At 59.4% G+C, this 57,147-nt stretch carries 50 protein-coding genes and 5 pseudogenes; 26 read left to right on the top strand and 29 right to left on the bottom strand.

The annotated features are described in order from the left end of the window. Positions 1-214, bottom strand: a 214-nt coding sequence (locus BLS11_RS19645; protein ID WP_217629048.1) for a hypothetical protein, incomplete at its 3' end; no start/stop codon positions are given. A gap of 1,654 nt (positions 215-1,868) precedes the next feature. Here BLS11_RS19645 and BLS11_RS19590 point away from each other — a divergent pair. The 4 genes and pseudogenes from BLS11_RS19590 to BLS11_RS19600 all read left to right on the top strand — a co-directional run bounded on the left by BLS11_RS19590 (position 1,869) and on the right by BLS11_RS19600 (position 3,953). Next, positions 1,869-2,015, top strand: a complete 147-nt coding sequence (locus BLS11_RS19590; protein ID WP_175454505.1) for a hypothetical protein — start codon at positions 1,869-1,871, stop codon at positions 2,013-2,015. Positions 2,016-2,213: 198 nt separating this feature from the next. Further along, positions 2,214-3,329, top strand: a pseudogene (locus BLS11_RS19785) (MEDS domain-containing protein). 201 nt (positions 3,330-3,530) lie between these two features. Next, positions 3,531-3,674 carry a DUF7968 family protein gene (locus tag BLS11_RS19595; RefSeq protein WP_175454506.1) on the top strand — a complete coding sequence of 48 codons (144 nt, stop codon included), beginning with the start codon at positions 3,531-3,533 and terminating at the stop codon, positions 3,672-3,674. Between the two features lie 120 nt (positions 3,675-3,794). Then, the gene (locus BLS11_RS19600; RefSeq protein WP_175454507.1) at positions 3,795-3,953 is read left to right on the top strand and encodes a DUF7559 family protein; all 159 of its coding nucleotides are present in this window, start codon (positions 3,795-3,797) and stop codon (positions 3,951-3,953) included. A 46-nt stretch (positions 3,954-3,999) separates the two neighbouring features. Here the strand turns inward: BLS11_RS19600 and BLS11_RS18400 are convergent, their stop codons facing one another. From BLS11_RS18400 to BLS11_RS19790, 3 genes and pseudogenes are all read right to left on the bottom strand, one after another. Further along, positions 4,000-4,515: a redoxin domain-containing protein gene (locus BLS11_RS18400; RefSeq protein ID WP_092539272.1), complete on the bottom strand. Its 516-nt coding sequence runs from the start codon at positions 4,513-4,515 to the stop codon at positions 4,000-4,002. 3 nt (positions 4,516-4,518) lie between these two features. After that, positions 4,519-4,794, bottom strand: a complete 276-nt coding sequence (locus tag BLS11_RS18405; RefSeq protein ID WP_092539273.1) for a glutathione S-transferase N-terminal domain-containing protein — start codon at positions 4,792-4,794, stop codon at positions 4,519-4,521. A gap of 98 nt (positions 4,795-4,892) precedes the next feature. Continuing rightward, positions 4,893-5,042 (bottom strand): annotated as a pseudogene (locus tag BLS11_RS19790) (DsbA family oxidoreductase); the annotation flags it as partial. 40 nt (positions 5,043-5,082) lie between these two features. Between BLS11_RS19790 and BLS11_RS18415 the strand changes: the two are divergent. Further along, positions 5,083-6,102 (top strand): annotated as a pseudogene (locus BLS11_RS18415) (NAD(P)/FAD-dependent oxidoreductase). Positions 6,103-6,132: 30 nt separating this feature from the next. Here the strand turns inward: BLS11_RS18415 and BLS11_RS18420 are convergent. Continuing rightward, entirely contained in the window at positions 6,133-6,744 is a 612-nt protein-coding gene (locus BLS11_RS18420; protein WP_092539274.1) for a YqaA family protein, read from the bottom strand. 218 nt (positions 6,745-6,962) lie between these two features. Then, entirely contained in the window at positions 6,963-7,535 is a 573-nt protein-coding gene (locus BLS11_RS18425) for a helix-turn-helix domain-containing protein (protein ID WP_175454508.1), read from the bottom strand. A gap of 254 nt (positions 7,536-7,789) precedes the next feature. On the opposite strand from BLS11_RS18425, the gene BLS11_RS18430 reads away from it, so the two are divergent. Both BLS11_RS18430 and BLS11_RS19605 read left to right on the top strand, forming a co-directional pair. Continuing rightward, on the top strand, positions 7,790-9,100 hold the full coding sequence (locus tag BLS11_RS18430) for a spondin domain-containing protein (RefSeq protein WP_175454509.1): 1,311 nt from the start codon (positions 7,790-7,792) through the stop codon (positions 9,098-9,100). A 384-nt stretch (positions 9,101-9,484) separates the two neighbouring features. Then, on the top strand, positions 9,485-9,658 hold the full coding sequence (locus BLS11_RS19605; RefSeq protein ID WP_175454510.1) for a hypothetical protein: 174 nt from the start codon (positions 9,485-9,487) through the stop codon (positions 9,656-9,658). 331 nt (positions 9,659-9,989) lie between these two features. Here BLS11_RS19605 and BLS11_RS18435 read toward each other — a convergent pair whose 3' ends face one another. From BLS11_RS18435 to BLS11_RS18445, 3 genes are all read right to left on the bottom strand, one after another. Then, on the bottom strand, positions 9,990-11,771 hold the full coding sequence (locus tag BLS11_RS18435) for a plasmid stabilization protein (RefSeq protein WP_139172830.1): 1,782 nt from the start codon (positions 11,769-11,771) through the stop codon (positions 9,990-9,992). Next, the gene (locus BLS11_RS18440; RefSeq protein WP_217629051.1) at positions 11,768-13,702 is read right to left on the bottom strand and encodes a PQQ-dependent sugar dehydrogenase; all 1,935 of its coding nucleotides are present in this window, start codon (positions 13,700-13,702) and stop codon (positions 11,768-11,770) included. The genes BLS11_RS18435 and BLS11_RS18440 overlap by 4 nt, the downstream gene beginning before the upstream one ends. A 440-nt stretch (positions 13,703-14,142) precedes the next feature. Then, a complete protein-coding gene (locus BLS11_RS18445) occupies positions 14,143-15,912 on the bottom strand; it encodes a PQQ-dependent sugar dehydrogenase (RefSeq protein ID WP_092539278.1) in 1,770 nt (589 codons plus the stop codon). A gap of 618 nt (positions 15,913-16,530) precedes the next feature. Here BLS11_RS18445 and BLS11_RS18450 point away from each other — a divergent pair. The 4 genes from BLS11_RS18450 to BLS11_RS18465 all read left to right on the top strand — a co-directional run bounded on the left by BLS11_RS18450 (position 16,531) and on the right by BLS11_RS18465 (position 19,626). After that, entirely contained in the window at positions 16,531-17,961 is a 1,431-nt protein-coding gene (locus BLS11_RS18450; protein ID WP_092539279.1) for a PQQ-dependent sugar dehydrogenase, read from the top strand. Between the two features lie 51 nt (positions 17,962-18,012). Further along, entirely contained in the window at positions 18,013-18,438 is a 426-nt protein-coding gene (locus BLS11_RS18455) for a GAF domain-containing protein (RefSeq protein ID WP_092539280.1), read from the top strand. Between the two features lie 119 nt (positions 18,439-18,557). Next, complete coding sequence (msrB, locus tag BLS11_RS18460; RefSeq protein WP_092539281.1) at positions 18,558-18,959, top strand: peptide-methionine (R)-S-oxide reductase MsrB; 402 nt, start codon at positions 18,558-18,560, stop codon at positions 18,957-18,959. 37 nt (positions 18,960-18,996) lie between these two features. Continuing rightward, positions 18,997-19,626 (top strand): peptide-methionine (S)-S-oxide reductase MsrA, encoded by a 630-nt coding sequence (locus BLS11_RS18465; RefSeq protein WP_092539282.1) that lies wholly within the window; start codon positions 18,997-18,999, stop codon positions 19,624-19,626. Positions 19,627-19,713: 87 nt separating this feature from the next. Here BLS11_RS18465 and BLS11_RS18470 read toward each other — a convergent pair whose 3' ends face one another. Continuing rightward, a complete protein-coding gene (locus BLS11_RS18470; RefSeq protein ID WP_092539355.1) occupies positions 19,714-19,965 on the bottom strand; it encodes a DUF8075 family protein in 252 nt (83 codons plus the stop codon). 187 nt (positions 19,966-20,152) lie between these two features. Between BLS11_RS18470 and BLS11_RS18475 the strand changes: the two genes are divergently transcribed. Continuing rightward, positions 20,153-20,428, top strand: a complete 276-nt coding sequence (locus BLS11_RS18475; RefSeq protein WP_092539283.1) for a hypothetical protein — start codon at positions 20,153-20,155, stop codon at positions 20,426-20,428. A gap of 238 nt (positions 20,429-20,666) precedes the next feature. Here the strand turns inward: BLS11_RS18475 and BLS11_RS18480 are convergent, their stop codons facing one another. Further along, positions 20,667-22,040, bottom strand: coding sequence for an alkaline phosphatase family protein (locus tag BLS11_RS18480; RefSeq protein ID WP_245699020.1), 1,374 nt, complete (start codon positions 22,038-22,040; stop codon positions 20,667-20,669). Between the two features lie 5 nt (positions 22,041-22,045). Further along, positions 22,046-23,236, bottom strand: coding sequence for an inositol-3-phosphate synthase (locus tag BLS11_RS18485; protein ID WP_092539285.1), 1,191 nt, complete (start codon positions 23,234-23,236; stop codon positions 22,046-22,048). A gap of 197 nt (positions 23,237-23,433) precedes the next feature. Here BLS11_RS18485 and BLS11_RS18490 point away from each other — a divergent pair, with 197 nt between their 5' ends. From BLS11_RS18490 to BLS11_RS18510, 5 genes are all read left to right on the top strand, one after another. After that, positions 23,434-24,234: a TatD family hydrolase gene (locus tag BLS11_RS18490; RefSeq protein ID WP_092539286.1), complete on the top strand. Its 801-nt coding sequence runs from the start codon at positions 23,434-23,436 to the stop codon at positions 24,232-24,234. A gap of 14 nt (positions 24,235-24,248) precedes the next feature. Continuing rightward, on the top strand, positions 24,249-25,079 hold the full coding sequence (locus BLS11_RS18495; protein WP_092539287.1) for a sugar phosphate isomerase/epimerase family protein: 831 nt from the start codon (positions 24,249-24,251) through the stop codon (positions 25,077-25,079). Next, positions 25,070-26,023 carry a UbiA family prenyltransferase gene (locus tag BLS11_RS18500; RefSeq protein WP_092539288.1) on the top strand — a complete coding sequence of 318 codons (954 nt, stop codon included), beginning with the start codon at positions 25,070-25,072 and terminating at the stop codon, positions 26,021-26,023. The genes BLS11_RS18495 and BLS11_RS18500 overlap by 10 nt, the downstream gene beginning before the upstream one ends. A gap of 48 nt (positions 26,024-26,071) precedes the next feature. Further along, on the top strand, positions 26,072-26,920 hold the full coding sequence (locus BLS11_RS18505) for a sugar phosphate isomerase/epimerase family protein (RefSeq protein WP_092539289.1): 849 nt from the start codon (positions 26,072-26,074) through the stop codon (positions 26,918-26,920). Between the two features lie 485 nt (positions 26,921-27,405). After that, positions 27,406-28,842, top strand: coding sequence for an FAD-dependent oxidoreductase (locus BLS11_RS18510; RefSeq protein ID WP_092539290.1), 1,437 nt, complete (start codon positions 27,406-27,408; stop codon positions 28,840-28,842). Between the two features lie 28 nt (positions 28,843-28,870). On the opposite strand, the gene BLS11_RS18515 is transcribed toward BLS11_RS18510, so the two are convergent. Further along, on the bottom strand, positions 28,871-29,176 hold the full coding sequence (locus BLS11_RS18515) for a putative quinol monooxygenase (RefSeq protein ID WP_092539291.1): 306 nt from the start codon (positions 29,174-29,176) through the stop codon (positions 28,871-28,873). 652 nt (positions 29,177-29,828) lie between these two features. Here BLS11_RS18515 and BLS11_RS18520 point away from each other — a divergent pair. Then, positions 29,829-30,104 (top strand): winged helix-turn-helix domain-containing protein, encoded by a 276-nt coding sequence (locus BLS11_RS18520; RefSeq protein WP_092539292.1) that lies wholly within the window; start codon positions 29,829-29,831, stop codon positions 30,102-30,104. A 329-nt stretch (positions 30,105-30,433) separates the two neighbouring features. On the opposite strand, the gene BLS11_RS18525 is transcribed toward BLS11_RS18520, so the two are convergent. The 3 genes from BLS11_RS18525 to BLS11_RS18535 all read right to left on the bottom strand — a co-directional run bounded on the left by BLS11_RS18525 (position 30,434) and on the right by BLS11_RS18535 (position 34,654). Beyond that, complete coding sequence (locus BLS11_RS18525; protein ID WP_092539293.1) at positions 30,434-30,790, bottom strand: DsrE family protein; 357 nt, start codon at positions 30,788-30,790, stop codon at positions 30,434-30,436. 141 nt (positions 30,791-30,931) lie between these two features. Next, the gene (locus BLS11_RS18530; RefSeq protein WP_092539294.1) at positions 30,932-32,371 is read right to left on the bottom strand and encodes a dihydrolipoyl dehydrogenase; all 1,440 of its coding nucleotides are present in this window, start codon (positions 32,369-32,371) and stop codon (positions 30,932-30,934) included. 420 nt (positions 32,372-32,791) lie between these two features. Further along, a complete protein-coding gene (locus tag BLS11_RS18535; protein ID WP_092539295.1) occupies positions 32,792-34,654 on the bottom strand; it encodes a glycoside hydrolase family 15 protein in 1,863 nt (620 codons plus the stop codon). Between the two features lie 73 nt (positions 34,655-34,727). On the opposite strand from BLS11_RS18535, the gene BLS11_RS18540 reads away from it, so the two are divergent. Further along, on the top strand, positions 34,728-36,131 hold the full coding sequence (locus BLS11_RS18540) for a dihydrolipoyl dehydrogenase family protein (protein WP_092539296.1): 1,404 nt from the start codon (positions 34,728-34,730) through the stop codon (positions 36,129-36,131). 89 nt (positions 36,132-36,220) lie between these two features. Continuing rightward, positions 36,221-36,997 (top strand): NAD-dependent epimerase/dehydratase family protein, encoded by a 777-nt coding sequence (locus tag BLS11_RS18545; protein WP_092539297.1) that lies wholly within the window; start codon positions 36,221-36,223, stop codon positions 36,995-36,997. Positions 36,998-37,122: 125 nt separating this feature from the next. Here BLS11_RS18545 and BLS11_RS18550 read toward each other — a convergent pair whose 3' ends face one another. The 8 genes and pseudogenes from BLS11_RS18550 to BLS11_RS18580 form a co-directional block, all read right to left on the bottom strand. Further along, the gene (locus BLS11_RS18550; RefSeq protein WP_245699022.1) at positions 37,123-37,956 is read right to left on the bottom strand and encodes an alpha/beta fold hydrolase; all 834 of its coding nucleotides are present in this window, start codon (positions 37,954-37,956) and stop codon (positions 37,123-37,125) included. Positions 37,957-38,229: 273 nt separating this feature from the next. Next, positions 38,230-38,415: pseudogene (locus BLS11_RS19935) on the bottom strand (transposase); the annotation flags it as partial. Continuing rightward, complete coding sequence (locus BLS11_RS18555) at positions 38,416-38,832, bottom strand: plastocyanin/azurin family copper-binding protein (RefSeq protein ID WP_092539299.1); 417 nt, start codon at positions 38,830-38,832, stop codon at positions 38,416-38,418. It lies immediately after the preceding pseudogene. A gap of 27 nt (positions 38,833-38,859) precedes the next feature. Continuing rightward, positions 38,860-40,110 (bottom strand): ZIP family metal transporter, encoded by a 1,251-nt coding sequence (locus BLS11_RS18560; protein WP_092539300.1) that lies wholly within the window; start codon positions 40,108-40,110, stop codon positions 38,860-38,862. Beyond that, a complete protein-coding gene (locus BLS11_RS18565) occupies positions 40,111-41,364 on the bottom strand; it encodes a multicopper oxidase domain-containing protein (RefSeq protein ID WP_092539301.1) in 1,254 nt (417 codons plus the stop codon). A gap of 144 nt (positions 41,365-41,508) precedes the next feature. After that, positions 41,509-42,207: a metal-dependent transcriptional regulator gene (locus BLS11_RS18570; protein ID WP_092539302.1), complete on the bottom strand. Its 699-nt coding sequence runs from the start codon at positions 42,205-42,207 to the stop codon at positions 41,509-41,511. A 606-nt stretch (positions 42,208-42,813) separates the two neighbouring features. After that, on the bottom strand, positions 42,814-43,533 hold the full coding sequence (locus tag BLS11_RS18575; protein WP_175454512.1) for an NAD(P)H-hydrate epimerase: 720 nt from the start codon (positions 43,531-43,533) through the stop codon (positions 42,814-42,816). A gap of 256 nt (positions 43,534-43,789) precedes the next feature. Next, positions 43,790-44,296 carry a cupin domain-containing protein gene (locus BLS11_RS18580; protein WP_092539303.1) on the bottom strand — a complete coding sequence of 169 codons (507 nt, stop codon included), beginning with the start codon at positions 44,294-44,296 and terminating at the stop codon, positions 43,790-43,792. Between the two features lie 154 nt (positions 44,297-44,450). Here BLS11_RS18580 and BLS11_RS18585 point away from each other — a divergent pair, with 154 nt between their 5' ends. Beyond that, positions 44,451-44,657 (top strand): heavy-metal-associated domain-containing protein, encoded by a 207-nt coding sequence (locus BLS11_RS18585; protein WP_092539304.1) that lies wholly within the window; start codon positions 44,451-44,453, stop codon positions 44,655-44,657. Here the strand turns inward: BLS11_RS18585 and BLS11_RS18590 are convergent. Beyond that, complete coding sequence (locus tag BLS11_RS18590; RefSeq protein ID WP_092539357.1) at positions 44,654-46,927, bottom strand: heavy metal translocating P-type ATPase; 2,274 nt, start codon at positions 46,925-46,927, stop codon at positions 44,654-44,656. The two genes, BLS11_RS18585 and BLS11_RS18590, sit on opposite strands and share 4 nt — an antisense overlap. Positions 46,928-47,060: 133 nt before the next feature. On the opposite strand from BLS11_RS18590, the gene BLS11_RS18595 reads away from it, so the two are divergent. Then, positions 47,061-47,615, top strand: a complete 555-nt coding sequence (locus tag BLS11_RS18595) for an ArsR/SmtB family transcription factor (RefSeq protein ID WP_092539305.1) — start codon at positions 47,061-47,063, stop codon at positions 47,613-47,615. A 4-nt stretch (positions 47,616-47,619) separates the two neighbouring features. Here BLS11_RS18595 and merA read toward each other — a convergent pair whose 3' ends face one another. Next, positions 47,620-49,059, bottom strand: coding sequence for a mercury(II) reductase (gene merA / locus BLS11_RS18600; RefSeq protein WP_092539358.1), 1,440 nt, complete (start codon positions 49,057-49,059; stop codon positions 47,620-47,622). A 78-nt stretch (positions 49,060-49,137) separates the two neighbouring features. Here merA and BLS11_RS18605 point away from each other — a divergent pair, with 78 nt between their 5' ends. Together BLS11_RS18605 and BLS11_RS18610 are read left to right on the top strand one after the other, a co-directional pair. After that, the gene (locus tag BLS11_RS18605) at positions 49,138-49,497 is read left to right on the top strand and encodes a winged helix-turn-helix transcriptional regulator (RefSeq protein WP_092539306.1); all 360 of its coding nucleotides are present in this window, start codon (positions 49,138-49,140) and stop codon (positions 49,495-49,497) included. Between the two features lie 651 nt (positions 49,498-50,148). After that, a complete protein-coding gene (locus tag BLS11_RS18610; protein ID WP_114936202.1) occupies positions 50,149-51,243 on the top strand; it encodes a tyrosine-type recombinase/integrase in 1,095 nt (364 codons plus the stop codon). A 116-nt stretch (positions 51,244-51,359) separates the two neighbouring features. On the opposite strand, the pseudogene BLS11_RS18615 reads toward BLS11_RS18610, so the two are convergent. The 3 genes and pseudogenes from BLS11_RS18615 to BLS11_RS18625 all read right to left on the bottom strand — a co-directional run bounded on the left by BLS11_RS18615 (position 51,360) and on the right by BLS11_RS18625 (position 53,497). After that, positions 51,360-51,915: pseudogene (locus BLS11_RS18615) on the bottom strand (DUF7342 family protein). Positions 51,916-52,265: 350 nt separating this feature from the next. Then, positions 52,266-52,682, bottom strand: coding sequence for a DUF8160 family protein (locus tag BLS11_RS18620; protein WP_092539308.1), 417 nt, complete (start codon positions 52,680-52,682; stop codon positions 52,266-52,268). Continuing rightward, positions 52,679-53,497 carry a ParA family protein gene (locus tag BLS11_RS18625; RefSeq protein ID WP_092539309.1) on the bottom strand — a complete coding sequence of 273 codons (819 nt, stop codon included), beginning with the start codon at positions 53,495-53,497 and terminating at the stop codon, positions 52,679-52,681. Before BLS11_RS18625 ends, BLS11_RS18620 begins: the two co-directional genes overlap by 4 nt. A gap of 450 nt (positions 53,498-53,947) precedes the next feature. On the opposite strand from BLS11_RS18625, the gene BLS11_RS18630 reads away from it, so the two are divergent. Together BLS11_RS18630 and BLS11_RS18635 are read left to right on the top strand one after the other, a co-directional pair. Next, positions 53,948-54,835 (top strand): DUF8172 family protein, encoded by an 888-nt coding sequence (locus BLS11_RS18630; RefSeq protein WP_092539310.1) that lies wholly within the window; start codon positions 53,948-53,950, stop codon positions 54,833-54,835. A gap of 919 nt (positions 54,836-55,754) precedes the next feature. Then, entirely contained in the window at positions 55,755-57,011 is a 1,257-nt protein-coding gene (locus BLS11_RS18635) for a Cdc6/Cdc18 family protein (protein WP_092539311.1), read from the top strand. Positions 57,012-57,147: the final 136 nt, after the last annotated feature.

Consider the following 57,147-nt stretch of genomic DNA (forward strand, 5'->3'; position numbering starts at 1 on the left):
CCATGGAAGAGGCAGATGCAACGGTCGAAGCATCGACCATGGAAGAGGCAGATGCAACGGTCGAAGCATCGACCATGGAAGAGAAGTAGAACTCGACTGAATCGAAGAAGGGTTTAATTATCCCTTCTATTATTTTTCTCTGGCAATTCAAGCGACGGTCACAGAATTTTGCGATATCGGTAGATGACAGCTCGGCTACGAGCCCGCGAGTCACTCAAAGCATCCGCAGTTGACTACCCACTAGATTGCGACAAGGGAGATCTTCAGAGGCTACTCTCAAACGACTCCTGGAAGTTGTCTGGGCTTTCAGACACACCTCAGACCCAAGAGAATCTTTCAGCAAATGAGGCTGGTCTAAATTTTCCGCTTGAATCCACTCGTGAGCTAACACCGCTTAGTTACATCCACCTATTTAGCCTACCAGAAGTCCCTGAGGAAATTAGAAATATATCGCGAAGGCGTTAGACGACTCGTGATCAACTCGCAGAGTCGAACAAGTTCTATCGAGCAGGAGCCGTCGATATCGTCATTCCTAAAGACGACCTGTTTACCGGCAACCGAACAGGCACAGACTGTAGTCTCCACTTCCACCGACACACTCTCGTCTTAGTCAATAGCAGGATACCTTGGTAGAGATAGTTTTGAGATACTATAAGAGGAGGTTAGTTGATTATGCGTTCTCTGTGAGTGCGGATAGAGCAACGTCATCATCAACGAACAGTCTATTTGTATAATATAATAATTTAAATTAAATCTCAATTCACCCATATCCGTTACAATACTAATACTGTAAGATTAGGATTTTCTTCTCAAGGGGGAAAGATTCCAGAGTGAGTAGAAAATAGACCTGCGCTCATCTTTCTCCTTTAGACCATTCGTGGGTCCAGAGACATCATCCTCTACTATTCCATTCTCGTAGTCTCCCACAGTAACAGGTAGAACACCACTCAGTAATGTTAACGACCGCAACGACCGACTCACAGAACGGTTTCGTGCACCGAACTGCATCTATCCTGTTCCGCCTGCGGTATCGATATCGACCTGTAGTCTCTTGGAAACACGTTACTAGGAATTAGTTTGGCGTCTCAGACTTATTCCATGACACTCAGTAAGAGTGGATGGGGGCTTGTAGGCCTCCCCATTTTTTAATTGGCTGTAAATATGAGTCGCTAGAGGAGGCCTGATCCCGGTGGCTCATCTGCGTGAGTTATCTTCTCTCTGTGCCATCCCACAGTTCATAGACTGAATTGGGACTGCCTTAGGAAGATACACTCATCACTATAATGAGCGTTTGCGGCATTGATAGTATCGTAGGCTATAAAGTTTTGTTCGCGAGCGGCCTACAGCATCTCACGGATTTTCGACTCCGAGATGTTCTCATGCCATCGTGGCATTTGTGGCTTGTCTAGCTTTGTCTGCACGGCAGTTATACTTATTTCTTTGAGTGGCCGGATTTATCTTCACAGAGCGGGTCGAGTTCTTTGAGACTTAAGTTCCCTTATCGTCTTATAGGGGTATCTATTCGGCTACCTCGGATACATAACTGATCTCCCCTCGGACACTACCGTCTTTCAGACTCAAACCGACTGAGTTCTTCATTCTCCGTATCTGTGGATTTGCGACCACATGTGGATTCTGTATAGCGGTATGTGATATATTTGATTAGTATAGCACGGATATGCGCTGATTTCGGAGGATGGAGGTCTGTGTGTACTGTTTAAGTATTGTAGTGTTCCACTTTTCCTTAAAAGAATAAGGAAAAGTGGGTTGTGGTAGGGTAACGCTGTACCCTCATCGGACTCGATGCCATCCACGAAATCCCTGGGTTACAGCCCCCGAAACGCCCATCCTGTCACAAGAGGCCAACAGTGAACGTCGACGAGACGACCGAATTCACCGAGACTGTCGACCGCTACCTTCGCTCCAGCGGTGGCTTAAAGCAGTACCGCGAGACCGCCGAGACGGTCCTCAGACAGTTCGAGTCGTGGCTGCGGCGCCAAACCCTCAACGGCTGACAGTAGTTGTGTACGCGATACAGAGGATGAGTTCAGCACGACGATCTCGTTTATTTCATACCGGCCCTACTGAACCAGCGGTTACGTAGATATGCATATCTACCGAGCGCTAACTCCAAACGGTGGGAGTAGGAGGGCGAATCACCCACGTACAGATGAAGACTACATTTAACCGTGTTACCCAACTACCGTTTGCCAATGAGCCAACAGGGCGAACGCAGTGACCAACCGGGGACGCCGGATCTCGAAAGCGGCCTCGAGGCATTGCGTCAGAGTCCTGAGTTTCGCGGCCCGGCCGAATCCCTCGATGGCCACGACCACGCCAACGACCATTTTGCACTCATATATAAGAACCGAGACGAGCAGTTCGCGGCCGCCATCCCATTCATCCACCAAGGGCTTGAGCAGGGTAAGCGATGCCTGTACATCGGGGATGACAACTCGAAAGCAGAAGTACTGGAAGCGATGCGGGCCCGCGGCATTGACGTGGACGGTGCCCTTGACTCGGGTGCGCTCTCCGTCTACACGGAGGCGGACACGTACCGCAGGACCGGCACGTTCAATCAGGATGCGATACTGGAGTTCTGGGAGGACTCCCTAACGGAGGCAACAGACGAGGACGGCTACACGGGAATCAGGGCAGCCTCCGAGATGACGTGAGCGCTGGATGAGGATACGAGCCCCGATCAACTGGTTGAGTACGAAGTGGCCCTCAACTCTCTGTTCCAGAACGAGGACTACACCGTCATGTGTCAGTATAATCGCGAGCGGTTCCCACCAGAGGTGCTCGAAGACGTCATCGAGACCCACCCGCACCTCATCCACGACAACGTGGTCTCTCACAACGTCTACTACACCCCACCCGAGGAGTTCTTCGGTCCCGAGCAGCCAGCCGACAAGGTTGATCGGATGATGGGGAAGCTGCGCGAGCAGACCGAGCGCAAGGAACACGAGCAGGCCAAACAGAGATTGTACGAGATCGTGGCCGATTCCGACAGGCCATTCGACGACAAACTCCAAGCGGTACTTGAGCTTGGCTGCGAGCGGTTCGACCTCGAATACGGCGGGATCGCCCGCATCGATCCGACGGCCGATCTGTTCGAGGTGGAGACCATACTAGGGGACCACGACCACCTCGTCCCGGGCAAGCAGTATTCGCTCTCCGAAACCTACTGCCAATTGGTGGCGGACGACGGAGAAACCGCTGCCGTCACCGACCCTGTAAGCGAGGGGTTCGAGGGGAAGACCATCGTGGAACGACTCGGTCGGATCAGCCAGACGGCGAGAACAATTCTCCAGACGAGTCTCGTATAGAGCAACGGTTTGGTGGCAGTTCGGACGACACGAGACAATTTCTTGGCCTCAGAGACCAACTAGCTCCCGTGAGCCATCAATCCACGTCAGAGAGTGCGTCACAGGTGACTCTCTCGTTCTCACCCCCCGGACGACCGAACGGCAGAAGCACTCGATTCCCCGTCGTACCGTTCGTACCTCCGTCGAACGCGGTCGGGATCGGTGAGCGTCGGGGACGAGTGGGAGGAGTTCGTCAGCAGAGGTTGCGGGAGTACACGTGACGTTACTCTCCGCGTCCAGTCGACAGAGGGCGGTGAGGTGATCGGTGAAGAGACAGAGCTAGTCTTCGAACCGAGCCGCGATTGACTGAACTCGGGCGGACTGTCCTGTCGGGGCTTGTCCCGCTTCGCTGACGTGGATTCGTTCCTATCCGTGTCTACTGCCGCGACCCTCCGGTTTATTTTATTTCCACTACTATGGCTACGTATGCCTGCGACGCTCGAAATCGCGTGCGAGAACGACGACTGTGAACTCGACATGGCGGAACTCCACTACACGTACGATATGCCCGACGACGTCACGGTCGATAACTTCCAGTGTCCGTACTGCGGCCAGTCGGATTCGCTTCGGGAAATCGAGCTTTAACCCGAGAAAACCGTTCTTTGAACGTTCTTCCGGCCAGTCCATCTCTTCAGCGACCGTCGAGTTCGTCCTCGACCTCGTCGTAGTCGGGGAAGTCCGGCCACTGCGACGCGACCCATGCGTATCGAATCGTCTGTTCCTCGTCTACGAGGAAGACTGCAGGACGCGGCTCGCTGACGCCGGCCATCCCATCGAGGTCGTTGACGATACCGTACTCCTCGGCGACGCCGTTCTGCGGGTCGCTGAACAGCCGGTACCCCATCTCTCGTTCGTCGATGAACGTCTTGTGCTCGTACGGGGACGAGATCGAGAGTCCGACGATCGTGACGTCGTACTCGTCGTCCCAGGCGCGGTCGCGAAGTTCGTTCCAGATGTACGTCGCCGGGAAGTCTCCGTCCATCGTGTAGAACACGAGGAGGACCGGGCCGTCGGTAGTGAGGTCCGACAGGGCGACGTCCTCCCAGTACTCGTCGTTGACTAGTGGGCGGACGAAGTCCGGTGCTCGGGTCCCTTCCGTGGGGTGATCCGACTCGCCGAGTTCGACGACTTCGAAGTCGAGATCCATCGGTTACGCCCCCGTCCCGTAAGTTCTCTCGAGGTACTCGACAATGTTCGCCGATTCGGACATCGTCACACCCGTGTTTTCGTCGACGATCGCCGGGACCGTTCGCTTTCCGCTAATGCGTTTGACGACGTCGCGTTCGGAGTGCATCGCCTCGACGAAGCGCGAGCGGTAGTCGAGGCCGTACTCGTTGAGAACGCGAACGACGCGCTCACAGAACGGACAGGCCTGAAGTCGATACAGCGTGATCGACGGTTCGTCTGTGGATTCGGAATCACTCATGGTGACGTTGTCGTGTTATTGGATCGGTAGCGGGTAAATACTGGGCTGTCAGCAGTCTGCGTAGGGAGTCACGTTCCTTCGACGAGTCGTTCTAACTGCTATGGCGGGACCGAACCTCGCGCGGCGTACCCGTCGTAAGCGAACGTCGAGACACCGGTGACGCCGTGACGTTGCACTTCGGCAAACAGCTCTCGAAGGCGTCCACGGAGTTCGTCGTCTTCGATTGCAGCCCGAATTTCGTCGCCGTCGTGCCTAGATATTTACCGCGCAAATGCATGTATGTGAATCATGAGCGAGGAGGACACCTCGGAGCAGTACGATGTCGTCGTCGTCGGTGGCGGTCCTGCGGGGATGACAGCGGCGCTGTACAGTACGCGGCTAGGTCACCAAACCGCGGTCGTCAGTCGGGGCGGCGGTCGAGCGGCGATGATGCAGGAGGTCCACAACCTGCTGGGCGTTCGCGAAGAAACCAGCGGCGCAGAGTTTCTCGGTATCGGATAGGAACAACTTGAAGAGTACGGCTGCGACATCCACCGAGACATGGTCACATCGTGTTCCCGTGACGAGGACGGACCCATCCGACTGTCAGGTAACAGCGGCGACTACGAGGCGGAGAGAGTGATCCTCGCCACCGGATTCAACGACGTCCGCCCTGAGCCGCCGCTTCCGCGGACCGGTCGCGGTCTCCACTACTGTCTCCACTGCGACGCGTACATGTTCGTCGACGAGTCGGTCTACGTCATGGGTCACTCCGAGAGCGCCGCACACGTCGCGGGAATCATGCTCAACTTCACCGACGAAGTCGACTTACTGACCCGCGGTGACGACCCCGAATGGAGCGACGAGACGGCGGAGATGCTCGACAACCACCCCATCGACGTCATCCACGAGGACGTCACCGGCGTGCAGAACGGCGAGGACGGTTGGCTGAAAGCGCTTGAGTTCGGCGACGGAACCGTCCGAGAGTACAAAGGAGGATTTGCTATGTACGGCGCGGAGTACAACAACGGACTCGCCCGCGAACTCGGCTGTGAAACCAACGACGATGGGTCCATAAAAGTCGGTGACCACGGACAGACATCGGTCGAGAACGTCTACGCCGTCGGCGACTGCACGCCGGGCCACAACCAACTTCCCGTCGGGATGGGAGAGGGTGCCAAGGCCGACATCGACGTTCACTTCCAGTTGCGCGACTTCCCACGAGATATGAGCCTGCTCGAAGAACAGGGCCCGGTCCGCTCGAAGGAAGTTCCGGGAATACCGGACGAACTGCTCGAACAGGCGGTCGACTTCCACACGTACGACTAATTTCCGATTCGACGCCTCCCTCTGTGAGTCTCACTCAACACTCCGCTGCCATCGGTCGGGGACTAACCGGCGTCGGAGCAGATACGCGGTGACGACGACGAGGGAGACGACTCCAATAATCGAGTATAGTTCCACTTCGGTGAGCGTTCGTGCGGCCTCGCCGATGGCGAGGACGAGAGCGGCTTCGAGAAAGTACTTCCCCCCTCGACCGAGAAGTGATGTGAGAACGTACGACCGAAGGTCGAGCCCGAGTACTCCCGACGCGACCGACAACAGTTCGTATCCCTCGGGGATCGGTGCGAACGCTCTGACCGAGAGAGTCACCAGCCCGTACCGTTCGAAGTATCTCTCTGCGCGGATGGCCCGTTCGTCGTCGAACCGGGATTCGAGGAGCGGACGGCCGCCCTTACGACCGATTCCGTAGCCGACGAGACCAGCCGTGACGGAGCTGGCCGTGGCGATGGCCGCATAGACGAACGCGAGTTCCGGCTGAGCGACCGCCAACGGAATGAGAACGAGGTCAGGTGGGACGGGCAAGAGACAGAATTCGAGAAACGCAACGGCGAACAGTCCGGGAGTACCGAAAGAAACAAAGAACTCTCGCGAGAACGCGACTGGCGCGAGGATGTCACCCAGAGTCACGTCGAAAGGTGTGTACGGCGAATCACAAGTACCCTTGGGCGTCGGACCGCGGAACGAGACGGTGGCCTCCTCTTACGCCTAGAAACCGGGAATCCCACCTTGGGACTCCGGGCCGGACTTCGTCCGACCCTGCAGTTTCACGATTTGTGCGTTCCAGGCATCTCCTACGTGGTAGTATCGGTTTGGCTGTCCTCTGGAGCAGTCAAACGCCTTCATCCTCAGCCGTCAGAACGCTCAGAAACGGCTTTGAGCTTCTGTTTGTCAATTTCGTCGAGTAACCTAAACGCGTCGGTTACCCAAGTGAGGAGACACTCACGGTGGCGCCGTCGCATTTCGTTTGGGGAGACTGGAGAGTACAGGTAAACTTGCCCGCCTTCATTGAGCGATTTTTTCCGACATTCAATAACCCCGAGTTCCCTCATCTGGGTGAGTTGCCGACTTACGGTACTCCGATTATACTCTAGAGCAGTAGCGATCTCGTCGGTCGTTGCCTCTTCCTCCTCCACGAGATAGACACAGATATCCACTCCTGTTTGAGAAATACCGAATACTTGTGACAAGAGATCCATTAGTGTAGGTTCGTTAACTGCGCCCACCTCTACGGGTTCCATCTCCTCGCCGCAGCACTTCTGTGCTGCGTTGCCGAGGGCGACAAATTCGCACTGACGACAGGAATAGGCAGTAACTTGCGGATCGATATTCCCGGAGTTCACATTCAGTTCTCGAACGTAGAGATTATTATTATACTCTACCAGAAAGCATCTTATTGGTGTTAACGCTCCGTTATCCATTGGTGTATGAGTAGGCCGTTGCTGGGTAGCATACTGAAAACGGTTTAACCGTGACATGCTCTTGAGGAATTTACGACCGTCCTAACGGAGGCGGAAATGCGGCGTTAGCCCAACAACGATTCACTCGCACTAAATCGATCGGCGCTGACGGTTGGATTGTTGTACAAATGACTCAGCAAGATCAGACTCCCCCTGGAGAAGGCCCAGGCGAGTTCTTCAAACGTATCGGTACTAAGTTATCCCGGCGGTCGTTTATGGCTAATTCGGCAATTGTCGGAAGCGGAGTGCTCACCCTGTCAGCCTCTGGGACCGAGACTGCGGCTGCCACGGGCGGCGGAGACGATGGACATGGCAACGGCGGTCAGGTGACCCCGGGCGAGATCACCGACCTCGACGTCCTCCAGTTCGCTCTGACGCTCGAAAAGCTCGAATACACCTTTTACAGAGAGGGACTAGAGACGTTCGACCAGGAGGCCATCAATCAATCCGAGGCGGCGGAGCGAACTGGCGATTCCGCCGAATCGATTCGCGCCCGCCTCGAAAACATCCGCGACCACGAAGAGGCGCACGTCAACGTCCTCACCGCCGTCATCGAGGCGCTCGGCGGTACGCCGGTTTCGGGCCTCGAGTTCGAGTTCCCCTACGACACCTTCGACGAGTTCATCGCGCTGGCGGCCGTGTTCGAGCCGCTCGGCGTCGACGCCTACGCCGGCGCAGCACCGCTCATCGATACGAAACTGCTCGTCCCCACGGCGCTATCGATCCACAGCGTGGAGGCCAACCATGCGGCGTATCTCCGCGATCTCAACGGCGAGAACCCGGTTCCACAGGCGTTCAACAATCCGCAAACGATGGACTCGGTCGTCGCGCAGGCGAGTCAGTTCATCGTCGGTGTGGGAGACGATCAGCAGCTCTTTGCGGTGACCATCGAGAACGTCTCCGATTCTAACACGCTGAACACGTCGGAGGGAGCCCAACCGGTGCCGCTATCGCCGGGTGCGTACGCGGTGCACTCGGAGGGGAACCCCATCTTCACGCCTGGCGAACCAGCCTCGGAGGGTCTCGCACGCCTCGCCGAGGACGGGTTCCCGCTCCGCCTAGTCAACGAGATGGATATTTCGCTGTTGCAGGAGCTCGTCGGTGACGAAACCGTCTCCGAAAGGGGCTACTTCCTGTCGCTCGAGGGCGGACTACCGCCGCTGAACCCGGGCGAGTCGGCCACGTTCTATCTCACCGCGACCGAAGGCGAGGCCCTCTCGTTCGCGACGATGTTCGTCCCGTCCAACGACGCCTTCTTCTCCCCCGGCGAAGAGGGTATCAGTCTATTCAGCAACGGATCGCCGGTCAGCTGCGACGCCACCGACCAGCTCACACTCTGGGACGCAGGGACCGAGGAGAATCAGCCTCCTGGCATAGGGGAGGATACCAAACCGAATCAGCCACTGACGGCGATTAACGTCGGACCGGACGAGGATAGGCCAGTTCAACCTATCGAAGAGGTTGACGATGAGTTCGAGTATCCCGAGGTTTCCGATGTGATTAACGTCACTATCGAGCCACAGTAGGGTCGAGCAGATATCTCGACCCTCGTCGGCCGAGATTCGATCGAGTCTTCATAAACGGGGAGGCTATCCCCGAGAACACACCGTCCCACTCAAAGGAATCGCAACCCTCGCTCTGCTGGCTATCGTAGTCGTATTTAATACATCACCACTTGCCGTCGTCACCCCATCCCAGTTAGGACTCATCCTCGTTTGCGCTAACGGCGGTTCCATTCATCCCTTCAGCCGTACTTCTGCCCTACGTCGTGAGAGTCGCAACGATCTTACGAGGAACGACGCCAACGTCGTTGTTCACCGTTCCGATCACAAGAAGTCAGTCGTCCAAGCAGTAATAGAGCTATTTGACTCTCGCTTCAAGGTATCCTCTGCGGGATCAACTCACGAGAAGTGGGGAAGCACCTCCCGTTCGGCGAAGTCGATGAACTCGTTCTGATCCGGACCGAGGAGTTGGAGGTAGACGTGGTCGAATCCGGCATCCCGATACGACTCGATACGGTCAACGTACGGTTGCGGGTCGGGACCGGTAACGGTACTCTCCGCGACGTCCTCTTCGGAGTGTAGCCTGCTTGTCGATTTTAGAAATTCGAGGGGACGAACCGTGCAATCCTCGGCGATTCTCCCCGTTCACCGTCTCTATCGTCCGTTAGAGTACTGTGTCGGATTTTGAGAATATGTTATCACGGCCACGATTCTCGTTACAGATATATGTCTGTAACGGGAACGTTCGGAAGCGTATCGTTCGCTCGGTATGTGCGCAGATTACTACATCGGCGCGGTACCGTGTCGGTACATCTCTACCACCATCACCTCACGACGACGGATAGCGTCTGTACTACCGAACTGACGAAACTGCCGACGGCAACAGGAAGAAGAGAGGTCAGACCGAGGCCGACTACTGCGACGTCTCTGTGTGAGTTGGGGCAGTCGAGTTCGGATTCGATTCGTTCCCCGTTCCCGTCGAGGTGTTCGTCTCCGAGTCCCCCGCGGTCCTCACTGGTTGGTCAGTCTCCCCGGGGACGCCCCGCCCGTCGTAGAAACTTCCGCCCCACTGCCCGATCCAGACGTCTTGGTTGGCGAGGTACAGCGCCTGAGCGGTCGTGAACCGATCGTCAGTCACCTCCCACTCGTCGGCGTCGGCGAGGTACGTGACCTCTGTGTTGTAGACCGCGGCTTGACCGTACTTCCCACCCGCGTTCTGGGGGAGTGGAAGCACGTACCTCTCCTCCGGGTCAAGAGACGCCGGACGTTGGGCGCGCTGGAGTCTCCCGCGGTTAAACGTCTGGTTGAAATAGGTGGCGAAGAGGTCCTGAGCACCCTCTATATCGAGCACGGCGTCCGCCGCGTTCAGGCCGCCTGTAACGTCACCCGCGTCCCGTGCCGTGATGGTGTAGGTTTCGTCGTCGGTTCCCGTGGCGAACGTTCCGGCGTCCTCGTCCCAGAACTGTTCCATCATGCAGTTCAGGACGGCCCTCGCGGTGTTCTGGTGACTGACACCCTCGACCTGTGAAGCCCACAACAGACCCTGTCCGACGGCGCCCTGCGTGGCAGCCTGGTTCTCCGTACCGTTCTGGACCACGCCGTCGTCCGAGAGGTTGTCCTTGATTAGGCTGGCGAGCGCGTTCGCGTACTCGGCGGCCCGTTCGCGCAAGGTTTCGCTTCCGGCGTGGGTGCCGTACCATCCCATTCCACCGAGCATCACGCCGACATCCCGCGTGCTGCCCATCTCAACGACTTTCTCCGGCGGGAATGCGTTCATCGTGGTCTTCGCCATTCCGTCAAGGAGTTGTTGAAGCTTCTCCGAGGGGATGAGCGGCTTCGGATTGACGTACCCGTACCAACCGCCTTCGGCGAGACTTACCATGTCGGAGAGGAACCAGAGCATCGCCGCGTGCTGCATCGGTCGCGGTTCGGAGTCGACGACCTCCTTCTTCTTCGGGTTGTACCCCGACACGAGCAGTAGATTGTCGTCGTTCTTCGTGAGCGCGCCGTTACCGTCCGGCCCACCGTCGACCAGCGTGGCCTTGATGGAGATCTGCGCAATCGTAGTGAGCATCTGCGCGCGGAACTTCGCCGCCATGTTCTCCGGGAGGAGTCCGAAGTGGTTCTGGAAGTTCTTCGCCCACGTGACGCCCTTCAGGTGGGTCCAAGCGACCGACGACGGGCTGACGACGTGCGACATCTCCTCGCGGTTCCACGCCATGGTGTTCGCGTGAATGCGCTGTACGGTAGGCGCCTCGCCGTGACCGTCTCCGTGTTGGTGTTTCCTGGAGTCAACGGTGAACGGCGCCACCGGCTTCTGAGTGAAGTGCGGGTCACCCTCGGTGAACGGTGCCATGTTCAAATTCGGATTCTTGATCGGCGGTTTATCGACCTCCGAGTGCTTCAGTATGGCCCGAAGCCGTTTTTTGAACATCTTCTTCTGTTGTTCGTTGTGCGGGAACAACACGCCCACACCGCTCACCGCGATCGTCGTGTTCATGTTGTACAACGAGTACCAGTACGAATCCAGCGTTGCATCCTGCCACTCGTACGCGACATCCGGGGTCTCGGACTCCGCGCTCGTGAGACCGCTCATTCCCGCGACACCGCCCGCTGCTGCGGCGATCTTGAGGAAACTACGCCGCGATGCTCCGTCGACTGTACGTTCGGTCCTTGAGTTATCGTCTCGTTTCATATGCTGTAACCGTCCGTCTCGGTTGTGGTCGTGGACTCGTTCTCCGCTTCGGACATCGCGGTTTCCGTTTCGGTTTGCGTCTCTGTCTCCGTCCCGGTATCTTCCGTCTCTTCCTCTGTCACACCGACTATCTTGTACACTTTGCCCGTGTTCCCCGTCACGGCCGCCTTCTCCGTGGTAAGGACGTACAGATTACCCTCGTGATCGCGTCCGAACGACATGACGAATTCGCCGAGTTCGCCGTTTTCACGGCCCGCGATTTGGAGTTCCTCGATCGACCACATCTCATCGTCGTTCTCGGGCTCCGTCGCGGCGAACACGTCGCCAGCCGGCTCGGAGAACCCGCGGTTGCTCCAATTTCCGAAGACGTACTTTCCATCGAGCGGTGCCGTCGAGTCACCGACCTCCGTGGTCCCACCGGGGAGCGTTCCGTAGACGTAGCCGCCGATGACCGAGTTGCCGTCGATAACCGCCGTCGTCGTCTTGCGGTGACGGTACTCGATGATCGGGTTGAGCAGCGGTTCGCCTCCGCGGACGTCCTCGGGCGTCGAACTCGGACACTCGTCGGCCGGTTCGACCGGGTGCCCCGTACTAAAGCAGTGAGTTCCCTCTTTGACGTTCCAGCCGTAGTTCCCACCCTTCTCGACGATGTCAACCTCCTCGAAGAGATTCTGTCCGAGGTCGCCGACGAACAGGTCACCGTCGTTGAACGTCATCCGCCACGGGTTGCGCAGCCCCCACGCGTAGTATTCGTCACGACCCTCTTGGTCGATTAGGGGGTTGTCGTCGGGGATTGCGTACGCTCTGTCACCGTCCTCGTTGTCCACGTCGATGCGGTGAATGCCGCCGAGCAAGTTCTGGACGACGTCCTGACCGTTTCCGCCTTCGTTCTCGTCGTACCAATCGGAGACGTGTCCGAGGCCGGTGTCCCCCGCGCCGCCGCCGTCGCCCATCGGAACGTAGAGGTAACCGTCGTCCGGCCCGAAGCCGATTTGGCCGGCGTTGTGGTTGAGTTGCGGCGACGGGAACGTCATGATGATGCGCTCCGAGTCGGGATCCCCTCGAGAGAGGTCCTCCGTCGCGCGGAACTCCGAAAGCACCTCCGTGTGGTCGTACTCGTGAGGGGTCCCCTCGAGGACCGGCGCGCTGTACCGAACGAAGAACCGCCGGTTCTGTTCGAAATCGGGGTGGAACGCCAACCCGAGAAGCCCGCGTTCGTCGTAACCGCCTAACTCCGGCGCACCGAGGTCCTCGGCGAAGAGTTTGTCGTCCACCGTGAGGAACGGTTCGTCGCGCAGGCCGTCCTCGTCGAGCACGTAAATCTGACCCGTCTGATCGAGAACGAACAGTCGGTCGTCCTCTTCGGGAGCGTATTCGAGCCCCAACGGGTGAGTGAGTCCGCCGGCGACCTGTTCGAGTTCGATCGTCGCGCCGGTCGGAATTTTGCGCTCGTCCTCACCAGCATCTGCCTCCGTCTCGCCGTTCCCCCCGACGTTATCGAACTGGCCGCGCATCGACCGGGGGTGAATCTCGCAGTAGTACTCTCCCATGTTCTCCGTCGCCTCGAACTGGACGGTCTGAACGGCACCCTGCTCCGGTTCCAGTTTGGTGCGGAGAACCTGGTATCCTTCGTCGTCCACGATGACGAGGTTGTGCGTCTTACCGTCGACGTTCACCCACGTGATGGTGTACGTCTCTCCGGCTTTCACCTCCAGCGTCGGATTGGTCACCCCCTCTATCGACGGGGGGGCTGCACCGATCCACCCCTCGACTTGGCCGTGGAGTTCAAACTGGTGGTTCTCTGCGGCGGCAACGTCTCCGAGACTGGCGAGACCACCGGCCACTACGGTCGATTTGAGAAACGTGCGGCGCGACGGATTCTCTAGCGGTAGTCGGTGGTCGGAACTTTCATCTGTCGTATTATCTTTCATGTTTTGGATTTCTCTTAATCAGCCGTAATCTTTTCTACGGCACGTATTGACCGGATACCCTCCGACCTATCTATCATCCATAACTATCATGACAATTCAACACAGGGCTATTCAATAAATGCAACGAGGATGTGCGACTGAGTCGCACAGAGCAGACAGGAGTTCAACTATACACACCGATGGAGGAACTCCTCGGTCGGGACTAGCCGGTTCGTCGACGCCGCTAACCGTCGAGTAGAGCGCAGAGAGCTATCCCTGCCTCCTATCCAATCGCGGCTACTGCCCCAGAAGGATTAGTGAACATACTCGGTCGTCGGGGAGAAGCGGCGGCGTTTTAACGTCCTTCCGACATCGTCCGGTAACTCGAAATATCGTACGCCGATCGATCGTCGATTCGGCATACGATCCTTCGTATTTACTACCCTCCCGATCTCCGTCGGTTAGTTGTCAGCGGTTGTCTCGGTTCCCGACTCCGTCTCGCTGCTGTGACCCTCGTCGTCGGTCATCGTCGTTTCCTGACTCGTCTCCTCCTGGTCGGGCGGCACGATTTTGAGGACCTTCCCCGTTTCGCCCTTCGGAAGCAGTTTATCGTTGACTAGCACGTACAGTTCGCCGTCGTGGTCACGACCGAACTGACGAACGTAGTAGTCGGGCATTCCGTCCTCGTTCTCGACTACGTTCATCTGTGCCATATCCCACAGTTCGTCGCGTGGGACCTCGTTCTTCTTGTTCTCTTTGTCGATTAGTGCGTCGCTTGGCATCTCGTCCTTACTGATCTCATCCTCCGACGGATTGATGAACTCGGACGGGACGTCCGGGTCGTCCGGGAAGTCAGGTTCTAAGTCCTCCAGCGTAACCTCTCCCTGTTGGCCGTCGGGTGGGGAAGCCGTGAGCAACCGCCCCTTCGACTGCTTCGGGTTCTTGAAGAACGCTCCATAGACGTACTTGTCTTGGAGTTCGGGGATAGCGTCGCCTTCGTAGCGGTGTCCCCCGATGACGACTTCGCCGACTTTTTCGCCTTTGTACTCGTGCGGGAACTCCACGATGGGATCGATCAGGGGTTCGACGCCGTCGCCGGTTTTCGAGGGTGCGTAATCCGGACACTTCTTCGGCGGTTTGTCGTGATTCTCCGCGTCGAAGCAGTGGGTCCCCTCTTTGATGTTCCAGCCGTAATTGCCACCCTTCAGGACGATGTTCACCTCCTCGAACAACGCCTCGCCGGCGTCCGCTTGGAACAGGTTCCCGTGCGAGTCGAACGAGATACCGAATGGGTTGCGAAAGCCCCACGCGTAGATTTCGTCGAGTCCGTCGGTGCCCACGAGCGGGTTGTCGTCCGGGATACCGTAGGGCTTGTCACCCTCCGTATCGTCCACGTCGAGACGGAGGATACTCCCGTAGATATTCTCGCTTACGTCTTGGCCGTTTCCGCCGCCGTTGAGGCCGAACCAGTCGTCGACGTGGCCGTAGAAGGTGTCGTTTTTGCCGCCGCCGTCGCCGATCGGGAAGTAGAGATAGTCGTCGGGACCGAACGCCATCGGCCCGGCGTTGTGGTTCATCTGCGGATGCGGCGTGTGGAGCAGCAGCCGTTCGCTCTCCGGGTCGGCACTATCCGTGTCCTCGTTCGCCTCGTACTCGGCAAGGACGGTGTAGTGGTCCCACCTATCGGGGAGTTCCTCGTCCGGCATGCCGCTGTAGTGCAGATAGAACTTCCTGTTCTCCTGGAAGTCGGGATGGAATTCGATGCCGAGGAGTCCTCGCTCGTCGTACTGGAGTCCGGGTTTCTCCGGAGGGAATTGGCCGTACATGTTCCCCAGTTCGACTATCCGATCTTTCACGCTGATGAACTCGTGAAGTTCACCGTCCTCGCAGTAGTACGCCTGCCCCGTCTGATCGGTGACGAACCACCGGTCGCGGTCCTCCTCGGCGACGGCGAAGGACGTTGGAGCGGTCAATCCGCCGGCAACCTCCTCCAAGCTGACATCGACGCCCTTCTCGAAGAAACCGGCCGCTGCATCGTCGTCACCGCTCGAACTCTCTGTCGCGGCAACTACGGATATCGGAAGCGCCGCGGACGCGCCAATCGCACCCGTCGCCTGTAGAAGTCTCCGTCGTGAGGGGTTCCCTCCGAGTCCGTCAGTACCGTCTTCGGACTGTTCGTTCTTCTCTGTCTCTACGTCCTTCTCGGACTGTGTCGTGGGTTCGTCAGTCATGGTTCAGTTATTTTTGCTATCTCTCGTATCTGACGCTAGTCGGCATTCGTTCGGATGATCCGCATTCTGACGGCAAGCCCGGTTTCTATCGAGCGGTAGACCCTCTGGTGCCTGTTTTGTCACCTCCTCAACACGGGGAATCTTTGCCCGAAGGTATAAAACTAGGGCAGTTGTGCAGAAACCTTAACTACTCCAATTAAGGAGAATGCCCCCTAAGCAGTCGGATATCCGGACTGAAACGACCGTATATTGACTGAGATAACGACGATAAGAAGAACCTGAGAGACAAGACAGTCGAAGATGTGTCACTTTGGCGAACTTTAGCACTCCGGTAGTGTAGAAATGACTGTAACTTCCCTTACAGGCGTATGTCTGTAATACCTCCTCGTGTAGACCGAATAGTTACCGTCTGAGCCCTAAGCTTTAAGCAACTATGTGTGAACAAATCACAGACACCTTATGGGAATTAAAACGAAGGCGAGGGAGATATTCACAAACGTCGTCTACTCTGCGGTGGCCGGAGGTACGAGTGTGAGTACGACGATGCTGTCGGAGCAACGGGAGGCGGTACGCCACCGATGGGCGAGTTGGCGTTTCCAATCGTCTTCGCGATTTCCGATGATTCGGCTTCCAGACGGCTACGAGATCGAAAAAGTGGCGGACGGACTCACGTATCCCACGTCTATCGTCTGGGACGACGAGGGCAACGCGTACGTGGCCGAAGCGGGCGGGGCGTTTCTCGACGAGGAGGACGCCTCGGCGCGAATTCTGCGCTTAGAAGGCGGAGAGGCGACAGAAGTCGTCAATCTGGACGACGAGATATATCCCGCCATCTCGGGGATGACCTGGCACGACGGTGCCTTCTACATCACCCACCGAGAGGATGACCTGTCCGGAGCGGTGTCGAAGGTGACGCCGGACGGGGAGCGCACACAGATACTCGGGGGCATCGTCGACGCCAAGTCGGACCATCAGCTCAACGACATCCGGGTGGGAAGAGACGGGAGGATGTACGCCTGCTCCGGCATCGCAGGCAACTCCGGCTTCATGGATCAGGTCATGATTCCGTTCGTGCAGAAGGCCCCGGACGGACACCCGACCGTCGCCGAGGATATCGTTCTCCGGGGCGTCAACATCGAACTCCCCGACTTCCGCGAGGGGGAGTCGGGAACCGTGCGAACGGGAGCGTTCGTCCCGTTCGGAACCGAAACGGAACCCGGTCAGGTGATCGAAGGACGCGATAAGTGCGGCGGCTCCATCCTCGCTTTCGACCCCGAGAACGCGGAGGACACGGTCGAACCCCACGTGTGGGGGCTACGCAACGCTGTCGGCATCGCGTGGAACCGACGAGGCGAGATGTTCGTCGCCGAAAACGGCTACGACAACGCTCCCGGGCGGCCCATTGTCGACAACTACGACGCCACGTATCGAGTACGAGAGGGTTCGTGGTACGGTTGGCCCGATTTCACGGCCAACATGGACCCCGTCACGAGTCCGAAGTACAAACCCACCTCCTCGGCGGTCGCGCCACCCTACATCGACGGCGAACGGCAGTCTCCGAAGCTGTCTTTCCTGATCGACCACGAGGCGAGCGGTCTAAAGCAGCCGGACAAATCGCTCGTCGCCGGCCTCCACGAGGTGAACTCGTCGCCGTCGAAGCCGGACGTCGCACCCAGGTCCTGGGGTGAGTACGCCGACCACCTGTTCGTCCCCGAGTACGGCGACCTCTCGTGGACCACGAACCCGCTCCGAGACAAACCAGCAGGGTGCAGAATTGCCGTCATCGACACGAAAGGCGACGGTAAACGAGTGCGGCCGTTCATCCAGAACGCAAAGCCGGGCCCGGCGTCGGTGCAGGGGCGCGCCGGGGAGGGACTCGAACGGCCGTACGACGTGAAGTTCGGTCCCGACGGTGCGATGTACATCGTGGACTTCGGCGTGCAACGGATCAACCGCAACCGGATCGCGCAGGGTCACCTTCCGGTCGAATGGGATCGAGAGACCGGCATGGTGTGGAAAGTTACCCCGACCGGCGCTACCAACCGGTGAGACCGTACCCATGCACTACCTACTATCCACGACATCGGAGAACCACCTGCCATGATATCGGGGAACGACGAAGACCTGGCGGCGCTTTTGCACGACATCATCGAGGAGTTTGGATGCACCTCGGGTACCCTCCACCGGGCGGAGGGGAACGAGCTGACTCTCGTCGCACACGAGGGCATCCCGGAACCCGTTCTCGCCAAGATCGAGACGGTTCCGATGGGGAAAGGGATGGCGGGGTTGGCGGCGGAGCGACGGGAACCAATACAGGTGTGCAACTTGCAGACGGACGACACCGGCGTTGCCGAACCCGGTGCGCGCGAGACGATGATGGAGGGTGCTATCGCCGCACCGATCATCGGATCAGACGACGCGCTTGAAGGAGTCATCGGAATCGCCAAACCGGAACCGTACGAGTTCACGTCCACGGAACGAGACCGATTACTGCGAGCAGGGACACGAATCGAGCAACGGCTGTGACCACCAAACGCGTTAGTGGCACTTCGAGAAGTAGACCGCATCAGGCACCCCAATCGTGTACGCTGAACAGCGCCCGTGAAAGATTGAAGCGGCTTCGGCTCGTACAGTTCTATCCTCCTATGACCGACCAAGAGCGACTGCAGACAGACGAAGAGTGGAGAGAGAAACTATCGGCCGAGGAGTATCGGATCCTCCGCGAGAGCGGCACCGAGCCGCGCTTCTCGTCGGACCTGTTAGATGTCGACGAGGACGGGGTGTATCGATGTGCCGGATGCGGTCAGGTACTGTTCGACGCCGAGACGAAGTACGGCGCCGACCACGCCTGGCCGAGCTTCTTCGACGCAGAGGAGGGAAGCATCGAGTTCCGCGAGGACCACAGTCACGGTATGACGCGAACCGAAGTCGCGTGTAGCAGGTGTGAGAGCCATCTCGGACACGTGTTCGACGACGGTCCCGAACCGACCGAGAAGCGGTACTGCATCAACGGTGTCGCGCTCGACTTCGAGACGGACGCTGAATGAGAAAGCACTGCCGCGCGGTCACGAACGATTTCCACCCATGAACCCCACTGCAACCACGATACGCGAGTACGATCAGAACGCACTAGATCGAGACGAGACCGAAACCGCAACGTTCGCACTCGGCTGTTTCTGGGGGCCAGAGGCGCAGTTCGGCGCGATGGACGGCATCGTCCGAACGCGAGTCGGCTACGCTGGCGGCACGAAACTGAATCCGACCTACCGCGAACTCGGAGATCAGACAGAAGCGTTCCGAGTCGATTACGATACCGACGACGTTTCGTACGCTGATCTCCTCGCCATCGTCTTCGATAGTCACGACCCGAACCATCAACCCCGAAAGCGACAGTACCAGAATATCGTATTTACTGACTCGCCGGAGCAGCGTGAGGCACTCGAAACGTACCTCGAAGCGAACGGGCTGGACGTCGATTCAATCGAGACTCGGATCGAATCCCTCACCCGGTTCTACCCCGCCGAGAGCTATCATCAGAAATACAACCTCAAAGCAAAACAGTCGCTGTTAAACCCATTCGAGGAGGCGGGCTACGATGACGAGGAACTCCAAGAGTCGCCCGCAGCGGCGAAATTGAACGGGTACGCCGGGGGACACGATATCCCCGAAGAACACGAGATCGGTGCGGTTTTGGACCGGAGTCCGTCATCTTAGATGCGAGTAGCGTCAACTGTAGAAGACAGATCAGTTACTGCTCGTGCCTTAGAACACTGCCCCCTAAAAAGCCGTAGTTTCGGTGCATCACTTCCCTTCTCTCAGTTCTTCCCCGTGTTCTGCACAGAGAATGTCGCCCGTCTCGGTATGAAAAAAGAACTCATCGCCGGGGGTGATCTGCTCTCCGTCTTCGGCGCATCCATCTGCGTGCTTCAGAAAGTACTTCCCTTCCTCGCCTCCGGTTTCTAATCGCCCCGCCTGTACGGCAAATCGGACGAGACCTTCCCCGATCTGAGTTCGGTCGGTCGTGTCCGCCGTCTCGAAGTGAATGACTGGCACAGGAATCACCTGCAATCACCTACTGCTGCCAGATGGATAAAATCTCACTCGCGTTACTTCGCCGCCTTACTGGACTTCGAGTGGACTCCTTCGGTCGTCTGGACGGCGGTGGACACCAGCAAGCAGTTTCACGGATCGCATCGGTATCTGGCGGTAGATTTATTGATTTCTCACGACGATCTGTACTATGTCAGATTTCGGAGAACTGACCGCTGAAGTGCGTGGCGATATCGCGAACAGATTGTCCGAAGCTAGAGATACGCCCGTGTCGGTAACTCACGTTGAAAGTTCGCTTACGGATAATCAGATCGTCCTTTCGATCGAAGGGAATCCTCGAGAACTATTCCCGGAGCTGGACGATGAACTGAATTACGCCGAACTGTCGATGGTGGAACTAAAAATGTCCGTCACACCATCCAAGGAATTTGTCGATTTCCAAGATGCGGAACTCCCGGAGTGCTAATTACGGTACGCGAGCGCATCGTAGAACCGTTTTTTGTACGAATAGCGGTTGTCAAACTCCGGCGAACTCTCGGTCGATTAACTTCTGGCGGCTGGAGGGTCCCAAAAGGTCGGCTCGCCGACTTCGAGACCGAGGGGGTGAGTCGCAACACGATAGACAGGAGTTCGAGGACCCCATCGAACGAGTCTTCCCAACCAAGTGAGCGCGATAGGTCCTTTGAGAAAGTCGGTAGAGACGCTCACCCGTCGGTGAGAAGCGACGGCTCTTCGAACGCCATCTCGACCTCGTCCAGAGTCCCGAGGAGGTCCGCTACCGTCGGAGCGACTGCGCGTGCGTCCACTTCGTCGTTTAAGACAAGTTCGGGTGCAGACGGTCCTCCGAGGGCGTACAGACCCCCGGCCGAGGGGTCGACTCTCCCGTGAGACCCACCGACTTTCGTGGGATCGAGCGACGCCAGTCCCGTCTCACCCACGAAGAGTTCACAGGGGTCGAACCCCGGTTTCGCGTGGATGTCCATCTCGGTCGCGTACCGAGGGGCCTCGTCTCGATCGTGCCACCAGTAGTACTGAAACCACGCGTCTCGTTCGGCAACGAGGACGACGTCGCCGGCGTTCGGGTGATCGATGTGGTGTTCGCGCTTACCGTCCGCACCCAGAACTCGCTCGACGCCGTCGAGTTCCGCTAACGCACTACGCGCTTTCTCCACGTGAGCGTCGTCGACGTACACGTGCGCTATCTGATGGTCGACCATCGCAAACGCCCGTGACCTCGCGAGGTCCACTTCTTGCCCCCCGCTTCCGTCGTCGGTCACCGAGAGCAGTCCCGCCGACCGGAGCGCGCGGTTCGGAAAGACCGGCGTCTCGACCGCATGGAAGCCGTATTCGCTCACGACGTTGACCACCGTCTCCTCCCACCGGTTGTCGGTCCGTAGTGCATCGAGGAACTCCCCGACTAGCTCATCGACCACCGCGAGTTCGGATTCGAGTTCGTCTCCCGGACCGTTCCGAAGTCCGGCGTAGTCGAGGTGAGGCACGTACACCCAGAGCATGTCGGGGTCGTACCGCTCTACTGCCTCTATGGCGGCGTTCAGTATCCACTCGCTGCTCTCCTCGTTGGCCATCGGTCCCCAGTAGTTGTGGAGAGGGAAGTGACCGTACTCCTCCTGCAGGTCGCCGTAGAAGTCGTCGGGGTTCGTCCAGCAGTTCATCTCGACGAGGTTGTCGTCCTCGTCTTCGATCGGCGACGGCGTCACGGCCACGTCTGCGGTCGTTCCGATGAGGTGTTGGAAGAAGAGGGCACCCGTCGTCAGTCCGGCGTCCTGAGCCGTCTCCCAGAGACGGTTTCGGTCGCCGCGGTCGCGTTCCCAGAAGGCGACTTCGTCTCGTTCGCGGTCGTACTGCCCGTTCGCGACGTCGCCGTGCTCCCTCGGCCCGCAGCCTTCGGCGAGGGTGGTCTGTACCGGGACGGTTACCGCAGGGAACGGCGGGCGTAGGGGCGCGACGGAGTCGAGGAGGCCGGCGAGATTAGGGGTCTTCTCCGTTCGGACGTGTTCGGGACGGAGACCGACGACGTCGAGAACGATCACCCGACCGGCACCGTCTGAGTGATCCACCGGTCTCACTCCCCCGTGTGACTGTTCGCGTACTCTCGGAGGCGGTCGAACTGTAGGGAGAGATCGTGCTCGTCGACCCCCAGCGGTTGTTTGAAGAACGAGGCGAGTTGCGGCTGGAGTCCGGATTCGCCTCGTTCGTCCGCGAACGCGACGAGTCGAACGAGGTCGAGTACGAGCGGTGCGGCGAGCGCCGAATCTGACCCCTCCCACGTGAACTGCATCTTCATCCGCGTCCCGAGGAACCCGTCGAACCTGATGTCGTCCCAAGCGGTCTTCCAGTCCGCTAGCGGCGGCGCGTAGTCGATACGGACGCGGTTGTGGAAGTCACCGTCGAGAATGCCTTCGAGAACGCCACCCTTGGTTTCGAGTTTCCCGGCCTCGTTCTCCTCGTCTTCGAGTACCTCGCCGTCCGCGTTCCCGAGAATGTTGTGCCCCTCCCACGAACGGACGCGCAGGTTTCGAGACGCGAACATCGGTGCGAGCGCCGACTTGACGAGCGTCTCACCCGTCTTCGCGTCGCGGCCCATGTGCGGGACTCCGTTTTTGTCCGCCAGTTCCACGAGGCCGCCGAGCGCACTCCCCGTACTGGGAGTGAAGTTGACGTAGGGACGTCCGTCGACGAGTGCGGCGTACGCGTACAGCGAACTTGCCGGAAGGTCGCTGTCGTCGTCTGCCATCGCCCCCTCGAACGCCGAGAGCGTGTCGTACCGCTCGGGATTCGAAAGCGGGGGTTCGCTCGAAGCGGCGTTTACGACGACGATTCTGTCGAGGTCGTTCTCTCGCGCGAACGAGCGGTAGTCGGAGCGAATCTGCTCGACGACGTCCTCGACCGACGGCTCTCTCAACGTCTCGTCCGCGAGGTCGGTGACGGCGTTTCCACAGTTGACCGCCGTACCGACTTCGATGCGCTCGTCGACCGCTTCGAGGTCTTCGCGGACTGCGTCCACGGTCTCTCTCGATGGTATGCCGTTCTCGGACAGCGTACGCGCCGTTTCGAGGACGGACGTCCGTCGAATGTCGTGGCCGCCGAAGATCAACCGTTCGACGGAGGGGAGATCTAACCGTGAGCAGGGCTCTCGTGCCGTCACCATCCCCGTCGTATCGGCTTCGCCGTGAGCAATCGCGCGCGCACCGACGATAGCCGTCGTCGCCACGTTACCGCGAGCGCCGACGATCCAGACGCCGGTCTTACTCATACTGTACCCGGAGAGTCACACTGATCGGTTGTACTGCGTTCATCGCACACTATCCGTCTGTACGGAAACTCTAATCAACCCTCGGAAGGATCACCATCCGTGATTGTACTTCTAGTCCCTACGAACGGACAATTAAAAAACACATTCGTACCGAGGGCCAATTACACCTAAACGTCTCTCTTCCGCATATTATCGCCATGCGCGTCATTGACCCTCACATGCACATGGTTTCTCGCTCGACGGACGACTACGAGCGGGCACGAAGTGCAGGAATCGAGTGCTGTATCGAACCAGCGTTCTGGAGCGGGACCGACAAACGGCATGCGGGGTCGTTCTTCGACTACTTCGAGCAGATCATCGAACACGAGACCGAAAGGGCGGAACGAGTCGCCGGCATCGACCACTACGTTACGATAGCCCTCGAACCGAAGGAGGCGAACTACCCGGAGATAGCAGAGGAGATTATGGAGAGAATCCCCGAGTACCTCAACCGGGACCCGGTAGTCGGCGTCGGAGAGATAGGCCTCGACCAAGATACGCCGGAGGAACGAGACGCCTTCCGTCGGCAGCTTCGAATGGCCGAAGAACGGGAGCTTCCGGTCATCGTCCACACGCCTCACACGAACAAACCGGAAGGCACGGAGACGATCGTCGATATGATCGAAGACGAGGACGTCACCCAAGAGCGGATAATCATCGACCACAACACCGAGAACACCATCGATACGTCGATACAGACGGACTGTTGGGTCGGCTTCACGCTGTACCCCGGAAAGATCGAGGACGACGCCGCCATCGACCTCCTCGAAGAGTACGGCACGGAGAAGATGATTCTCAACAGCGCGGCGGACTGGGATCCGTCGGATCCGCTCGCCGTACCGAAGGCCCGCGACAAGATGCTCGACAGGGGGTGGGACCGTGAGGAGGTCCGGAAGGTTGTCTTCGAGAACCCCTACGAGTTCTTCGACCAATCGCCCAACTTCGATTACGAACCCTGAGTACTACTTCGACCATGCAATTCGGATTCTCAACCAACGCGTTCCGAAAGTACGGCCTCACCGAATCCATCGAAGTCCTCGCCGACGCGGGCTACGACGGTGTCGAGATACTGCTAGATCAGCCGCACCTGTATCCACCAGAGGCCGACGAGGAGGAAGTCGAAGAGGTCGTACAGACGCTCGACGACCGTGAGATCGCAATCAGCAACTGCAACGCGTTCATGCTGACGGCCATCGAGGACTTTCACCACCCCTCGTTCGTCGAACCGGACGAGGACTACCGCCGTCGGCGCGTCAAGTTCACCCTCGCCGCACTCGATACCGCCGCGGCGCTGGGGGCCGAACACATCTCCATCGAACCCGGCGGTCCCGTCCCCCATGACCACTCCCGCGAGTGGGCCACGGACACGTTCGTCAAGGGACTGACCGAGGTGTCGACCAAGGCCGAGGAGGTCGGCGTGGACGTGTTGGTCGAACCCGAGCCCGATCTGCTCATCGAGACGTCTGACGAGTTCCTCGAACTCATGGACCGCATCGACTCCCCGCGGATCGGATGTAACTTTGACGCAGGCCACTTCTTCTGCGTTGGCGAGGACCCGACTGCGCTGGTCGAAAAGTTGGCGGACTACACGAAACACTACCACCTCGAAGACATCCCCGCTGACCGGACCCACGAGCACACGCAGCTGGGCGAAGGAGATATGGATATCGATGGATTCCTCTCGACGCTCGAAGACGTTGGCTACGACGGGTTCGTGACCGTCGAACTGTATCCGTACGAGGAAACCGCCGCGGAGACGGCTCGAGACGCGATGGAGTACCTCGACGAGCACGGGTGGACGTGAGGGTGGCGCTCGGGCGGCCCGGTCTCAGGCGAACGCTCTCGGGATATGCGGCGCTCGTACGCGTACCGAATCTATTCACTGCGCCGCCGGACGTATTAGCGGGTATCGCCCTCGCAACTGCGGTCGGTACTTCTGTTTTGGTGACCGAGGCCCTCGGTGCAGCCGTCGCATCGGTACTCCTCTATGCGGGCGGGACGACCCTGAACGACTACTTCGACGCCGAAGTGGACGCCGAGGAGCGCCCTGAACGTCCCATCCCTTCGGGCCGTGTCTCGCGAACTACCGCACTTGCGTTGGGAACTGCGTTGCTCGTGAGCGGCGTCGCCGTGGCTTTCGTCGCTGCGGGGCTCTCTGCAGGGTTCGTGGCTGCACTCGTCGCCCTCGTCGTCGTGTTGTACGATGGCCCGCTCAAAGGTGGACCCGCGGGGTTCCTTGCGATGGGTACGGCTCGCGGACTCAACGTCACCCTCGGATTCGCCAGTACGTCCGCCATCGACCTCTATGCGGCGCCGTCCGTCACCGTCCCGCCGTGGCTGTTTGTGGTCCCGCCCACCGTCACTCTCTACGTGGCAGCGTTCACGTATATGGCGGCACGAGAAGCGACCGGTGCGGACAGACGAGCCGTCGTCGTCGCCGCGATGGGTGCAGCGATGGTCACGCCGGTTCCGCCCGTCGTCGTACTGAGTGTCGATACGGAACTCATCCTGGTCGGCGTCTCGACGTTACTTGCGGGAGCCTTCATCACATGGACTGGCCGGGCGTTACAGAGGGCGTATCGCAATCCGAGCCCCGAAGTCGTCGGTCCGGCAATCGGGACTTGTGTCCTCGCACTTATCGTGTTAGACGCCGCGTTTGCCGCGGGGGAGGGTCTCGGTTGGGCGCTCGGTACGCTCTCGTTTTTAATTCCCGCCGCTGGACTGACCCGTGCGTTCGACATATCATAACTCTATCAATTTTTAACTTATTTACGAACGGCTGTCGTGTCTCTCCACATGGTGCAATTAGCGTTCTCGACGAATGCGTTCACACGGTACTCGCTCCCCGAGGCGATACGTCGGATCGCCGACCATGGGTACGCCGGCGTCGAGCTTTTGGGAGATACGCCTCACGCGTACTTTCCGGAGTTCGACGACGACGAGCGAACGGCCGTGTTGGACGCCCTCGACGAAACTGGTCTCGAAGTGTCGAACGTCAACGCGAACACCGCGATGGGGTATTATGACGACGCACCGCCGTCGTCGTTCTTCGACCCGAGTATCGTCACGGCTAACGACGGAGAGCGTGAGTGGCGCGTTGAGTACACGAAACGTGCGATAGACCTCGCAGAAGTGACCGATGCGCCCGCAGTTTGCGTCGCGACGGGCCGTCCGCTTCCCGGTAATCCGCCAGACCGAGCGTACGACTATCTCCGAGACTCCTTACACGAGATTCTCGATTACGCCGAACCGCGCGGCGTTGAGGTGGGAATCGAGTTCGAACCCGAACTCCTTGTGGAGTGTACCGACGAAGTACTCGAACTCATCGACGATATCGGCCGCGACTCGTTGGGGATTAATCTCGACATCGGTCACGCTGCCGTGTACGGGGAGGACCTCACGGAGACGATTCACCGCAGTGAGGGACACATCACCGGCGTCCACCTAGAGGACATCGAGGGAGGGCGGCGAGGAAAGCACTATCATCTCATCCCCGAAGAAGGTGACTTGGATTTCGGGGCAGTTTTCGACGCATTCGACGATATCGCCTACGAGGGGTTCGCGACCCTCGAACTGTACACCTACCCCGATAAACCGGACGAGGCCGCGAAGGAGGCTTACGAGGCGCTCTCGGGACATGTCTGATCAAGTCAGACGAAACGTCCCGGACTCCGTTCGAATTCCTCCTTGTGCTCGTCTGAGCAGAACCGGTACCGCCTGTTTTCGTGCTGCATGCTGCTGTCCTCGGCCTCGTGCGTTTCCCCTCCACACACCGTACAAATGTCTTCATTCATCGGTACAGAAACGTGTGGCACGGCGGAGAAAAAGGATGGTGGCTGATCATCTGTCACGATTCTGAAGAAGTTCGTGGAGGTGACGATGCACGAGATAGCTGGAGCGATCTGTTGATACACCCGACGAGCGTAATGATGAACGCTTCGCTCAGGAAGCGACGACAGGTGGTGGGCGAGTCGACATAGAGAGCGACCGCTCGGACGATTCATGTGACGACCTCACACCGGCGAGGACGATACCCTCTCGGACGAGGTAGATACGGCGACCACGGCGGTCGTGCGTTCTCCTCACGTCACCGGGGTAGCTTTCTACCGTACACGATAGAGTTACTACGCATGACAGAACCGTTCGTAGTCGTCGGTGGTGACGCCGCGGGACTGAGTGCGGCGAGTAAATTACGGAGGGAGGCCCCCGAAAGAGACGTCGTCGTCTTCGAGAAGGGCCGATGGGTGTCGTACGCACACTGCGGCACACCGTACTTCGTCAAAGGAGCGGTGGACGATTTGACAGATCTCCTATCACTGTCTCCCGAGGATGTCGAAGACCGCGGCATCGAACTCAGGCGAGAAGCGGAGGTAACGGCGGTAAATACGGACAAACGACTCGTGACCGTCGTTGACGCGGATGGGACGGCGTACGAACAACCGTACGCAGAACTCCTCGTTGCGACCGGGGGGAGAGCCACCTCCGCGCCCATCCCTGGGATAGATCTCGATGGAGTGTTCACGATGCACGGTCTCGACTCCGCAGCGACGGTCCGTGCGTACCTTTCGACCCCCGAGACGTTCACCGTCGATTCCCTAGGTGGCGGGGAGTTCGTCCACGAGGAGGCCGTCTCACGGTACGGTGCGATGGAGCCTCCGGAGGTGATGACCATCGTCGGCGGTGGATACGTCGGTGTCGAGATGGCCGAGGCGTTCTCTGCATGGGACCTCGACGTCCACTTGTTCCAGCGCGGCGACCACCCCCTCACGCCGTTCGGTGAGGCCGTGGGAGAGCGCGTCGCGTCGCACCTCCAAGACTACGGCGTGACGCTCCACCTTGGCGAGGAGGTCGAGGAACTCCGAGGGAAAGAAGGGCACGTCTCCTCGGTCGTCTGTTACGACGGGAGCGAACTCGAAACCGACGGCGTCCTCGTCGGCATCGGTATTCGCCCGAACGTCGAACTCTTAGAGGGTACCGAGGTCGAACTCGGAGACAGCGGAGCGATAGCAGTCGACGAGTACGGCCGCACGTCGGTCGATGGCATCTACGCCGCGGGCGACTGCGCGGAGATGCCGCACGCGGTCACGGGCGACCCGGCGTGGATTCCACTCGGCCTCACTGCGAATCGGGCCGGTCGCGCAATCGGGAAGACGATAGCTGGGGATCCGACGCCGGTCGGGAGCGTCGCTGGGACCGCCGTCGTCAAAGCGTTCGATCTCGAATGCGGCCGGACTGGAATCATCGACTGTGACGCCGCACGAGACGTGGGATTCGACCCGGTCGCGGAGACGATAACCGCCGGTTCTCGGTCGGGATACTACCCCGGCAACGAAGAGACGACGGTCACGCTCGTCGCGGACCGCGACAGCGGAAGACTGCTAGGAGGGAGTATTGTTGGCGAAGACCGCGCGGCCGTTAGAATCGATACCGTCGCGACGGCTCTCGAGGCTGCCCTGGCTGTCGAGGAGGTCGAGCAGCTCGACCTGGCGTACGCACCGCCATTCAGCCCCGTTTGGGACCCGGTACTCGTCGCGGCAAAGGTGCTCGGCGAGTCGCTGTCCGCCTGAAGTTACAGTCTACCTGCCGTACTCTCCCTCAGAGTTCGACGTCCGTCGCAGAGTCGACGTCGAACTGGACTACTTTCGGTTCTCCGGTCAAGAGGTCGGGCAGCACTGATTCGAATTCTCGGAAGTGGTCCGTCTCCGCGTGCGCTTCGAACGCCTCCTCGTTCTCGTACCGTTCGACGAATCGGAGCACGTTCGGGTCGTCGATGTCGGTCGTAACCCGGTACTCGACGATACCGTCCTCGTCTCTGGAGTGCTCCGCTAGCTTTCGAGCTAATTCGAGAGCTTGCTCGCGGTTGTCTGGATCAATCGGGAACGTCGCGTGAACTACGATCATCTCGGCTATATCTCGACCGCTACTGACAAAAGCCCATCTCCGTCGTGCATCTTCCGCGCAGAAACGGATTACTGTTTCAGCGACCTCTGACGGGTCGGAGCACGCCAAATGAGACGACGAAGGCGCTGACCAGCACGAATACTTGCTTGGGGAGTCCGACTACCTGAAACACGGATATCGTCTCACTAAGGGTACCAGTAGTCCTCCCACGACCCACGCGAACGGAGGCGCTACTCCCGACAGGAAATATTAGAATACGTTTGTCGATTCCGTCTCCGAATCAATCACGTAGAGGTATCCATTCAGTTATCCACGATCGAACAGTTCGCCAGCTATGGCAGGTAATAACGATGCACAAGCGCGGTACCTTTACATTGTTATGCTTGTTCGCCTCGGCTTCTCGAACAGTACCGTCCGACAAAGGTTGAAAAGACGGTGACGGTCTACTTCACGTCGATTCGGAAGAGGACAGATACCGACGGTAAATTCACTCGGTTGGGTGAGCCGAACGAGCGACCGACGCGACGGTAGTCAGTCCGACCGACGCCCCGTCCGTCTCGAACTTAGGTCCACCAGAGGCTGTTTCGCGGTAGTGTGATCGCCACGCACGAGAGCGAAGTACTTGGGGAACTGCACGGAAGAGTAAGTATCGATGGTCGACAACGCTCCGGACGAACTTCGAGAGATGCCGCCGAGTGCGAAACTCGTCTTCGTCACGCTCCACTACGAGGGCCCACTCACACAGGGCCAGATAGCCGACGAGTCGCTTCTCCCCACTCGAACGGTTCGATACGCGCTCGAGACGTTGCGCGAGGAAGACTTAGTCGAACGCCGGTTCTACATCCAAGACGCGCGGAAGCGCCTCTACGCTCTCACCGAGCGAGACGAACAGTCCGAGTCCGCCGAGAGGCGACGAGTAATGCCCTGATCTTCGACTTCGAATAGAATACCGAAATGGTAGGTGGTCAGTGGTGACAGTAAGTCAGACATCTGCGTCGTGTTTGAGGAGAGAGTGAAAGCTCGGTTACCCAGTTACTCTCGCTTCACCGACGGCATCGCTTTCGACAGAGAGAAGACGGGTGATGAGTCGAGCCTCAGCCGTCGAACGCGTCCCGGTCGTGATCGTCCTGCCACGCGAAGGCGACCGAACGCCGTACAAACGCACGCTTACGCTGTGCATCTTCCTTTCTTGGTGCGTCCTCGTCTCCGTCGACTGACGCCCTCTCGGTCCGTGAAAAAGACTGAGACGCGGCGACCTTAGAACGTGATGACTTCGTAGCCGTCTTCGACGAGCGATTTGACGCTCGGGTGGCCGTCGTTCTCGTCTATCTGGACGACGCCCGCATCTTGGACCGCGTCGTTCACGCCGAAGGCGTTGGAACAGTACTTGCACGCGGATGCCTCGTCACGAACCGACTGATAGAGTTCGTGGTAGTCGCTATCCTCATCTTCGAGTTCGGGGATCCACTGCGTTCCTGCGCCGTCGAAGATGAGTTCGACTTCGTCGCCGTCGCCGTCTGCGAACTCCTTCGCCGTCTCGAGACCGTTCACGAGTCGGCCGAGGTTACTGTGTCCGTCGGTACCTGCGAGGATGATGACTGCTGCTTTCGTCATTACGCACTCACATAGGGAGCATAGCCCTAAATAGGACCCGTGGAAGTGTGTCCGCGGCGCATACCCAACGGTTCGGCGGTGTGATGTCCTCTCGGTGTGGAATCCGTTGACAGAAAATCGCCTGAAAGCGGGGCAGGGGCGTTAGTGAGAATGGGAGTGAGAGTGACCGCCGTCGCCGCGGGTGAACTGCCCCGAGAACGCACGCTGGACGACCTCCGAGAGGGCTGGATGGATGTGCACCGACTGTCTGATGTCCTGAACGGTACCTGACCCCGCCTTCATCGCGACGACCACCTCTTCGACGAGGTTCGACGCCTCCGGGCCGATTATGTGACAGCCGAGTATCTGCCCGTCCAAGTCGATGATGGCCTTCACGAATCCATCTGCTTTCATCGCACTTCCGCGCGCCGTCTGGTCGTACTGATAGATACGGGTCGCGTACTCCGCGTCCGCCGCGCGGAGGTCCTCCTCCCGCGCGCCGACGCCGGCCACCTCGGGCGAGGCGAACACGGCGAACGGCATCGCGGTGTAATCGACCGGTTGGAGCTCGTCGCCGAAGATGTTGCGCGCGACGGCGGCGGCTTCGTGGTTCGCGCTGTGTTTCAACAGGTACTCCCCGACGATGTCGCCGAGGGCCCACACGCCCTCGGCGGTGGTCCGGAGGTACTCGTCCGTCTCGACGAATCCCCTCTCGTCGGTCTCTATCCCCGCCTCGTCGACGTCGAGCGTGTCGGTGTTCGGCCGCCGTCCGGCCGCGACGAGTAGCGAGTCCCCGGTCACGGTCACGGGTTCGAGATCAGCGTCCGGGTCCTCGTCGCCGTACGCGAACGGACGCGCCTCGACCGTCACGCCGTCGTCGGTTTCCGAGACTGCGGTCGCCTCGTAACCCGTGTGTAGCGTGAACCGGTCGGCGTACCGTTCGGTAAACTCCGCCGCGACGTCCTCGTCAGCCGCCGGAAGCAGACTCGGTCGCCGCCCGATTATGGTCACATCGCTTCCGAACGTCCCGAAGAAGTGCCCGAGTTCGGCGGCGATGTACCCGCCGCCGACGATGACGAGGTGCTCCGGCGGCGCCTCCAACTGGAGCGCTTCGGTGCTCGTCAGGTAGTCCACGCCCTCGATACCGTCGATGTCGGGAAGTGTCGGACGGGTCCCGGCGGCGACGAGGACCGTCTCCGCGCGGAGACGCGCCCCGTCGTCCTCCCCACCACTCACTTCGACGGTTCGTTCGTCAACGAACTTCGCCTCGCCCTCGAACAACTCGTGCTGCGACGAGGATCGGAGTCCACGACGAATCGACTCGGAGTCCTCCTCGACGTCGTCGTTGACTTCCCGAACGATGTCCGAGAACGCGACGTCCGTCACGTCCGCGTCGATGTGGAACTCGCCGGCGCGCTCTATCGTTTCGAGAACGTCCGCGTGGTACAGCAGCATCTTCGAGGGGATGCAGCCCCGGTTGAGACACGTTCCGCCGAGCGCGCCTCGTTCGACGACGGCGACGGACTGTCCCTGATTCGCGGCCGCGTTCGCCACGTCGAGACCGGACCCGGACCCGATGACCAAGAAATCGAATTCCTCCATGCCCATCGTGGTCACTCGAACGTAATAAACGACTGCCGCTTTCGACAGTCGATGCACGACCGCTCGGACTCCGGCGAAGCGGCCCTTCGGTACGGCGACGCGTTCGGAACGAGACGAACGACGGTTCGATCCGTATTCGGTTAGATTCGTAGTGGAGGAGTCGGATACCGACGCATCACCGAGAGGCGTTGTTGTTGGAAGCCCTCTTGTGCTGGGGCGTCGATGACGGTCCCATCGATGGTGTACCGGAACCCGTCGCAGGGACAGTTCCAACTCTCTCGCCGGCACCGCTCCACTTCGGTGTGCAACCGCTGTACGTACACCCTCCCGAAACGGCCCACCACTCGCCGTCATAGTCGCGATAGAACAGCAGGTCAGCTCAGGCCGAAGTTCTGAGCCCCCACACCGGGATAGGCAACGTCATCCGTCGTCACGAGAGACGGAGTCGCCGAGCCGAATTCCCATCGGCTCTGCCCCCGGCGACTCGTACCCTTGCACGTGGCCCAAATAGAGTGCGCTGTTGACGAGCCCGATGTGGCTGAACGCCTGCGGGAAGTTCCCGAGCTGTTCGCCGGTGTCGGCGTCTATCTCCTCGGCGAGGAGACCGAGCGGGCTCACGTACTCAATGAGGGATTCGAATCGGTCGACGGCCTCCTCGACGCGTCCGGAGAGCGCGAGTGCGTCGATCAGCCAGCACGAACAGAGGACGAACGCCCCTTCGTCCCCCGGCAGTCCGTCGTCGCCGTCGTACCGCTTTACGAGAACGTCTCCCTCCAAGAGACGGTCTTCTATCGCATCGATGGTGTTCTGCACACGCTCGTCGTCGAACGGGAGAAAGCCGACGATAGGAATCAACAAACCGGTCGCATCGAGGGCGTCCGAGCCATAGGCCTGTACGAACGCGTCGGTATCCTCGTCGTACCCATTCTCGAGTACGTCCTCCTTGATAGTCTCGCGGGCGTCCCGCCACTCGTCGACGGGAGCCTCGTAACCGTAGGTCGTCGCGATGTCGATACCTCGGTCGAGCGCGACCCAACACATCACCTTCGAGTAGACAAACTGCCTCCCCGGGCCTCGGACTTCCCAGATACCGGCGTCGGGGTCGTCCCACACTTCGCGGACGTACTCGACGATATCGTGAACGGCGTCCCACTCCTCGTCGTCCAACTCCCGGCCGAGTTCGAGCACCTCGTCGACCGCTAAGAGCAGTTCGCCGTAGATGTCGAGTTGTGTCTGGTCTGCGGCCCCGTTTCCGATGCGAACCGGACGAGAGTTCCGGTACCCGTTTAAGTGTTCGAGTTCCGTCTCTTCGAGGTCCGATTCGCCGTGGAGTCCGTACAGCGGTTGGATCTTCTCCGGTTCGTCCGCCTGACAGAGGTTCATGTACCACTCGAAGTACTCGGTCGCACCTTCGGAGTTACCGAGGCTCGATAGTGCCTGGACGGTGAATCCGGCGTCTCGGAGCCAGTTGAATCGGTAGTCCCAGTTTCTGACGCCGCCGATGTCCTCCGGAAGTGACGTCGTGGGCGCGGCCGCGATGGCCCCCGTCTCCTCGTGTGTGAGGAGTTTGAGCGCGAGTCCCGATCGTACCGCGAGGTCGTGCCACGGTCCCTCGAAGATGCAGCCCGACCCTTCATCGCTGCAGGTGCCAACCCACTCCTCCCAGTAACTGACTGTGTCTTCGAGCGCTCCCTCCGGGTCCGCGTCGGCGTCCTCGGCGCCGGTGCAACGGAGCAACAGCCACTCCGTGTCTCCCTCCTCGACCGCGAGCGTCCCGGTCACCCGGTTGCCGACGATCTCGAGGTCGGTTGTCGCCTCTAGAAGTGTTCGTTCGTCTTCGCCCTCGGCGCGGATCCCCTTCTCGGTCCGAACGAACGCGGGGTCGGCGCGGCCGTAGTCGAACCCCGGTTCGTACTCGACTTCGAGGTCGATACTCCCCTCGGCGCAGGTGACCTTTCGGTAGAGAACCTTCTTCGGGTGGTCGACCTTCCCCGCCGGAGGGAAGAAGTCGGTCACCGTCGCCGTTCCGTTCGCCGCGTCGAACGTCGTCTCGAGGACGTTCGTTCGCTCGACGTACTGTTGCGTCCCTTCGAACGGGACGGCCGGACTGACCTGGAATCGACCACCTCGCTCGGGGTCGAGAATCGCCGCGAGGATACTGGCACCCTCGACGTGGGGAAACGGGAACCAGTCGACTGACCCGTTCGGCGCGACGAGCGCGCACGTCTCCAAATTTCCGATAAATCCGTACTCCTTGATGGGGGTAAATTCTGTTTCGGTCATCGGTACACGTTCTTTGGCGTTTGCTCTGCCCGAATACAAAAGTGGGCCTGGCAACTATCCATAAACGAACATTATGGATGAGTACGACCTAATTGTTCTGGGCGGCGGCACGGGGAACATCGTCGCGTCGGAAGCGAGCGAAGAGGGACTGGATGTCGCGTTGGTTGAACGGGACAGACTCGGCGGGACCTGCCTCAACCGCGGCTGTAACCCCTCGAAGCGGCTGATTCACAGCGCGAACGTCGCCGAAACCGTCAGAAACGCCGAGCAGTTTGGCGTCGATGCCTCAATAGACGATGTCGCGTTCGAAGACGTCGTGGACGGCGTCGCGGAGACAATGGCCGAACTGGCGGAGTCGAAGGGCGAACGCGCCCGCGAGAACGACCGCCTCACGTTCTATCAGACGGAGGGACGCTTCGTCGACGCGCACACGATCGAGGTAAGTGGCGGCGACGGAACCGGCGGCGAGCAGATTTCCGCCGACCGAATCGTCTTGGCCGGTGGCTCTCGGCCGATGGTTCCCGGCTCCATCGACGGAACCGACCGAGTCGACTTTCTCACGAGCACCGACGTGTTGACCGGCGACGTCGACGAACTTCCCGACCGACTCGTAATCGTCGGCGGCGGGTACATCGCCGTCGAGATGGGCCATTTCTTCACCCAGATGGGTTCCGACGTGACCATCGTCGGCCACGGCGAGACGCTCGTCAACCGCGAAGACACGGACATCGCCCAGCAAGTCACCGAGGCGTACCGGAAGGAGCATGACCTCCGTCTGGGATACACGGTGACGGAGTTAGCCAAAGACGGCGGGGAGAAGCGCGTCATCGCCGAGTCCGAGAGCGGCGAGGAGATAACCGTCTCGGGGGACGAACTCCTCGTGGCGACCGGACGGCAACCGAACTCGGACCTCTGGAACGTCTCGGCCGCGGGCATCGAAACCGACGAGAAGGGGTTCGTGGAGACGGACGAGTACCTCCGAACGTCCGTCGAGGGGGTGTGGGCCATCGGCGACATCGCCGGCAACTACATGTTCAAACATTCCGGCGACAAGGAGGCCGAGTACGTCGTCGAGAACGCCGTCCGAGGCAACGAACGGGAGGTGTCGTATCCGGGGATGGCTCACGCGATATTCGGGTCGCCGGAGGTGGGGAGTCTCGGGAAGACGGAGGGCGAGATAGACGAGGACACCGAGTACGACGTCGGGACGTACTCCTACGAGGAGCAGGCGTTAGGCGGCGGAATCGACAACAAGGGCGGGTTCGCGAAGGCTATCGTCGCCGACGACGGGGAGGTTCTCGGCGTCCACGTCGTCGGACCGGAGGCGTCGTCGCTGATTCACGAGGTGAGCACCGCCGTCGCCGCGGGCGCGGACGCGACGACCATCGCCGAGACTATCCACGTCCACCCGGCGCTTTCGGAGGTCGTTCAGGGCGCGTTCCGCGAAATCGTCGACGTCTCCGCGTCCGGAATCTGACGCTCCGTTCGGGGTCCGTCAGGGGACCGATTTCCCGGCGGGGAGGGCCACAACGACTTTTCGCGTGCGAACCCTCGTTCAGAGGAGAGATGGCACGCATCGCACTCACAGGCGCGTCGGGTAACGTGGGACGGGAAGTTCTCGACGCGTTCGGCGACGAACACACCGTCGTTCCGTTCACCCACTCGGAATCCGAGGAGATAGACAGCGAACCACTCGACGTGACCGACGCCGACGACGTGGAAGAGAAGATAGACAACGTTGACGTCGTAGTCCACCTCGCGGGGGCGTCCTCGCCAGACGCGGAGTGGGATACCGTCTCGCAGACCAACGTCGAGGGGACGAAGAACGTCCTCGACGCGATGGTCGAGAACGGCGTCGACCGGATGGTGTTCGCGAGTTCGAACCACGCCGTGGGGATGTACAACGCCGCCGACGAACACGACCCCGAGAGCATGACGCTGACCGACGCGGAGACCGTTCGGGGCGACGCGCCGATGCGCCCGGACTCGTTCTACGGCGTGAGCAAAGTCGCCTGCGAGGGACTGACGGAGTTCTACGCCGCCCGGCACGGCCTCGAAGTCGTCAACCTCCGAATCGGGTGGTACATGAGCGCCGAGGACCTCGAATCCAACACCGGCGAAGAGGTGGAACCTGGAAAGGCCCGATTCGCCCGTTCGGCGTGGCTCAGCCCCCACGACTGCCGAGACGTGCATCGGAAGGCCGCCTTCGCCGACCTCTCGGAGAGCCCGGCCACGGTGAACGCGGTGTCGCGGAACGACGACAGGTACTTCTCCATCACCGAGACGATGCAGGCCATCGGCTACGAACCGCGCGACAACGCTACTGAGGCCCTCGCCGAGTAGACTACCCACCGAGCGGTCCGGAGCCTCGCCGAACGTCACCTCACGATACCCCTCGTCGATCCCGTATCGTACGTCTGCGGAAACGAAGAAAAGCAGTGTTCGGTTGACGATCCGGTGTCTTACCCTTAAAGGAACGAGCGGAGTTCCTCGCGATAAGCGTCTGGCCGGTCCTGCATCACCCAGTGGTTCGCGTCGTCGAGTCCCTCCAGTTCGGCGTCGCTCAGGTCCTCTTTGAGGCGTTCTGCGTACGAGACGGGCTGGAATTCGTCGTTGGTTCCCCAGAGAAGAAGCGTCTCGGCGGAGATGTTCTCGTAGTCGATTTCAGTCGTGTGGTTGGTGTTCGTCGCAATGGCGTTGCGACTCAGCGAAATCGCCGCCTCTTCGGACTGCCACTGCGCTTTCATTCCCTCGACGTACTCCTCGCTCGGGTCGTCGCTGAAGAGGGTCTGTCGGAACAAATCGTCGAGCATCTCTTGAACGTCGTCGACGCTCATTTCGTTTATCTTCGACGGCAGACCGAGGTCGACGATGGTCTGAATCGGCCACGAGTCGTACGCGATCGAGTTCGAGAGGACGAGTTCCTCGACCACGTCCGGTCGGTGCGACGCGTAGCGGAGGCCGACACCGCCCCCGAGGTCGTGCCCGACGAAGGAGATGGTCTCGATGTCAAGTTCGTCAAGCAACCCGTCGATCATCTGCTCCTGTGCGCGGATCGATCGGTCGAAGGAATCCTCCATCGAGGAGTTTCCGTATCCAACCATGTCGGGGACGATGACTCGCCGTTCGTCTTCCAACGTGGGTGCGACATCGCGCCAGAGGAACGACCACGTCGGAATCCCGTGCAGGAACACGACGGGGTTACCCTCGCCTTCGTCGTAGTAGGCCACATCGAGGTCGTGTCCATCAACGGTGACGGTCGCCGATTCCTGTCGCTCCGTCCACTCAGTATGTCGTGGCATAGTCAGGTAGACGCCCGCCGCGTCCATAGTGCTTATTTCGTGGGAGTTGAGACAACACCTACTACAGGGGGCTAGAATGCGTAGTTTCGAAGAGTTAGTCAGTCGCGTCAGCCTTGAGAGATGGTCCGGGCCGGGAGTTTGTGTTCGAAATTCTAACTCGTCAGCTGTATCTTGCATCGATTCTTCTGGCTTCCGTGGGACCGACACACCAGCATCAGTCGCTTTGAGGAGGATCGTCCGTGCAGCGGTCTGGATCGTTTGCCTGAGATTTTCGGTGAAATGTTGATTCCAAGTTCGCCAAAGCGTCGATTGATCTGGAATCGTGTCGAATCCGAGTCGTACACGGATTGTAGACGACTGATCGAGGAACTCAACGAGTGCTGTTTCGTGTGTCCGCCCGTGTAACTCCTTGAGAAGAAACGCACGAAACAGCTGCTCCACTCGCAAGAACTCGTTCACTTACTCAACCTTGACTGTTCCGACCATCCCTGAACTCTCATGTGGGATACAGAAGCACTTGTACCTGCCTGTTACTTCGAACGTGTGCTCGTAGGTCTCTCCGGGAGCGATAAGTCCCCCAGTCACATTGTTTCGGGCCGCTCGCTCGGAGTCAAACCCGCCACTCGCGAAATAGGCGGCGTCGTCCGGAATCTTCTCCTCGTAGGCGGTCACCGTGTGCTCGATGTCGCTTGTGTTCTTCCAGCGAAGGGACGCACCGGTAGTGATTGTTACTGTTGCCGGCGAGAAATCTGTCCCCTGCATCCCGATCGTTCGCGGAGATCTATCTCCACCGCTCAGACATCCGGCAGTTGCGACAGCTCCGGCTGTCACGCCGACCTTTTGGAGAAACGTCCGTCGATTAGTCTTGTGAGTCATTGATACGGAAACGAGGGGCTTGCCCTATTAGAGGGCGACGAAGAGGTCGGTCACGTACATGATGCCGAAGCCGGCGAGTGCCGCCAGCAGGTTCGTGGCACTCGCGACGCGGCCGCCTGCGCGCTTGACCATCTGTGCGATCTCCCAGTTGACCTGGAGGATAGCACCGACGCCGAGCGCGAGGAAGAACGCGCCGACTGTCGGCGAGTAGGCGAGGCTCCCGATCCATCCGCCGAGGATAACCGGGGCGCCGGCGAGAAGGCCGAGTGCACCGAAGTGCGACGCCGAGGGGCGTTCCTCTCGGGCGACGGGCGCGACGACTGCCGGCCCCTCGGTCACGTTGTGGAGCATGAACCCGACGATCAGGAACGTGCCCAGCGAGACGCGTCCGAGGGCGAACGAACTCCCGATCGCGAGGCCTTCCGCGAGGTTGTGGAGGCCGATACTTAGTGCCACGAGGTAGGCGATCCAGAGCCCACTACTCGCGCGCTCGTCGCCGGCGGCGGCGCGGCCTTCGCGCCACGCGCTCACCGACTGGACGAGGAACAGCGCGCCGACGATACCGAACACGACGAGCGCCGTTCCCTCGTACGCACCCGGAATCTTGTGGGCGATCTCGAAGGCTTCGATCCCGGCGTCGACGGCGAGGAAGCCGAGCACCCCGGCGGCGAACAGGAGGATCGCGTGCAAGCTGTGGTCACTCATCGACTTGATGTAGGGATACCACAGCATCCCGAGCAGGACCGGGATGATACCGACGAAGAGGCCGATGAGCGCTAGTGTCCACAGGAATCCGAGACTGAACCCGGGTGACTGGCTGGGGGCGACGATGGTGTGGTGAATGGTCGTTCCATCCGAGAGCACGAGCGCTGTGTTGAGGTCCCACCCGGGGTTCCAGTGGTAGGGCACCACGATTTTGGCACTCTCCATCGGGGCAAGCGTCTGGTCACCGCCGGCACCCTTCACCTGGAAGTCCCAGTAGGCCTCGTCCATCAGGACCTGTGCGACAGTCACCGGCTGAGGCCCGTTGTTGGTCACGTGGAGAACGACCGTTTCATCGTTCGGTAGCGTCGCGTGCGTGACCGTCACGTCCGGAAGGGGCTGGCCACTCTGGACGCCCGCGAGTGGTGACGTGAACGCGAACACCCCGAGGACGAGGGCCAGCAGGACGATCGGGAGGAGTGCGGCGGCCCACCGTGGAAGGCCGAAGGGTCGATCTGTTTCATTCGCTGTCTGCACGCCGCCGTCCGTCGTCGGAGAGTCGTTGCTATCGGTCATCTAGACCACCTCGAAGAAGCTCATCCAGCCAAGTTCCGCGAACTCCGAGACGTGGGCGTGGAACATGTACAGCCCGGGCTGGTGGTCGGAGTAGTCGAGCTCGATAATCCCCCGCTGGGCCTGTGCCTGCATGATGGTGTCCACGGTCTGTCGCGTCGGCATCAGGGTCGTGCCGTGGTCGTAGTAGTCGAAGAACTGCGAGTGGGTATGGAACGAGTTGATGAGGTCGAACTCGGTGGCGTTCGAGAGATAGATACGAATCGGCTTCTGTCCGTCCACCTGAATCGGGCGGATGGACTCACCGGGCTTCCAGTTCCCCTCGCCGTCGGTCTCGCCGACACCGTACGCGAACGCCCGCGTGTTGGCGGCGTACACCTCGTTGCCGCCGTCGAAGTTGGTGTCGAAGCTGTTCATCACCATCACGAGCTCCTGCACGTCGTCGTTCTCGGGATATTCGTGGTTTCGAGTCTTGGCTTCCGCGACGAGTTTCTCGCGGAGCTCGCTGGTCATCGGTCCCTGGTAGTTGACGTAGTCGCGCGTGTTCTCCCGCACGCGCTCGGGGTCTGGGTCGACGATGATCGTCCCGTAGAGCCCACGGTGGATGTGCTCCTTCAGCGGGAGCGAGTGGCAGTGGTAGAAGTGCGTGCCGGCAGGTTGGGCGATCCACTCGTAGGTGAACGACTCACCGGTGTCGAGGACGCCCGGGCCGTTCTGCGGAATCCCGTCCATCTCCGGGTTTAGGTTCCGAAGGTGGGGGTGAATCGTGTGCGCGTGGCGGCCAAGGTTCTTGAACTTGACCCGGATGAGGTCGCCCTCGACGGCACGGAGCGTCGGGCCGGGCACTTGCCCGTTGTACGCCCATGCGGGGAACTCGACGCCCGGCGCGATGGTGATAGTCGTGTCGACGGCGGTGAGTTCGAACTCGCGCACCGTCCGCCCGTTCTCCTCGTACACGCGCTGCGGGACGTTGTCCTGTCCGTCCTGCCCCGTGTTGAACGACCGCAGGAACTCGTGGGGGTCGAAGTTCTCGTTTCGGTACTCGCCGACCGCACCGAAGTTCCCGTGTTCTTCGTGGTCGCCGCCGCCCGCTCTCGCCGTCGAACTCCCGATACCGAGGGCCGTACTACCGGCGGCACCCAGTCCGCCGAGGAACGACCGTCGGTCGGTCAGCAGCTCGGTGTCGAGGCGCTCGACGAGCCGGTTCTGCAACTCTTCGGTCATCTCTGCCGCGTTCTCGTAGTCTATCTCTCCCATCGTTCATCTCCGTTGAATATTTTGATTGGTCGGTTCACAACTGTGAGTTAGAGAGGTCTAAACTTATATCTGATGTTTGATAGTTTCGATAGAATCTAATCCAGGTCGTCGTGGGCGACCGTGCTCCCCCGCTTCTCGGTCTGACTACGCAGGGAAGTCCTCGGAGCGCGCGTCGCCAGCAACTGGGCGCACGCGGATGTGTTCGAGGACATCTCGGGGGAGTGAGGCGGCTTCGTCTTCACAACGTGGTCGAATCGTGACCATCCCGAACGGTGCGACTTCGGTGACGGTGACCTCTGTTCCTGGAGTGATATTGTGCTCGGAGAGGTAGCGGAGGACGTCCGAGTCCTCGTCGCTCACCCGTTCGACCACGACGACGTCGCCCTCGTCGTATTCGGTGATTGATTCGCCCCGCGCTTCCTCGACCGGGTCGAGATTCTCCTTCGGAATCGGGTCACCATGTGGGTCGACGTCCGGATTGTCGAGGAGTTCGGTGACGTGCTGAATGAACTTCTCGCTGATGTGGTGCTCGAGCTCGTCGGCCTCTTCGTGGACTTCGTCCCACTCGTACTCGAGGTGCTCGGTGAGGTAGGCTTCGAGGAGACGATGATGGCGAATGATCTCCAAAGCGACAGCTTCGCCCTCTGAGGTCAGCCTCACACCCTTGTACTTCTCGTAGTCGACGAGATTTCGCTCACCTAACTTCTCGATCATACTCGAGACGGTCGGCGGTTTGACCCCGAGCCGGTCGGCGATTTCGGAGGTCTTTACTCGTCCGTCGGTCCGGCTTTGAAGCTGGTAAATCGCCTTGAGGTAGTCCTCCATAACGGCGTTTAGTATCATTGGTCGGTTTTTAGAAGGGGCTAACTATTGTATTTGCCGGTCGTAAAATAGTATAGGGTGGATGAAGTAAGGCCGTCTCGTACACGAACTTCGTCATTCGGACCGGCTGACACAACTTCACTCGGCGTCGAAGACGGGGTCATCTCTTCTGATTAGTTATATTTCTAGTGTCGGAGAGTACCTTCGTAGATCTACCAGACGAGCATCGAGAAATGATTGGAAGGACGGTCAGGTGAATCTCTATGCATTGAGAACACTAGTCTCATCTTCTCTATTTCGGGACAGGTGGAGTTTGCCGATGCGGTAATGTGTTCTTTGTTTTGGGCGACGATGCGGCCCTGACACGGTACGTCGAGGAACCGGTCGTACCTTCGAGAGTCGTGACCCCTCGTCGACGTGACCGCCAAAGAGATGGGTGCACTGCTCGCGACGAATTCACTGTGCTCTCCAGAGTTGACGATGTGCAGGCCGCCGACACTCAGAGTCGATTTCTAGTGAGATACCGAACCATCCCCTATTCGGAGTGATGGAGTAAAGATGGATACGGGTGTGGAAAACGGAGTTCGCGCTGCCGAGGCAGAGGAGTCGATGAACGACAGAAGACGGCTAGCCGCCTCGGAGTTCGACACAGTACTCGCCGGCGAACGGGTGTCGGTAAGGAATGTCCAGACGTTGATACACCACCGGGGGGATAGCGATATCCGCGAGGACGATAGTTGCGTCGAGTATCTTCAGCCCCGTCTTCGGTAACGCAAGCGTTACGACGGTGTCAGGAGTGACGGCCGGGCCGGGCGTCTCGCCGGTGGACGCGTCAAGTCCGGACGGCACGTCTAACGAGACGACAGTCTCTGCCGATTCGACCGCCGGAACGAGTTCGGCGGCCTCACCGCGAAGGGAGCCGGACAATCCGTATCCGACGAGTGCGTCGACGGCCACGTCTGCTGCGTCGAACGCATCGAGTTCTGCGGGGTCCCGCGTCACCGCGACGTTCATCGCGTCCACGACTTCGTGCTGTGTCGCGGCAACGCCGTCGAGGTCGGAGGAGTCCCTGTCGAGGACGACGGAGACGTCGATATCGCGGTTCGAGAGGTGGCGGGCGGCGACGAGACCACCACCTCCGTTGCCGCCGTTTCCGGCGTAAATGACGACGTTCTCGGCGTTCCGTCGCAGAACCTGCCCCGCCAGATTTCGGCCGGCGTTCTCCATCATCGAGAGCAACTGGAGTCCGACTTCCTCGACGGTGACGCGGTCAACATCGCGCATCTCCGAAGCGGTGACGGCTGTCAACGGAATCCCGTCTTTCGTCTCGAAAGCGGCTTCGTCCATGTCCGTAGTACGGCGACCGATCTCAAGGGTTGTTCGGTCCAGGTTGGCGATGCTTTCGAGCAGCATCCGAACCGGTCGGTGAAGTCTGGCACGGGTTCGTCGCGGCCGAGTTTGATCTAGCGGTACTTCGGCGTTCGCAGTCCGTGTTGCGGAACCTACACGACTTCGAATACTGAGGCTTGACGAACAGCATTCGCTCAGGCGGATACCGTTCGGGTACGCGGGACGGCTGACCTCAAGAGTAGATTCTCGATAGCTACGGTACGTCTCCGGGCATCGGTCCTTTCGTCCACCGCCCGGTGACCGTCCCACAGTCGACGCAGACGGCGACGATACTGTCCTCGTCCGCATCTCCACCGGCTCGTCGTTCGAGAGTCGAATCCGTCTGCGTCTCGCAGGATGGACAGTCACGGAGCTTCACTTGGTGACCGTATTCGAGCGGAGCACCGAGTGCGAGGGCAACGACGGGCTCTTCGCCGCGGTTCCACCCGCGCTGGAACTCCCCCGGCGGGAACCGAATAATTTCACCGGCGCCGACGTCGACATCTCCGTCTTCGGTCTCGAACGTCGCGGTCCCGGCTTGCACGTAGAACAGTTCCTCCTGTACTTCGTGACGGTGATAGGCGAACGAGAAGCTGTCTCCGGGCTCCAGTTCGTAGTAGTTGATGGCGAGGTCGGTCGCTTCGAGAGGCTCGGTGAGTTGACGCATGACCGCCGCCGGTTGCAACGAGTTCTCGACGTCGTCGATACGAATCTTCTTCATGCGCCGGAACACGAGAGGCGGTCCTAAAAACGATACTCTCTGCGGTTGTCCGCGTTTCAAGAGGTGTCTTCAACTGGCCAACGCCGTCAGTCAGCGACCCCACCATTACAAAATCCATCGCCACAGTCATTGATAGCCAGCCCAACTAACGCACATGGAACGTAAGACGATCTCCGTCACCGGCATGTCGTGTAACGGCTGCGAGCAGAACGTCAAGAGTGCCCTGCAGAACATCGAGGGCATCACCCGGATCGATGCCGACCACGAGGGCGACACCGTCGAACTCGTCGCCGAGGACGACGTCGCGGACGACGACATCGAGGCCGCCATCGAAAATGCGGGCTACGACGTGGAGGCCTAATCAGCGGCCGTTCCTTCTTCTGCGATCCCGCCTGCATCGCCGCTTTCGACGGTGAAGTCGGTGTTGACGCCCTCGCCGGAGACGAGCTGACCGGCGAAGTTGTTGGCCAGCACGGCTGACACGGATAGTACCATCGCGACCATCGCGAATACAGGATGAACGAGCCCCGTTGTTGCGGCGGTAACGCCGACACCGTTGAAGGTAAAGGCGGTGAGAAGGTTCTGCCGCGTCTTCCGGTAGCTCTCCTCGCCGATCTCGTAGGCGTCCATCACGCCGCCGAGTCGGTCGCCCATCAGCACGACGTCGGCCGATTCGATGGCGATATCCGTCCCCGCACCGATGGCGATTCCGATGTCGGCCTGCGTGAGTGCGGGCGCGTCGTTGATTCCGTCACCGACCATCGCAAGCCGGTGTCCTTCGTCCTGCATGCGACCGACCTCCCTCCGCTTCTCGTCCGGCAACACGTCGGCCATGACGCGGTCGATGCCGACTTCCTCGGCGACTGCGCGGGCCGTTCGCTCGTTGTCGCCGGTGATCATCACGGGCGCAATGCCCGCGTCCTTCATCCGCTGGACCGCCGCGGCGGCGTCGTCCTTGATCTCGTCGCCGATGCCGATCAGGCCCACGAGATCGTTGCCACGGACGACGCCCGAAATCGTGAGACCGCGATGCTGGAGGCGCTCAACCTCGTCGCCAGCCCATGAGAGATCGACGCCCTCGTTTGTGAGCCAACCCGGTTTGCCGACCAGCACGTCCTCGCCGGCGACGGTCGCTCGGACGCCCTTGCCGGTGACCGAGTCGAACGACTCGGGGTCGACGTACTCCACACCCTGCCCGTCGGCACGGTCGAGAATGGCGTCGGCGAGCGGGTGTTCCGAGAACGCCTCCGCGCTCGCTGCCATCGCCAGCACGTTATCCTCCTCTCCGTCGAACGCGACGACCTCGCTGACGGCGGGCTTGCCGACGGTGATCGTCCCCGTCTTGTCGAGGATGATGTGGTCGACGTCGGGGGAGATCTGGAAGGCGTCACCGGAACGCATCAGGATGCCGCGGTTCGCGGCCTTTCCGCCGCCACGGATTAGGGCCAGCGGCGTCGCCATTCCGAGCGCGCACGGGTAGCCGAGGACGAGGACGGCCAGCGCCGCGAAGGCTCCACGCTGGACGTTCGGACCGGCACCCCACGCGAGTGGCGCGACAACCCAGAACGCGAATGATAGCGCGGCGATGGTCAGAACGGTGGGGACGAAGTACCTGAGGACGCGGTCGGCGAGCTGGATGATCCCGGGCTTCATTGCCCGCGCCTCTTCGATCTCGTGGGCGACCTGATTCAGAAACGCGTCCTCGCCGGTCGCGGTCACCTCGACGAGGAGCGTGCCTGTCTCGTTGACGCTGCCGCCGATCACCTCGTCGCCGGCGGATTTCTCCTCGGGGATGGACTCACCGGTGGCAACCGACTCGTCGACGGTCGATTTGCCGTCGACGACTTCGCCGTCGACGGGGACGTTCTCGCCGGGTTTGACGCGGACGCGGTCGCCGACTTTTAGGTCGTCCACCGGGACTTCCTCAACGCCGTCATCGGTGACGCGGCGTGCGGTGTCCGGTCGGAGGTCGAGGAGGCTTTGGACGGCCTGCGACGCCCGCGTGCGGACGATGAGGCTGGTGTACTCCGAGAGGATGTGGTAGGTGGTGATGAACACGGAAACCGCGAAAAAGTGGACGGTCGGGAACCCCGGAAAGACGGACAGGCCGAGGAACCCACCGAGCAGGCCGGCAAACGCGCCCGCCTCCAACAGGACGTGCTGATTGAAGATACCCCGACGGAGGCTCTGGTAAGCCTTCTTCTTGATGTAGCGGCCAGGGCCGAACATCGTGCCCAGCGCTAGAGCAAGCGTAGCGAGATCCATCACCGGCGACTCCGACTCGAAGCGGCCCATCACGAAGACCATCCAGGCCATCAGGGCGGCGACGACGATGGACGCACTCCCCGCAAGGACGAGGCGGCGCTTGCCGTCGGCGAGTTCGGCCTGTTGATCCTCGTACTGCTTCTCCTTGTCCGGGTCGCGGATGGTATACCCGAGGTCGCGGAGCGTGTCCTTCACTTCGACCTCGCCGATCCGGTCGTCGTCGTACTGGACGAGTACCTCCTCGTGGGCGAGACTCACGTCCACGTCGGTGACGCCGTCGGTGCGGCGGTATGCCTTCTCGATGCTCTCCGCGCAGAACGAGCAGGACATCCCGCCGACGTTGAACTGTTTCTGTGCCGTTCCCATCTCGATTCGTCTTTGCCGGGCGAGGCCCATAACCATTATGACGCAGATTATAGCGGTGTCAGATACACCAGATCATAGTGAGATATGTAGCGTTACTCTTACTATCGTCGTTCACCTAGCCGACAGTAAGGAAATGGCCCTGCTTGAATCCGACGTGCCGATCCGCGAGGTTGTCACGACCAACCCCGAGAAGGCGAAGGCCCTCGAGAACGATGTGCGAGCGAAGATACTGGACATGCTCGCTGACGAGGAGATGACGATCGAGGGAATCCACGAGGAACTACAGCGTCGCGGCGAGGAGAAGGCCGAGACGACGGTGCGCCACCACGTGAACGTCCTGAAGGACGCCGAGATGGTCGAGATTGCCCGACTCGAAGAGGCCGGCGGCGGCACGCGGAAGTACTACAAGTCGAACACGCGCGTCTTCTCCTACGACCTTCCGGAAGGGGCCGACGAAACCCTCGCGGGGACGCAGGCAACCGCAACCGAGGGGTTGGAGTCGCTCGTCGAGACGCTGTACGAAGACCACGGCGACGAGATCGAGGCAGTCGCCCACGAGTTAAAGCCCTGCGAGTACTGCGAGACCCAGCACTACGAGGAGTTCGTCCTTCGAGAACTGTTAAATCGCGCCCTCATCAACCTGAGCGAGACTGGCGTACTCGACGACGTGTTCAGCGGGAGTGACTGACCGCTCACTCGACGCAACAACTCATCGTCGACGTGTCGCGCCGGAACGCCTGACAGGCGTGCTTGAACGCCTCGCTGAACGTCGGGAACGGGTGGATTGTGTCGATGATGTCGTCGACGGTGAGGCCGAACTTCACGGCCAGCGTCGCCTCGGGAATCATGTCGGCGGCACGCGGCCCGACCATATGGACGCCGACGATCTCGTCGGTTTCGTGGTGTTTCACGACCTGTACCAGTCCGCGGGTGTCCTCAACAGCCTTCGCCTTCGGGACGTCTTCCATCTCCACCGTCCGGCAGGTGCAGGTGCCGTGTTCGTCCATGTACTCGAGTTCCGTCGTCCCGACGGCGGCGACCTCCGGGCTCGTGAACACCACCTTCGGGACGGCGTGGTAGTCGATGGTCGCGCCCCCGTCGCCGAAAGCGTTTCTGACGGCGTGGTTGCCCTCCTTGGCGGCGACGGTCTCCAGCATCGGTTCGCCGATGCAATCTCCGGCCGCGTACACGTCTAAATTGTCAGTCTGGAACTCGTCGTCCACGACAACGGCACCCGATCCGTCGGTTTCGACGCCAACCTCGTCCAGTCCGACATCGTCGGTATTCGGGCTGACGCCGGTGGCGACGAAGAGGTCGCCGGCCGTGAACGTCTGCGAGGCACCGGCGACAGCAGCCTCAACGGTGACGTCGTCGCCCGTTTCGCCGCCTTCGGAGACGCGACGGATGTCTACGTCCGTCTCGACGGTGATTCCCTCCGCCTCAAAGCACCGCTGGAGTTCGCGCCCGAGTTGACCCTCCATCTCCGACAGAACGCGGCTCGACCGCTGGAGGATCGTCACGTCCGTCCCCATGTGGTGGAGGATCTGACCCCACTCCATCGCGACGTATCCGGCACCGATCATCACGATGCTCTCGGGGAGGTCGCGGCGTTCCAGGATACTCTCGCTAGTTTCGTAGCCCACCGCGTCGATGCCGTCGATGGGCGCGATGTCCGGGGAACTACCGGTCGCGACGAGCGCCTTCTCTCCGGCAATCGTCGTGCCAGCGTCGGCGCCGTTGACGACCTCGATGGTCGCGTCGTCGACGAGGCGGCCGTATCCCTCGTAGATGTCCGTACCGAAGTGTTCCGCCACGTCGACGTAGTTCTGTTCGCGGAGCGAGGCAACGATCTCGTCCTTCTCGTCGATGGCCGCCGCCCAGTTCGTGACAGGCTGGTCGTCGTCGTATTCGACCGCGTCGAAGGGGTTGTGCGGCGGCTCGTGGGCCGTCTTCCCCACTTCGAGGAGGTGCTTGCTCGGGACACAGCCGACGTTCACGCACGTCCCGCCGAGTGGCAGTCCGGTGTTCACCATCGCAGTCGAGAGGCCTCGCCGGTCGGCCTCCGTGATGGCCGCGAAGGCCGCTGCGCCACCGCCGAGAATCACGAGGCCGTACGATCGGGAGGTCGTCATGTTCATCTATAGTTTGCGACGCGAAGTTATTATACTGCGGAGTCCAAAGCTGTGGAGTAGGTTGGAGGCTTCAAAGTAATGGCAGACGCTAGTTCTTCACCAGAGCCGACGTGCGACGTGGATGGGACGTGTTACTGTCCGTTGACGGGCGTGATCAACACTCTCAGTCGAAAGTACGCGATGCAGTTGGTAAGCATCATCGGCGCTCACGACTCGCTTCGCTTCGCCGAAATCGAAGACCACCTCACGAGTGCCAGCACCTCGACGATATCGAAGCGACTGGACGAGTTCGAGGAGGCGGGATTGGTCTCGCGGACGCAGTACAACGAGATTCCGCCGCGCGTAGAATATGCGCTGACGGAGGACGGTCACGAGGTGAGCACGCGCCTCGAACCACTACTCGAATGGGCGTCGGAGACTGACGATTCGACTGTGTAATTTTCCTCTATGCTTCATTTTTGGGTTGCCTTTCGAGGAGAGAGTTCGTACGATTCTCCCGGGAGGAGGGTGCCGACGAGGTGAAAGTCCACGTGATTCTCTTGCCGAAATGCGACCGATTGAGATAGAGTAATTTCGAAGAATTTCGTGATGACCGGTCATCGATTGTGACTGTGAACAGCGCCCTGACGCTGCTGAAAAAGCAGACAGCGTTGGGTAGGCTCCGTCTGGTTTCGACGGCTGCCCGGTGGTGAGCGGCAGGTCTCTCCTGACGCTCGCAGTCTACTGGGACTAGTTAAGAATAAACCGGCTATCAGGGCGGAAATCACAGCGCTCTGCCTTCCTCAATTCGGCGAAATCCACGCACCAGAGGTGCTCTATACCGTGTATAGTCTCAACTTCCATCCCCTCGCTTATCGATATAGCGGAATGAAGTTTACTAGTGTTGGATGGGACGTTAAGACGCCGAATTCAGCAGCTACAGCGCGGCTATGAGAAATATCGGATTGCAGAATTTCCACTTACGCGTACGTTCATACACGTAAGTAGATTCAAGGGGGTCGCTGCTGTACCCTCATCGGACTCGATGCCATCCACGAAATCCCTGGGTTACAGCCCACGAAACACCCATCCCGCCAGAGGAAGCCGACGGTGAACGTCGACGACGCGACCGAGTTCACCGAGACGGTTGACCGCTACCTCCGCTCCAGCGGTGACTCCAAACAGTACCGCGACACCGCCGAGACGGTCCTCGGGCAGTTCGAGACGTGGCTGCGGCGCCGCGACCTCGACTCCTTCGAGGCCCTCGAACGCGACGGCGAACAAATCATCCGCCGGTACGCTGACCGGCTCAACCAGCGCGTCGACGCCGACGGTATCGCCGCCTCGACCGCACAGATGTACTACAACGTCATTAGCGGGTTCCTCGGGTTCTGCGTTCGTGACGGCGTCCTCTCGCGGAACCCAGCAACGACGGACCGTGCCCGCGAGCCCTTACCCCGGGATGACCAAGACCGCACCCAGCAGTTCTGGACACCGGACGTCCGACAGCAGCTGGTCGAGTACACGAACGACCGAGCGTCCGAGGCTATCGAGGAGGACGGCCTCGACGCGACGCAGGCGGTCCAAGAGCGGGCGTTCATCCACGTTCTCGCGTACACGGGTGTCAGAGGCGCAGAGGTTTTTCGAGTGAGCGGTGACGACCGTGAGGGCCGGCAGGGACTGACGTGGAGTCGTGTAGACCGCGAGTCGTGGACGTTCCGAGTCTGGGGGAAATCGCAGTCCTGGGAAGACGTCTCGGTGCTAGAGCAAGCACGAGACGCTATCGAACGGTGGTATCGCGTACAGAATCCGCCGACCGACGAGTGGCCGGTGTTCCCGACGGATCACGCCCCCTCGAAGTACGCCGCTATCCGAGAAGCGCGAGAGGACGGTGAAGACTTGCTCGCAGACGCTGACGTGGATGCAGTCCTTCGGGAGTACGAGATTGCACCGCCGGCGATCACGACCCACGGTGCCCGGAAGGTACTGGCGCGAATCGCCGAGAACGCCGGCGTCGAGGTAGACGGTGAGGCCCCCAAACTTCACGGTGCTCGTCGCGGACTCGGTGATACGCTGTTCCGGAAGGACCGGGGACTAGCGTCGGACATCCTACGGCACAGTAGCCTCTCGGTCACGAAACAGGCGTATTCACACATCGACGCTTCTGAGCGAGGGGACGCGGCGAGCGAACTGCTTGATGAGTAACCCCGGAAGAGGCTATGGGTGGCTCTGGTAAAACCCTCAATGGATGACAGTAGTAGTGTGCGCGATACAGAGGGTATATCCATCATGGAGACCTCGTTTGTTTCGTCATCTATCCGCTAGCTGCTGGACTTGACAGGCTCTGTCGTCGGAGCGAGGAAGTCCCATTCACGGATGGCGAAGCCAACGATCTGGATACGCCGCTGAAGGTGCTCCCACTCGCGGGCAATCTCACGGCGACGGTCTTCCTCGTCAGCGTCGAGGGACTCGTCAGCGTCGAGGGACTCGTCAGCGAGCGTCCCGCGAAGCTGGTTCGGTGATTCGACATCGAATTCATCCTCCCAGTCGCGAATCTGCGTCTTCATCTCGGCGAGACGGTCTGTAAGCTCCTCGACGGTATGCCCGCTGTCTCGAAGTTGTATCGCTTCTTGGATCGCTTGGCGGCGGTAATCAGGGTAATACGTCGTGTGGGTCCCGCTTTTGTCACGATGGAGGATCCCATCGTCGACGAGGCGTTCGAGGACGCGTTTGGTTGGTTCGTGTGACCAGCCCGCTTCGGAGGCGATCCAGTTTGCTGTCTGCGGCTCCGACAGCTGCCGGGAGACCATCCGCACGCGATCTTCACCCGTGGTCTGGTGTTCCATCAAGTCCCCGGAACGAGTCGTCTTCGGTCATACTACACATATCGAGCTTGGTCCTTTGCTATCGCCCGACCTCAGCTGAGGAGAACTAGCGTATACTCGTAGTCGAGTGAAGCAGCGTCGTGAAGTGGTTGCAGCATTCGTGCTTACTCAACGGCGTCGGGGAACGTGGACGTGATCGTGATTACAGGCAGAATCCGGGCCACTTCCAAAACCAGGGATAACGTTAGATTTCCAGGTATAGAATCCTCATATGGCCAGTACCGTACAGTAGAATATCTGCATATTGTATTCCGCTATACAAATTCTCAGCCGGGGCTCTACCTAGGAATTACCCCCCGGCACCAAAATCGAGCCCAACTGTAATTCCGGCGCTCACCGCTGCTATTCGTCGCCGAGTTCGGAAAGCCGTGTCCGGATTTCATCAGCATCCGCCTCGGAGAGTGCCTCAAGCCCAAACTGCACAAGGAGCGGGTAGAAATGGCGGTTCTTCTTGAACTCGTCCCGGCCTGCTTTTCGGAGTTTCAACTGGGACTCGAGGTACGTATCCTCCATCTCATCAAGGATGTCGTCCGGGATGTAGATCGTCCGCCCGTTCCATTCGTCCTTGATATTCGTCTTCGTTTTGTTCGTTCCGTTCGCTCCGTTCGTCTCACTCATTGCATTCGATTCGAGCGTTTCAGTCGATGAACTCGGTTTCTCCGGTTCGTCCACCTCACTCACTTCGCTGGAATCGCCCTCATCAGCCTCATCTTCGTAGTTACCCTCGATGCCGGAGGCATCTCCCCAGCCGTCGGTCATGCTTCTACCTCCTGAGGAGCGGGCTTCTCAAACGTCTCGTCGAACAGGTCGGCAATCTCGTTGAACAACTCGCGAGCATCCTCCACGCGCTTGTTCTCCTTACCAAAGCCGAAGACGGACACGCCTTCACCGATGGACTGGGAGAGGTCGGTCCGCTTTGGAATCTCGAAGACAGGGAGCGAATACGCTGAGTTGATCTCCTCGATAGTCTTGCGGTGCTCCGCGTTCTGCTCAACACGATTGCAGACAATTGCGAGACGGTTGATGTCACCGTACGCCTGTTCGAGTGAGCCTAGCTGCTTCGCGAAAATCTGGAGGCTGTTTGCGTTGAGTTTCTCGGGAATGACGGGGATGACGACATTGCCGGTCGCGACGAGGGCGTTATCGGTGAGGACGTTCAGGGAAGGCGGTGTATCGACGATGATGTAGTCATAGTCCCTGTCGAGTTCGTCAAGTGTCATCCCCAGCCGTTCCCTACTCTTTGGCGCTTCCAGGAGCGTCTGGATGTTCTTGTTGTTCGCGAGCTTCTCACTCGCGGGGAGGATGTCGAACTCCTCGTGCTCGACGATGATGTCGTTCACCGACTCCATCTGATCGAAATCGAGGACGTCGAATAGCGTTGTGCGGTCAGTGTCGTAGTACAGATCGTTGTAACCGAGCGAGCAGGTGAGTCCTCCGTGATAGTCGATGTCGACCAGAAGGACGTCGTGGTCCCGGGCGGCCAATGCCCCGCCAGTATGAATGACGTCGGTCGTCTTCCCTGCGCCTCCCTTCTGATTCGCTACGGTGATTCGTGCGGTGTCTGTGTCGGTCATATCCTTCGTTCCTCTTAATTAATTCGTTTCGTTCGTTTTGCTCGTTCTGTTCGTTTCGTTCAGTGAGGTTGTTTCACTCGGTGAGAGGATTACTACGATGTTAAAACCAACTGTTCGTTCTGCTCGTTGAAGAGAATTCGTTCGTTATCATCACTCCCTTCGTTACGTTCGTTTCCCTCGTTTCAATCAGCGATTCTATGGATCCGACCGTACGCAAACAAGTTCGTTAGTGGAATTCCGTTCATCACCCTCGTTCGGTTCACTCTATTCGTTCCATTCGTTTTGTTCGTTCCCATCGTTTCCAAGAAGGTGCCGACCTTTCAGTAATTCCACATCGAAGCCTCCCTCAATCTCCCAGACACCTGTGATACCAAGACAAAGCAGTGCCAGGGCCCAGATAGCACGAACGCCGAGTTGATTTAAGCACGTATCACCAACCCTTCTGCACAGATGGCTCGTCTCGTTTACTATCACCATCCCCAAGCCGAGAACTTCTCGCTAAAGTATAGCTCGGCTTCTCAATCTGAGATTCTTTCTCGTCGTAAGGATTCGGACGGTGCAACGAAGCTCATCGGCTATCCGTTTGATACCCCCGTCTATGCCCTCTATGAGAGCGACACGGAGATCAAAGACGCAAACGAGATTGATTTCGACCAGAAATGGCTCAGCGATCGACTCGCCGAGCTCCCCCGTGAGGGGCAGGTCGTCGCATTTCGATTAGTGGAATTGCTCGAAGCGGCTGTAGACGTGAGAGAAGAAGAAGAGTTCCGCCTCTACAAGGAGTTTGAACCACAGAAGATTCGGCAGGCACTCAACCACGTCTCATGGGGCGCACCACTCCCACAGGTCGCCGGTGAGGTGATGTCAAATCTCATTCTCCGGCATTCGCTGCCGAATGCGAATCATCGAACGGGAATTGCGATGCTGCAGTTCTGTATCGAGAGTGTTGAGCCAGATTTTGAAATGCCTCGCACTCACCTCGATGATGAAACCTGGCAGGAGTGGGTTGATCCCTATATCGTCGACTCGAAGCGCCTCATCACTATTCGTCGGAACAACATTCGGTTCAAGCAACTGCAAGAGCTTGGCGTCGACCTTGTAGAGCGAAAAGACGGGATTCAGATTCAGTTAGACGAGTTCGAGCTGGATATGCACTGGCGTGACGCACTGTCGACGTACGCCACTCGCCACGAAGACCACTGTACGGAGTTTGCTCGGGCAGTCCTTGAGCGCGCAGAGCGAGACGATCTTTTCGAGAAAGCGGGGCCGACAAAGCAGGAGTTCATCGACTATCTAGAGTCTGGGCTCGTCGAACGGGATTTCAGAGAACTGTTTTGATCAGTCGCGAAGCTCTGCGACCGACTGGCCGACCTCTCGGACGTGGTCACTTCGCTCGAGGTCGAGTTCCTCAGCGAGGTAATCAACTGTCTCTTCGAGGCTCATACCTGAAGGAAGCGCTCCGAGCGGTATAAACCTAGTGCTGTACTAGCCACTCCGGCTCGACAGCGGATCGAAGAATCAGAGAAGCTCGAAGAGACGGCTCTGCTTTGGGTCGTATTCGAATTCGTAATCGCCTGCTAGTTCCCGCCCATCGACGTTGCGGTACTCGGGACTGCCCGAGCAAATTGATACAGAGGAATTTCTCGCTCCAGAACTAGTCGTCTGCCCGACTGCCGGCACTTTCACCTGAGTATGTGAACAACGTACTCTCCACGCGGGGAGAGGAAGCTGCCCTCGGGGGCAGAGGGAATGGCCCGACGCCCCACGGAGGAATCTCGCCGTTCACGGTGGGGAGGATGTCAAAGAGCCCTTAACTGGTATCCGATAGGTGGATTTCGACTGGAATACCGGGAAGGCAACTATGGTAGCAGAGAGAAGACGACCGGTGTTGCCAGTATTGCCAATAATCTCGTTGTTTAAGTACCTCTCTCACTCCACTATTGCCAGTAACGAGGAGAGGATGAACGGGAGGACAGAAACTACCACGCATCTAGTCTAGTTACTGTTATTTAGACCTACTACAGCTAGCTGAATTTTCTCTAGTGCGGATTTGGTTGAATGCATATTGTATTAAGAGTATCGCTATCTAGAGAGGGGGTCAACGACCCCCTCCAGTTGTTACGAAGGTTTACTGGCAATAGTGGAGTGTGTGTGTTTTATAAGTAGACGCAATACTGGCAGAACTGGTTCGAGTGGTGGGTTAGTGGTGATACTGGAACCCGTGGTTTTATGATGGCTCTTCGTCTTGGGTCCGCCTATGGGCCGATTCAATCGAGAATCGTTCATCATCCAGGACAAAGACGTCCTCCGTGATGATTACCAACCAGAGACACTCGAGGAGCGGGACGAAGAACTCGACGAATATGCGGCCGCTCTCCGTCCCGTCATTCAGGGCTGGCAACCGAACAACGTCTTTCTCTATGGCGTTACCGGCGTCGGGAAGACCGCTGCTACACACGATCTTCTCGAGGAACTGCAGGAATCCGCCGAAGAGTACGATGACGTTGATCTCAACGTTATCGAACTCAACTGTACTGGCTGCACTACTTCTTATCAGGTAGCGGTCAATCTCGTGAACGAGATTCGTTCACCGTCGCACCCTCTCACTACTGTCTCATCCTCACGGGAACCGATGAGCGAGACTGGTTACCAACAGAAACGCATCTTCAACGAACTCTACAACGACCTCGAGTCGGTTGGGGGGACGATTCTCGTTGTCCTCGACGAAATCGATAATATCGGCTCGGATGACGATATCCTATACGAACTCCCGCGGGCACGGTCTCAGCTGGATCTCAACGTGAAAATCGGTGTTATCGGTATCTCGAACGATTTCAAGTTCCGAGAAAATCTGTCTCCGAAGGTGAAAGATACACTTTGCGAAGAGGAGATTCTCTTTCCTCCTTATGATGCAAACGAACTGCGAAACATTCTTCGACAACGTGCTGATATCGCACTTCACAGCGATGTTCTTGAGTCAGATGTAATCCCGCTATGTGCGGCGTTCTCGGCACAGGATTCAGGGTCTGCTCGCCAGGCACTCCGTCTATTACGGAAAGCTGCTGACATCGCTGAGAACGAGGCAATGGCCGGTGGCGAGGCGAAGATCACGGAGGAACACGTCCGGGAAGCTGAGCATCAAATTCAGCGCCAGCAGGTTGTCGAAGGAATGCATTCGTTGACTCGCCAGGGTCAATACGTACTACTGACGGTGTGTCAGCTAGCCGCTGAAGGCGAAACTCCTGAACGCACGAAGTTAATCTATCAACGGTATCAGAAGATACTACGGAATCATGGGACTGACCCGCTAAAACGGCGTCGAGTTCATGACCACCTATCGGATCTGAGCCTACACGGTATCTTACGGCTCGTCGATTCGACTGGTGGACGTGGTAACTACAACGAGTACGAGCTAGATGTTTCGCTCTCATCTGCGTTGGATGCGCTCGAGAGTGAATTTGGAGATCTTACTGAGATCCGTGAAACCGCAAAGAGGCATCAAGTTCTGGATTGAGATGGGTACCATCGAAACCAGTAGTGCCAATACCCTCTCCACCTTTGCCAGTAAAACGCCAACCGACGGTGCCAGTTTCTCCAGTACCCTCTCCGGTATTGCCAGTAACCTCTCTTCTAGTTAACCCGATTGGGTA

It is taken from the genome of Halopelagius longus, assembly GCF_900100875.1.
Classification (GTDB): Archaea; Halobacteriota; Halobacteria; order Halobacteriales; family Haloferacaceae; genus Halopelagius; species Halopelagius longus.

What these genes read in the sequence shown, in the direction of transcription:
- BLS11_RS19600 (WP_175454507.1), top strand. Translation starts at nt 3,795, where the DNA reads ATGCCTGCGACGCTCGAAATCGCGTGCGAGAACGACGACTGTGAACTC.
- BLS11_RS18400 (WP_092539272.1), bottom strand. Translation starts at nt 4,515, where the DNA reads ATGGATCTCGACTTCGAAGTCGTCGAACTCGGCGAGTCGGATCACCCC.
- BLS11_RS18405 (WP_092539273.1), bottom strand. Translation starts at nt 4,794, where the DNA reads ATGAGTGATTCCGAATCCACAGACGAACCGTCGATCACGCTGTATCGA.
- BLS11_RS18425 (WP_175454508.1), bottom strand. Translation starts at nt 7,535, where the DNA reads ATGGATAACGGAGCGTTAACACCAATAAGATGCTTTCTGGTAGAGTAT.
- BLS11_RS18430 (WP_175454509.1), top strand. Translation starts at nt 7,790, where the DNA reads ATGGCTAATTCGGCAATTGTCGGAAGCGGAGTGCTCACCCTGTCAGCC.
- BLS11_RS18435 (WP_139172830.1), bottom strand. Translation starts at nt 11,771, where the DNA reads ATGAAACGAGACGATAACTCAAGGACCGAACGTACAGTCGACGGAGCA.
- BLS11_RS18440 (WP_217629051.1), bottom strand. Translation starts at nt 13,702, where the DNA reads ATGAAAGATAATACGACAGATGAAAGTTCCGACCACCGACTACCGCTA.
- BLS11_RS18445 (WP_092539278.1), bottom strand. Translation starts at nt 15,912, where the DNA reads ATGACTGACGAACCCACGACACAGTCCGAGAAGGACGTAGAGACAGAG.
- BLS11_RS18450 (WP_092539279.1), top strand. Translation starts at nt 16,531, where the DNA reads ATGATTCGGCTTCCAGACGGCTACGAGATCGAAAAAGTGGCGGACGGA.
- BLS11_RS18455 (WP_092539280.1), top strand. Translation starts at nt 18,013, where the DNA reads ATGATATCGGGGAACGACGAAGACCTGGCGGCGCTTTTGCACGACATC.
- msrB (WP_092539281.1), top strand. Translation starts at nt 18,558, where the DNA reads ATGACCGACCAAGAGCGACTGCAGACAGACGAAGAGTGGAGAGAGAAA.
- BLS11_RS18465 (WP_092539282.1), top strand. Translation starts at nt 18,997, where the DNA reads ATGAACCCCACTGCAACCACGATACGCGAGTACGATCAGAACGCACTA.
- BLS11_RS18475 (WP_092539283.1), top strand. Translation starts at nt 20,153, where the DNA reads ATGTCAGATTTCGGAGAACTGACCGCTGAAGTGCGTGGCGATATCGCG.
- BLS11_RS18485 (WP_092539285.1), bottom strand. Translation starts at nt 23,236, where the DNA reads ATGAGTAAGACCGGCGTCTGGATCGTCGGCGCTCGCGGTAACGTGGCG.
- BLS11_RS18490 (WP_092539286.1), top strand. Translation starts at nt 23,434, where the DNA reads ATGCGCGTCATTGACCCTCACATGCACATGGTTTCTCGCTCGACGGAC.
- BLS11_RS18495 (WP_092539287.1), top strand. Translation starts at nt 24,249, where the DNA reads ATGCAATTCGGATTCTCAACCAACGCGTTCCGAAAGTACGGCCTCACC.
- BLS11_RS18505 (WP_092539289.1), top strand. Translation starts at nt 26,072, where the DNA reads ATGGTGCAATTAGCGTTCTCGACGAATGCGTTCACACGGTACTCGCTC.
- BLS11_RS18510 (WP_092539290.1), top strand. Translation starts at nt 27,406, where the DNA reads ATGACAGAACCGTTCGTAGTCGTCGGTGGTGACGCCGCGGGACTGAGT.
- BLS11_RS18515 (WP_092539291.1), bottom strand. Translation starts at nt 29,176, where the DNA reads ATGATCGTAGTTCACGCGACGTTCCCGATTGATCCAGACAACCGCGAG.
- BLS11_RS18520 (WP_092539292.1), top strand. Translation starts at nt 29,829, where the DNA reads ATGGTCGACAACGCTCCGGACGAACTTCGAGAGATGCCGCCGAGTGCG.
- BLS11_RS18525 (WP_092539293.1), bottom strand. Translation starts at nt 30,790, where the DNA reads ATGACGAAAGCAGCAGTCATCATCCTCGCAGGTACCGACGGACACAGT.
- BLS11_RS18530 (WP_092539294.1), bottom strand. Translation starts at nt 32,371, where the DNA reads ATGGAGGAATTCGATTTCTTGGTCATCGGGTCCGGGTCCGGTCTCGAC.
- BLS11_RS18535 (WP_092539295.1), bottom strand. Translation starts at nt 34,654, where the DNA reads ATGACCGAAACAGAATTTACCCCCATCAAGGAGTACGGATTTATCGGA.
- BLS11_RS18540 (WP_092539296.1), top strand. Translation starts at nt 34,728, where the DNA reads ATGGATGAGTACGACCTAATTGTTCTGGGCGGCGGCACGGGGAACATC.
- BLS11_RS18545 (WP_092539297.1), top strand. Translation starts at nt 36,221, where the DNA reads ATGGCACGCATCGCACTCACAGGCGCGTCGGGTAACGTGGGACGGGAA.
- BLS11_RS18550 (WP_245699022.1), bottom strand. Translation starts at nt 37,956, where the DNA reads ATGCCACGACATACTGAGTGGACGGAGCGACAGGAATCGGCGACCGTC.
- BLS11_RS18555 (WP_092539299.1), bottom strand. Translation starts at nt 38,832, where the DNA reads ATGACTCACAAGACTAATCGACGGACGTTTCTCCAAAAGGTCGGCGTG.
- BLS11_RS18560 (WP_092539300.1), bottom strand. Translation starts at nt 40,110, where the DNA reads ATGACCGATAGCAACGACTCTCCGACGACGGACGGCGGCGTGCAGACA.
- BLS11_RS18565 (WP_092539301.1), bottom strand. Translation starts at nt 41,364, where the DNA reads ATGGGAGAGATAGACTACGAGAACGCGGCAGAGATGACCGAAGAGTTG.
- BLS11_RS18570 (WP_092539302.1), bottom strand. Translation starts at nt 42,207, where the DNA reads ATGATACTAAACGCCGTTATGGAGGACTACCTCAAGGCGATTTACCAG.
- BLS11_RS18575 (WP_175454512.1), bottom strand. Translation starts at nt 43,533, where the DNA reads ATGGACGAAGCCGCTTTCGAGACGAAAGACGGGATTCCGTTGACAGCC.
- BLS11_RS18580 (WP_092539303.1), bottom strand. Translation starts at nt 44,296, where the DNA reads ATGAAGAAGATTCGTATCGACGACGTCGAGAACTCGTTGCAACCGGCG.
- BLS11_RS18585 (WP_092539304.1), top strand. Translation starts at nt 44,451, where the DNA reads ATGGAACGTAAGACGATCTCCGTCACCGGCATGTCGTGTAACGGCTGC.
- BLS11_RS18590 (WP_092539357.1), bottom strand. Translation starts at nt 46,927, where the DNA reads ATGGGAACGGCACAGAAACAGTTCAACGTCGGCGGGATGTCCTGCTCG.
- BLS11_RS18595 (WP_092539305.1), top strand. Translation starts at nt 47,061, where the DNA reads ATGGCCCTGCTTGAATCCGACGTGCCGATCCGCGAGGTTGTCACGACC.
- merA (WP_092539358.1), bottom strand. Translation starts at nt 49,059, where the DNA reads ATGACGACCTCCCGATCGTACGGCCTCGTGATTCTCGGCGGTGGCGCA.
- BLS11_RS18605 (WP_092539306.1), top strand. Translation starts at nt 49,138, where the DNA reads ATGGCAGACGCTAGTTCTTCACCAGAGCCGACGTGCGACGTGGATGGG.
- BLS11_RS18620 (WP_092539308.1), bottom strand. Translation starts at nt 52,682, where the DNA reads ATGACCGACGGCTGGGGAGATGCCTCCGGCATCGAGGGTAACTACGAA.
- BLS11_RS18625 (WP_092539309.1), bottom strand. Translation starts at nt 53,497, where the DNA reads ATGACCGACACAGACACCGCACGAATCACCGTAGCGAATCAGAAGGGA.
- BLS11_RS18630 (WP_092539310.1), top strand. Translation starts at nt 53,948, where the DNA reads ATGGCTCGTCTCGTTTACTATCACCATCCCCAAGCCGAGAACTTCTCG.
- BLS11_RS18635 (WP_092539311.1), top strand. Translation starts at nt 55,755, where the DNA reads ATGGGCCGATTCAATCGAGAATCGTTCATCATCCAGGACAAAGACGTC.